This window comes from Amycolatopsis minnesotensis, from assembly GCF_039529815.1.
In the GTDB taxonomy this organism is placed as follows: domain Bacteria; phylum Actinomycetota; class Actinomycetes; order Mycobacteriales; family Pseudonocardiaceae; genus Amycolatopsis; species Amycolatopsis minnesotensis.
Genome location: NZ_BAAANN010000039.1, coordinates 1 through 56,549, shown reverse-complemented (window position 1 = coordinate 56,549; position 56,549 = coordinate 1). Strand labels below are relative to the sequence as shown.

53 protein-coding genes (1 of these 53 running past the window's edge) are annotated in these 56,549 nt (G+C 69.8%); 23 read left to right on the top strand and 30 right to left on the bottom strand.

Features of this window, described 5'->3' with window-relative positions; translation table 11 throughout:
- A protein-coding gene (locus tag ABD256_RS35555; protein ID WP_344429221.1) for a neutral zinc metallopeptidase crosses the window boundary here: on the bottom strand, window positions 1-836 show its 5' portion. The gene continues 610 nt to the left of window position 1, outside the view; the window shows 836 of its 1,446 coding nt (coding positions 1-836); it begins with the start codon at window positions 834-836; its stop codon lies beyond the left edge, outside the window.
- A gap of 160 nt (window positions 837-996) precedes the next feature.
- Between ABD256_RS35555 and glgP the strand changes: the two genes are divergently transcribed.
- The 5 genes from glgP to ABD256_RS35530 all read left to right on the top strand — a co-directional run bounded on the left by glgP (window position 997) and on the right by ABD256_RS35530 (window position 5,783).
- Window positions 997-3,540, top strand: a complete 2,544-nt coding sequence (glgP, locus tag ABD256_RS35550) for an alpha-glucan family phosphorylase (RefSeq protein WP_344429219.1) — start codon at window positions 997-999, stop codon at window positions 3,538-3,540.
- A gap of 85 nt (window positions 3,541-3,625) precedes the next feature.
- Entirely contained in the window at window positions 3,626-4,294 is a 669-nt protein-coding gene (locus ABD256_RS35545) for a DUF433 domain-containing protein (protein WP_344429217.1), read from the top strand.
- 7 nt (window positions 4,295-4,301) lie between these two features.
- The gene (locus ABD256_RS35540) at window positions 4,302-4,691 is read left to right on the top strand and encodes a PIN-like domain-containing protein (protein ID WP_344429215.1); all 390 of its coding nucleotides are present in this window, start codon (window positions 4,302-4,304) and stop codon (window positions 4,689-4,691) included.
- Between the two features lie 181 nt (window positions 4,692-4,872).
- Complete coding sequence (locus ABD256_RS35535) at window positions 4,873-5,148, top strand: GNAT family N-acetyltransferase (RefSeq protein WP_344429213.1); 276 nt, start codon at window positions 4,873-4,875, stop codon at window positions 5,146-5,148.
- A gap of 29 nt (window positions 5,149-5,177) precedes the next feature.
- Window positions 5,178-5,783 carry a hypothetical protein gene (locus tag ABD256_RS35530; protein WP_344429211.1) on the top strand — a complete coding sequence of 202 codons (606 nt, stop codon included), beginning with the start codon at window positions 5,178-5,180 and terminating at the stop codon, window positions 5,781-5,783.
- On the opposite strand, the gene ABD256_RS35525 is transcribed toward ABD256_RS35530, so the two are convergent.
- A complete protein-coding gene (locus ABD256_RS35525; RefSeq protein ID WP_344429209.1) occupies window positions 5,773-6,729 on the bottom strand; it encodes a zinc-dependent alcohol dehydrogenase family protein in 957 nt (318 codons plus the stop codon). The two genes, ABD256_RS35530 and ABD256_RS35525, sit on opposite strands and share 11 nt — an antisense overlap.
- Before the next feature lie 79 nt (window positions 6,730-6,808).
- Here ABD256_RS35525 and ABD256_RS35520 point away from each other — a divergent pair, with 79 nt between their 5' ends.
- The gene (locus ABD256_RS35520) at window positions 6,809-7,429 is read left to right on the top strand and encodes a TetR/AcrR family transcriptional regulator (RefSeq protein WP_344429207.1); all 621 of its coding nucleotides are present in this window, start codon (window positions 6,809-6,811) and stop codon (window positions 7,427-7,429) included.
- A gap of 11 nt (window positions 7,430-7,440) precedes the next feature.
- On the opposite strand, the gene ABD256_RS35515 is transcribed toward ABD256_RS35520, so the two are convergent.
- Window positions 7,441-8,568, bottom strand: a complete 1,128-nt coding sequence (locus ABD256_RS35515) for an FAD-dependent oxidoreductase (protein WP_344429205.1) — start codon at window positions 8,566-8,568, stop codon at window positions 7,441-7,443.
- 70 nt (window positions 8,569-8,638) lie between these two features.
- Entirely contained in the window at window positions 8,639-9,079 is a 441-nt protein-coding gene (locus tag ABD256_RS35510; RefSeq protein ID WP_344429203.1) for a MarR family winged helix-turn-helix transcriptional regulator, read from the bottom strand.
- 159 nt (window positions 9,080-9,238) lie between these two features.
- Here ABD256_RS35510 and ABD256_RS35505 point away from each other — a divergent pair, with 159 nt between their 5' ends.
- Both ABD256_RS35505 and ABD256_RS35500 read left to right on the top strand, forming a co-directional pair.
- Window positions 9,239-9,937 (top strand): response regulator transcription factor, encoded by a 699-nt coding sequence (locus ABD256_RS35505; RefSeq protein WP_344429201.1) that lies wholly within the window; start codon window positions 9,239-9,241, stop codon window positions 9,935-9,937.
- Window positions 9,934-11,358 (top strand): sensor histidine kinase, encoded by a 1,425-nt coding sequence (locus ABD256_RS35500; protein ID WP_344429199.1) that lies wholly within the window; start codon window positions 9,934-9,936, stop codon window positions 11,356-11,358. The genes ABD256_RS35505 and ABD256_RS35500 overlap by 4 nt, the downstream gene beginning before the upstream one ends.
- On the opposite strand, the gene ABD256_RS35495 is transcribed toward ABD256_RS35500, so the two are convergent.
- Window positions 11,343-11,999 (bottom strand): pyridoxamine 5'-phosphate oxidase family protein, encoded by a 657-nt coding sequence (locus tag ABD256_RS35495; protein ID WP_344429197.1) that lies wholly within the window; start codon window positions 11,997-11,999, stop codon window positions 11,343-11,345. The two genes, ABD256_RS35500 and ABD256_RS35495, sit on opposite strands and share 16 nt — an antisense overlap.
- Before the next feature lie 50 nt (window positions 12,000-12,049).
- Here ABD256_RS35495 and pdxR point away from each other — a divergent pair, with 50 nt between their 5' ends.
- Window positions 12,050-13,450, top strand: a complete 1,401-nt coding sequence (gene pdxR / locus ABD256_RS35490) for a MocR-like pyridoxine biosynthesis transcription factor PdxR (RefSeq protein ID WP_425546577.1) — start codon at window positions 12,050-12,052, stop codon at window positions 13,448-13,450.
- Between the two features lie 36 nt (window positions 13,451-13,486).
- Window positions 13,487-14,584 (top strand): D-alanine--D-alanine ligase family protein, encoded by a 1,098-nt coding sequence (locus ABD256_RS35485; RefSeq protein ID WP_344429195.1) that lies wholly within the window; start codon window positions 13,487-13,489, stop codon window positions 14,582-14,584.
- Window positions 14,585-15,134: 550 nt separating this feature from the next.
- Here the strand turns inward: ABD256_RS35485 and ABD256_RS35480 are convergent.
- On the bottom strand, window positions 15,135-15,689 hold the full coding sequence (locus tag ABD256_RS35480) for a DUF3515 domain-containing protein (RefSeq protein WP_344429193.1): 555 nt from the start codon (window positions 15,687-15,689) through the stop codon (window positions 15,135-15,137).
- Between the two features lie 87 nt (window positions 15,690-15,776).
- Between ABD256_RS35480 and ABD256_RS35475 the strand changes: the two genes are divergently transcribed.
- Window positions 15,777-16,898 carry an epoxide hydrolase family protein gene (locus ABD256_RS35475; protein WP_344429277.1) on the top strand — a complete coding sequence of 374 codons (1,122 nt, stop codon included), beginning with the start codon at window positions 15,777-15,779 and terminating at the stop codon, window positions 16,896-16,898.
- 24 nt (window positions 16,899-16,922) lie between these two features.
- On the opposite strand, the gene ABD256_RS35470 is transcribed toward ABD256_RS35475, so the two are convergent.
- Window positions 16,923-17,156, bottom strand: a complete 234-nt coding sequence (locus ABD256_RS35470) for an Lrp/AsnC family transcriptional regulator (protein WP_215542402.1) — start codon at window positions 17,154-17,156, stop codon at window positions 16,923-16,925.
- 142 nt (window positions 17,157-17,298) lie between these two features.
- On the opposite strand from ABD256_RS35470, the gene ABD256_RS35465 reads away from it, so the two are divergent.
- Window positions 17,299-18,267 carry a thiamine-phosphate kinase gene (locus ABD256_RS35465; protein WP_344429190.1) on the top strand — a complete coding sequence of 323 codons (969 nt, stop codon included), beginning with the start codon at window positions 17,299-17,301 and terminating at the stop codon, window positions 18,265-18,267.
- Window positions 18,268-18,270: 3 nt separating this feature from the next.
- On the top strand, window positions 18,271-18,774 hold the full coding sequence (locus ABD256_RS35460) for a GNAT family N-acetyltransferase (RefSeq protein WP_344429188.1): 504 nt from the start codon (window positions 18,271-18,273) through the stop codon (window positions 18,772-18,774).
- Here ABD256_RS35460 and ABD256_RS35455 read toward each other — a convergent pair.
- The gene (locus ABD256_RS35455; protein ID WP_344429186.1) at window positions 18,743-19,912 is read right to left on the bottom strand and encodes a glycoside hydrolase family 27 protein; all 1,170 of its coding nucleotides are present in this window, start codon (window positions 19,910-19,912) and stop codon (window positions 18,743-18,745) included. The genes ABD256_RS35460 and ABD256_RS35455 overlap by 32 nt on opposite strands.
- Window positions 19,913-20,015: 103 nt before the next feature.
- On the opposite strand from ABD256_RS35455, the gene ABD256_RS35450 reads away from it, so the two are divergent.
- Both ABD256_RS35450 and ABD256_RS35445 read left to right on the top strand, forming a co-directional pair.
- Entirely contained in the window at window positions 20,016-20,537 is a 522-nt protein-coding gene (locus ABD256_RS35450; RefSeq protein WP_344429184.1) for a gamma carbonic anhydrase family protein, read from the top strand.
- Between the two features lie 20 nt (window positions 20,538-20,557).
- Window positions 20,558-21,235, top strand: a complete 678-nt coding sequence (locus ABD256_RS35445; protein WP_344429182.1) for a uracil-DNA glycosylase — start codon at window positions 20,558-20,560, stop codon at window positions 21,233-21,235.
- Here the strand turns inward: ABD256_RS35445 and ABD256_RS35440 are convergent.
- Window positions 21,232-21,954 carry an ATP-binding cassette domain-containing protein gene (locus tag ABD256_RS35440; RefSeq protein WP_344429180.1) on the bottom strand — a complete coding sequence of 241 codons (723 nt, stop codon included), beginning with the start codon at window positions 21,952-21,954 and terminating at the stop codon, window positions 21,232-21,234. The genes ABD256_RS35445 and ABD256_RS35440 overlap by 4 nt on opposite strands.
- A gap of 73 nt (window positions 21,955-22,027) precedes the next feature.
- Window positions 22,028-22,219, bottom strand: a complete 192-nt coding sequence (gene rpmB, locus ABD256_RS35435) for a 50S ribosomal protein L28 (protein ID WP_145938227.1) — start codon at window positions 22,217-22,219, stop codon at window positions 22,028-22,030.
- 142 nt (window positions 22,220-22,361) lie between these two features.
- Between rpmB and ABD256_RS35430 the strand changes: the two genes are divergently transcribed.
- Complete coding sequence (locus tag ABD256_RS35430; RefSeq protein WP_344429176.1) at window positions 22,362-23,966, top strand: DAK2 domain-containing protein; 1,605 nt, start codon at window positions 22,362-22,364, stop codon at window positions 23,964-23,966.
- Between the two features lie 5 nt (window positions 23,967-23,971).
- The gene (recG, locus tag ABD256_RS35425; protein ID WP_344429174.1) at window positions 23,972-26,122 is read left to right on the top strand and encodes an ATP-dependent DNA helicase RecG; all 2,151 of its coding nucleotides are present in this window, start codon (window positions 23,972-23,974) and stop codon (window positions 26,120-26,122) included.
- Window positions 26,123-26,599: 477 nt separating this feature from the next.
- Here recG and ABD256_RS35420 read toward each other — a convergent pair whose 3' ends face one another.
- Complete coding sequence (locus ABD256_RS35420) at window positions 26,600-27,214, bottom strand: TetR/AcrR family transcriptional regulator (RefSeq protein WP_344429172.1); 615 nt, start codon at window positions 27,212-27,214, stop codon at window positions 26,600-26,602.
- 129 nt (window positions 27,215-27,343) lie between these two features.
- Here ABD256_RS35420 and ABD256_RS35415 point away from each other — a divergent pair, with 129 nt between their 5' ends.
- From ABD256_RS35415 to ABD256_RS35405, 3 genes are all read left to right on the top strand, one after another.
- Window positions 27,344-27,484 (top strand): hypothetical protein, encoded by a 141-nt coding sequence (locus tag ABD256_RS35415; protein ID WP_344429170.1) that lies wholly within the window; start codon window positions 27,344-27,346, stop codon window positions 27,482-27,484.
- A gap of 227 nt (window positions 27,485-27,711) precedes the next feature.
- Window positions 27,712-28,665: a S8 family peptidase gene (locus ABD256_RS35410; RefSeq protein WP_425546576.1), complete on the top strand. Its 954-nt coding sequence runs from the start codon at window positions 27,712-27,714 to the stop codon at window positions 28,663-28,665.
- 89 nt (window positions 28,666-28,754) lie between these two features.
- Complete coding sequence (locus ABD256_RS35405; RefSeq protein WP_344429168.1) at window positions 28,755-32,129, top strand: pyruvate carboxylase; 3,375 nt, start codon at window positions 28,755-28,757, stop codon at window positions 32,127-32,129.
- Between the two features lie 1,036 nt (window positions 32,130-33,165).
- On the opposite strand, the gene ABD256_RS35400 is transcribed toward ABD256_RS35405, so the two are convergent.
- From ABD256_RS35400 to ABD256_RS35390, 3 genes are read right to left on the bottom strand one after another with little or no spacing between them, the layout of a single operon-like run.
- Window positions 33,166-33,816 (bottom strand): VC0807 family protein, encoded by a 651-nt coding sequence (locus ABD256_RS35400; protein WP_344429166.1) that lies wholly within the window; start codon window positions 33,814-33,816, stop codon window positions 33,166-33,168.
- Window positions 33,813-34,934 carry an FAD-dependent oxidoreductase gene (locus ABD256_RS35395; protein WP_344429164.1) on the bottom strand — a complete coding sequence of 374 codons (1,122 nt, stop codon included), beginning with the start codon at window positions 34,932-34,934 and terminating at the stop codon, window positions 33,813-33,815. Before ABD256_RS35395 ends, ABD256_RS35400 begins: the two co-directional genes overlap by 4 nt.
- Window positions 34,931-35,407, bottom strand: a complete 477-nt coding sequence (locus tag ABD256_RS35390) for a MarR family winged helix-turn-helix transcriptional regulator (RefSeq protein ID WP_344429162.1) — start codon at window positions 35,405-35,407, stop codon at window positions 34,931-34,933. Before ABD256_RS35390 ends, ABD256_RS35395 begins: the two co-directional genes overlap by 4 nt.
- 88 nt (window positions 35,408-35,495) lie before the next feature.
- Here ABD256_RS35390 and ABD256_RS35385 point away from each other — a divergent pair, with 88 nt between their 5' ends.
- Window positions 35,496-36,332: an arginase family protein gene (locus ABD256_RS35385; protein WP_344429161.1), complete on the top strand. Its 837-nt coding sequence runs from the start codon at window positions 35,496-35,498 to the stop codon at window positions 36,330-36,332.
- Window positions 36,333-36,536: 204 nt separating this feature from the next.
- Entirely contained in the window at window positions 36,537-37,820 is a 1,284-nt protein-coding gene (locus ABD256_RS35380; protein ID WP_344429159.1) for a PucR-like N-terminal domain-containing protein, read from the top strand.
- A 4-nt stretch (window positions 37,821-37,824) separates the two neighbouring features.
- Here the strand turns inward: ABD256_RS35380 and ABD256_RS35375 are convergent, their stop codons facing one another.
- Both ABD256_RS35375 and ABD256_RS35370 read right to left on the bottom strand, forming a co-directional pair.
- Window positions 37,825-39,177, bottom strand: a complete 1,353-nt coding sequence (locus tag ABD256_RS35375; RefSeq protein WP_344429157.1) for a hypothetical protein — start codon at window positions 39,175-39,177, stop codon at window positions 37,825-37,827.
- Between the two features lie 117 nt (window positions 39,178-39,294).
- The gene (locus ABD256_RS35370; protein ID WP_344429155.1) at window positions 39,295-39,906 is read right to left on the bottom strand and encodes a DUF6801 domain-containing protein; all 612 of its coding nucleotides are present in this window, start codon (window positions 39,904-39,906) and stop codon (window positions 39,295-39,297) included.
- Between the two features lie 387 nt (window positions 39,907-40,293).
- Here ABD256_RS35370 and ABD256_RS35365 point away from each other — a divergent pair, with 387 nt between their 5' ends.
- Complete coding sequence (locus ABD256_RS35365; RefSeq protein WP_344429153.1) at window positions 40,294-41,247, top strand: RCC1 domain-containing protein; 954 nt, start codon at window positions 40,294-40,296, stop codon at window positions 41,245-41,247.
- 48 nt (window positions 41,248-41,295) lie between these two features.
- Here the strand turns inward: ABD256_RS35365 and ABD256_RS35360 are convergent, their stop codons facing one another.
- From ABD256_RS35360 to ABD256_RS35295, 14 genes are all read right to left on the bottom strand, one after another.
- The gene (locus ABD256_RS35360; protein ID WP_344429151.1) at window positions 41,296-41,961 is read right to left on the bottom strand and encodes a hypothetical protein; all 666 of its coding nucleotides are present in this window, start codon (window positions 41,959-41,961) and stop codon (window positions 41,296-41,298) included.
- Window positions 41,962-42,044: 83 nt separating this feature from the next.
- Window positions 42,045-42,659 (bottom strand): hypothetical protein, encoded by a 615-nt coding sequence (locus tag ABD256_RS35355; protein ID WP_344429149.1) that lies wholly within the window; start codon window positions 42,657-42,659, stop codon window positions 42,045-42,047.
- A 75-nt stretch (window positions 42,660-42,734) separates the two neighbouring features.
- The gene (locus tag ABD256_RS35350; RefSeq protein ID WP_344429147.1) at window positions 42,735-43,259 is read right to left on the bottom strand and encodes a hypothetical protein; all 525 of its coding nucleotides are present in this window, start codon (window positions 43,257-43,259) and stop codon (window positions 42,735-42,737) included.
- Complete coding sequence (locus tag ABD256_RS35345; RefSeq protein ID WP_344429145.1) at window positions 43,244-44,440, bottom strand: MCE family protein; 1,197 nt, start codon at window positions 44,438-44,440, stop codon at window positions 43,244-43,246. Before ABD256_RS35345 ends, ABD256_RS35350 begins: the two co-directional genes overlap by 16 nt.
- Window positions 44,440-45,510 (bottom strand): MCE family protein, encoded by a 1,071-nt coding sequence (locus tag ABD256_RS35340; RefSeq protein WP_344429144.1) that lies wholly within the window; start codon window positions 45,508-45,510, stop codon window positions 44,440-44,442. The genes ABD256_RS35345 and ABD256_RS35340 overlap by 1 nt, the downstream gene beginning before the upstream one ends.
- A complete protein-coding gene (locus tag ABD256_RS35335) occupies window positions 45,510-46,511 on the bottom strand; it encodes an MCE family protein (RefSeq protein WP_344429142.1) in 1,002 nt (333 codons plus the stop codon). Before ABD256_RS35335 ends, ABD256_RS35340 begins: the two co-directional genes overlap by 1 nt.
- Window positions 46,508-47,494 (bottom strand): MCE family protein, encoded by a 987-nt coding sequence (locus tag ABD256_RS35330; RefSeq protein WP_344429140.1) that lies wholly within the window; start codon window positions 47,492-47,494, stop codon window positions 46,508-46,510. The genes ABD256_RS35335 and ABD256_RS35330 overlap by 4 nt, the downstream gene beginning before the upstream one ends.
- Entirely contained in the window at window positions 47,491-48,492 is a 1,002-nt protein-coding gene (locus ABD256_RS35325; protein WP_344429139.1) for an MCE family protein, read from the bottom strand. The genes ABD256_RS35330 and ABD256_RS35325 overlap by 4 nt, the downstream gene beginning before the upstream one ends.
- Entirely contained in the window at window positions 48,489-49,757 is a 1,269-nt protein-coding gene (locus tag ABD256_RS35320; protein WP_344429138.1) for an MCE family protein, read from the bottom strand. Before ABD256_RS35320 ends, ABD256_RS35325 begins: the two co-directional genes overlap by 4 nt.
- Complete coding sequence (locus tag ABD256_RS35315; protein ID WP_344429136.1) at window positions 49,754-50,596, bottom strand: MlaE family ABC transporter permease; 843 nt, start codon at window positions 50,594-50,596, stop codon at window positions 49,754-49,756. Before ABD256_RS35315 ends, ABD256_RS35320 begins: the two co-directional genes overlap by 4 nt.
- Before the next feature lie 6 nt (window positions 50,597-50,602).
- A complete protein-coding gene (locus ABD256_RS35310) occupies window positions 50,603-51,442 on the bottom strand; it encodes an MlaE family ABC transporter permease (RefSeq protein ID WP_425546575.1) in 840 nt (279 codons plus the stop codon).
- A 245-nt stretch (window positions 51,443-51,687) separates the two neighbouring features.
- Window positions 51,688-52,686, bottom strand: a complete 999-nt coding sequence (locus ABD256_RS35305) for an LLM class flavin-dependent oxidoreductase (RefSeq protein WP_344429133.1) — start codon at window positions 52,684-52,686, stop codon at window positions 51,688-51,690.
- Between the two features lie 69 nt (window positions 52,687-52,755).
- Window positions 52,756-53,685: a glutamate ABC transporter substrate-binding protein gene (locus ABD256_RS35300; RefSeq protein WP_344429273.1), complete on the bottom strand. Its 930-nt coding sequence runs from the start codon at window positions 53,683-53,685 to the stop codon at window positions 52,756-52,758.
- A gap of 290 nt (window positions 53,686-53,975) precedes the next feature.
- Window positions 53,976-56,114, bottom strand: a complete 2,139-nt coding sequence (locus ABD256_RS35295) for a HelD family protein (RefSeq protein ID WP_344429131.1) — start codon at window positions 56,112-56,114, stop codon at window positions 53,976-53,978.
- Window positions 56,115-56,549 lie beyond the last annotated feature (435 nt).

The window sequence follows — 56,549 nt, the reverse complement described above, 5'->3', positions numbered from 1 at the left end:
GCCTTCTCGGTGATCCTGGCCTTGGTGTTCTCCAGCGTGATCCCCGCGCAGTCCTTCGGGGTCTTCTCGAACCCGAGCTGGAAGGCGTAGGTGCGGTCGAACGCCGAGCCGTGCGCGCCCTGCTCGGTCGCCGAGCCGCCTGCCTGGTCGCGGATCATGTACATCGCGGCCATCACCTGGCTCAGTCCCTCCGAAGTGGACACCCGGAAGGACTTGCTCTTGTCCTCGGCGATCCAGCGGAAGTAGGTGCCCGCGAAGCAGTCGGCCTGCTGTTCCTTGACGATCGTCGGGGTGGTGCGGGTGATCCCGGCCTTGTCCTTCAGCCGGTACTGCACCGCGTGGCCGAACTCGTGGCCGAGCACGACCACCACGGCCATCGGGCCGAACTTCTGGAGCAGGGACGGCAGCAGTACGCCGCGGTCCCACGCGACGGAGTCGTCGGCGCCGCAGTAGAACGCGTTGATCTGCTTCTTGGTGTCACCGCAGCCGGTCGTCTGGTTCGGGCCGTTCGACTCGTACGAGGTGAGCTGCTTGACCGGCTCGAACTTCTGGCCGCCGAAGTTCTCCGGCAGCTTCTCGTCCCAGAACGCCGACACGTCGCTGATGGTGGCCATCGCGAGCTGGTCGGACTCGCTCTTGGAGACGTTCTTGACCTCGAGCTCCGGCGTCGGCGCGCCCGAGCGCAGACCGCTCTGGAAATGGGTGACCGGCAGTCCCGACACCGTGCCGGGCGACACCGTGCCCTCGTCATCCGATGATCCGCACGCCGCGAGCCCGAAGGCCAGCACGGCTGCGGTCACGACGGCCACCGGCCGCCGCACGCCCCCTGCGAACATGGTCACTCACTTCGTCATCCACGGCCCCGTTGCGGACCTCGGCGAACACCCGACGCGAGGCACCCTACCCAGTGCGTTCGGGCCGCATGCACCGCTTCGCCGAACCGCCGTGGCCGACTGCACGGCGCGACCCCAGCGGTACGGGCTAGGGTCGCTCTTCATGCGAGCAGTGCGCCGGTTCACCGTCCGCCCCAGTCTCCCGGAACCGCTCACGGGCCTCACCGCGCTGGCCACCAACCTGCGCTGGACCTGGCATCCACCGACACGGGACCTCTTCGCGTCCATGGACGACGAGCTGTTCCGCCGGATCAGGGACCCGTTGCGGATGCTCACCGCGGTGTCCGCGACCAGGCTCGCCGAGCTGGCCGCGGACGAAGCCTTCCTCGCGCGCGCCAACGAGGTCACCGAAAACCTGCGCGAGTACCTGACCGAGCCCCGCTGGTACCAGGAGCGTTCCGCCGAGGTGGGCGGCCTGCCCGCCGCGGTCGCGTACTTCTGCATGGAGTTCGGCGTGCACGAGGCGCTGCCGAACTATTCCGGCGGCCTCGGCGTGCTCGCGGGCGATCACCTGAAGGCGGCATCCGATCTCGGGGTGCCGTTGATCGGCGTCGGCCCGCTGTACCGGGCGGGGTACTTCCGGCAGTCGCTTTCCCTCGACGGCTGGCAGGTCGAGCACTACCCGGTGATCGACCCGAGCGGGCTGCCGCTGCAACTGCTCACCGAACCCTCCGGCGTGCCGGTCGGGGTCGGCGTCGCGATGCCGGGCGGGCGCGAGCTGCGGGCGCAGATCTGGCAGGCGAGCGTCGGCCGGATCCCGCTGCTGCTGCTCGACACCGACATCGAAGAGAACGACGAGGACCTCCGCGGCGTCACCGACCGGCTCTACGGCGGCGACGCGGACCACCGGATCCGGCAGGAGATCCTCGCCGGGATCGGCGGCATGCGGGCGGTGCGCCGGTACTGCGAGCTGACCGGGCACCCGCAGCCGGAGGTCTTCCACACGAACGAGGGACACGCGGGCTTCCTCGGCCTCGAACGGGCGCGCGAGCTGATGGACGCCAGCGGGCTCGAGTTCGACGACGTCTTCCCCGCGGTGCGCGCGGGCACCGTGTTCACCACGCACACGCCGGTCCCCGCCGGGATCGACCGGTTCCCGGTCGACCTCGTGCAGCACTACTTCGGCGACGGCAGGCTGCTGCCCAAGCTCGATCTCCGCCGCGTGCTCGCGCTGGGCGCCGAGGACAACCCCGGACTGTTCAACATGGCGCACATGGGCCTGCGGCTCGCGCAGCGCGCGAACGGGGTGTCCGCCTTGCACGGCCGGGTCTCGCGGCGCATGTTCGGCGGCCTGTGGCCGGGCTTCGACGACGACGAGGTGCCGATTTCGGCCGTCACCAACGGGGTGCACGGCCCGACCTGGGTGGCGCGGGAGATGACCGAGCTGCTCGACGGGGACTACGACCGGCTCGGCCGGGACGGCGGGCTGAGCCTGCGCGACAAGGTCACCGACGAGCAGTTGTGGGCGCTGCGGCGCGACCTGCGTCAGAAGCTGGTCGCCGAGGTGCGCCGCCGGGTGCGCGCGTCGTGGCTGCAGCGCGGCGCTTCCCCGCTCGAACTCGGCTGGGTCGACTCCGTGTTCGACCCGGACGTGCTGACCGTCGGGTTCGCGCGCCGCGTGCCCACCTACAAGCGGCTGACGCTGATGCTGCGCGACCCGGAACGGCTTCGCGCGCTGCTGCTCGACGAACAGCGGCCGGTCCAGCTCGTGGTGGCGGGCAAGTCGCATCCGGCCGACGAGGGCGGCAAGGCGCTGATCCAGCAGATCGTGCGGTTCGTCGACGATCCGGCGGTGCGCAGGCGGATCGTGTTCCTGCCCGACTACGACATGTCGATGGCGCGGTACCTCTACCGCGGCTGCGACGTGTGGCTCAACAACCCCACCCGCCCGCTCGAGGCGTGCGGCACCTCGGGGATGAAGTCCGCGCTCAACGGCGGCCTCAACCTGTCCATCAAGGACGGGTGGTGGGACGAGTGCTACGACGGCAGCAACGGCTGGGCGATCCCGACCGCCGACGGCATCACCGACCCGCTGCGCCGCGACGACCTCGAAGCCGCCGCGCTGTACGACCTGCTGGCGCAGCAGGTGGTGCCGCTGTTCTACGACCGGGGCGAATCCGGTGTGCCGCAAGGCTGGCTGTCGAGGGTGTGGCACACCCTCGACACGCTCGGCCCGCGCGTGCAGGCGTCCAGGATGGTCCGCGAATACGTGGACACCTGCTACGGCCCCGCCGCGGAAACGGTCACCGCGGCCGTCGCCGACGGGTTCGCCGGATCCCGGTCGTTGGCCCAGTACCAGCAGAAGATGGCACTGTCGTGGCGCAGCGTGCGGCTCTTCGACTCCGAACTCGTGGTCGAGCCGCCGGACGCGCTGGTGGTCGGCCACGAGATCAGGGTGCGCGCCAGGATCGACCTCGCCGGGCTCGAACCGTCCGATGTGGAGGTTCAGGCCGTGGTGGGCAGGGTCGGGGACACCGACGATCTGCAGGACCCCGTGTCGGTGAAGATGGAGCCGACCGGGATCGGGGAGTTCACCGCGGCGCTGGAACTGCCGCAGGCCGGTTCGCTCGGGTACACCGTGCGGATCCTGCCGAAGCACCCGCTGCTGGCGACGCACGCCGAACTCGGCAAAGTCATCCTGGCCTGAACCGTTCGCGTGCCGCTCTTGGTACCTTCGACACGAAGGTGAATACTGGGTACGGGCCTGCAGCCTGCCGTGGGAAGGGGAGCCGATGACTGAGGACGTCCGGTTCTCGCGCCCACTGATGACGATGGCCGACGCGGCACGTCACCTGGGCATCCCACAGCAGACCTTTCACCGTTGGGCGCGCGGCTACCCGCGTGGTGGCCCGCTGATCCATGTCGCGGACTCGGACAGCATCCGGCAGGCGACGGTGCCGTTCATCGCGATGGCCGAGGCGTGGGTCCTTGAAGGCCTGCGTAAGGCGGGAGTACGGCCGACACGGATCCGGCCAGCGCTGAACCAGCTGCAACGTGAGTTCGGCCGTGAGTACGTCCTGGTATCGCAGTCGCTCGCGACAGACGGCATTTCCGTGCTCTGGGACTTCGCGCGGACCGAAGCGGGGGCAGGGCTCATCGAAGGCGGGTCCGGGCAGGTGGTCATGCGGGAGATCGTGCAGGACTACCTGAAGTACGTGGGATTCGGCGCGGATGACTACCCCAACTACCTCGCGCTCAAGCCGTTCGAGCCGTCCAAGGTGGCCATCGACCCGTACCGGTCGTCTGGCCAGCCCGTGTTTTTCGGCACCGGTGTCCGAGTGGCCAATGTCGCCGCGATGCTGAAGGCAGGTGAAGAAGCTGCCGTCGTCGCCGAGGAGCACGGGATCGGAATCGACGCCGTGCGAGCCGCCGCCCGCGTCCTCCTGGGCCGCGCCGCCTGAGTTCTATTTGGACGAGAACGCCGTCACGCGAACTGTGCGGCGGCTTATCGTCGAGCTGGGCTACCGCTGTCACACGCCACCGGAAGTGTTTGGCACGCGTGCGGAATCACTCGGGGTACCGGACACCGAATGGTTGAAGAAGATCGCGCACACCGGCTGGGTGGTGCTCAACCGCGACGCCAAGATCATGGAGCGTCCGGATGAGCTGAGCGCCTATCGTGCGGCCAAGGTGCACATGTTCTACCTGCCGGGTGAAGCGACCCGTGACCGGCTCAAGCAATTGGTCGAGATGAACCTTCGCGACATCATCACGCACGCGACCGACCGCAAGCCCGAAGTCTGGAAGATCACTGCGCGCGGTATCGAGCGTTTCGCAGTTGCCAAACGCCGCCGCTGAAGCGAGACGACGGCGCGCGAAGAGAGGAAAGTTTCCCCGGAACGTCCACAGGTCAACGCTGACGTACCCGGAAGTCGGCATTAGAATTACAGGCATGCCTGCTCGATTCTGAATTTCCGGACGTGCTCCGTCGGACTAAATTCCAATTTCGTCATTGCACCTTAATTTATCCCGTTTCGTTGTGCGCCGAACTGATGGACGACATGCACCTCGAGTTCGTAGGATCCGTTTCATCTACGATATCATCGTCGTGAATGCTTTGCGGCGCCGTGGAATCGGGCTGGCGATACTTCGGGCGGGAGAGGGGATGGCTCGGCTCATGGGCTTGGAGACCGTGCGGCTGCACGTCGTCGGAGACAACTTCGCCGCGAGAGAGCTGTACCGCAAAGCGGGCTTCGAGGAAGCGTCGGTGGTCATGGTGAAGGAGCTGTCCGATCCGATCGGACGGCGGAAGTAAGCGGGGACGAGGGGAGTTCCGGGACAGCGATGAACGCACTTGTCAGCTATCTGCGCAACGACAGCCGGACCTTGGCCAGCACGGTCGCGCTGCTGCGGCGTCGCCCGGCGGTGGCTCCTGGCGCGGTCGCGATGCCGTACGTGCGAGCGCAGCGGGCGCTGCTACTCACCTTCGGTGGGATCAGCCTCGTCGAGTCGGTCGTGTTCTCGCTCGCGAGGTTCCCCGTCACGGCGCACGTGATCCTCTGGTTCGCCGATGGGTACACCGTGCTCTTCACGCTCGGTCTTCTTTCGTCGATGATCACGCGGCCGCACGCCGTCTCTCCGGATGAACTGCGCATTCGGCTCGGCCATTACCTGGATGTGCGGGTGCCGATGAAGAAGGTCGCCTCGTTACGGCACGAGAAGAAGACCTACGACGCGGGCGGGTACCTGCGATTCTCCGGCGAAGAGTTCATGCTCGTGCTCGACGCGGAAACGAACGTCGTGGTGGAGCTGACCGAACCGATCACCTTCACTCGGCCGCTCGGGAAGCAGGCGAGCGCGCGGGTGATCGCGTTCTACGCGGACGATCCGGCAGCGGCCGCCGAGGCGTGCCGGGACGCGCTGTCCCGGCACCCATCGGCTACGGAGTGAGGACGATCCGGCCGAACACCTCGCCCGCGTCCATTTTCCGGTGCGCCAGCTCGGCTTTCGCCAGCGGCAGCACTTCGTGCACCACCGGGTGCAGTTCGCCGCGGCTCGCGGCGGCGAAGTGCGCGGCCCGTACGGCGTGCCCGTCGGGTCCGGGCACCGTGTCGGCGCTGAAGGTGCCGAACGACAGCGATTTCCGGAACGCCGCGATCAGCCTCGTGCCGAAGTCGGCGGGCGGCGGTCCGCCGAGCACACCGACGGCGACCATGCGGCCGTTCGGATTGAGCCGGTCCAAGAAGGACGGCAGGTCCGGACCGGCTACGACATCGATGATCACGTCGTAGCCCGCTGGACCGTCGCCGTCGCCGCCGCGGTCGAGCACGTGGGTCGCGCCGAGTTCGCGCAGGCGCTCACCGCGTTCGGCCGATGACGTCGTGACCGCCACCGCTCCTGCCCCGCTACGGACCGCGAGCTGGACCGTCGTGATCCCGATGCTGCCCGCCGCGCCACGCACCAGTACCGACTCACCCGGTGCGAAATGGGCGTGGGCGAGGCCGAAATGTGCCACCACGCCGGAATTCCCGAGCGCCACCGCGTCCACAGCAGACAGGTCGGCGGGAAGGGGGACGATCTCCTCGACGCCGGTGACCGCCTGGTCGACGTAACCGCCACCGGTACCGGTGAACGCCCATACGCGCTGACCGATCCATGCCTCGTCGACGCCGTCACCGACCGCGGTCACGATGCCCGCCACCTCGTTACCGGGGACGAACCCTTCCTGGAAGCCGTAAGCGGCGAGAGCGCCTTTTCGGATCAGGACGTCGACGCCGCCGACGCCGATCGCCTCGGTGGCGATGAGCACTTGTCCCCGGCCGGGAGCCGGAACCGGGACGTCGATGACCGCCAGGCCATCGGGATCGCCGAACGCCTGGATCGAAACTGCTTTCACGGCTGTCCTTTCCGCTGTGGTGAACTCAGGTCACCGAAGCTAACGGACGCAGGCGTCCGGTTAGCTTAAAGTGGGAGTGGTGACCGATCGTTTGCCTCAACCGCTGCGCTCCGACGCCATGGACAACCGCGAACGCGTCCTCGCCTCGGCCCGCGCGCTGTTCGCCGCCGAGGGCCTCGACGTGCCGATGCGGAAGATCGCCCGCCGCGCCGGGGTCGGGCCCGCCACCCTGTACCGCCGTTTCCCGACCAAGCAGGACCTGGTCACCGCGGCGTTCGCCGAGCAGATGCGCGGGTGTTACACCGTCGTCGACGAGGGGCTCGCCGATCCGGATCCGTGGCGCGGCTTTTGCTTGGTGATCGAAAAGATCTTCGAATCGCAGGCACGCGACCGCGGCTTCACCGAAGCGTTCATGTCGGCCTTCCCCGGCGCGCTGGACTTCACCGCGGACCGCGCGCACGCGCTGAACTCGATCGCCGAACTGGCGCGCCGGGCCAAGGACACCGGCCACCTTCGCGCCGACTTCGTCCTCGACGACCTGATGCTCGTGATCATGGCCAACCGGGGCATCCGGGCCAAGACGACGGCCGCCGGTGTCGCGGCCTCCCGGCGTTTCGCCGCGCTCGCGATCCAGGCGTTCCGAGCCTCTGCGGACCGCGAACCGCTACCGCCAGTGGGACGGTGGGAACTCGTGGTGTGAAGCCGAGGAGTTCAGGGGGTTTGCCCGCCGAGTGCGGCGATCAGGCGTGGGGCCGGGTCGTCGCCGGAAAGGGACTCGGTGAACTCGGCGGTTTCGAGGGCGACCTTCGTACTGCGGGCGAACATGGCCTCCTCGTATTCGGCGAGGGCGGTTTCGAGGTCGTCGGGGTGTGCCGCGATGGCCGTGCCGAGTTCGGCGCCGTCCAGCATCGCCAGGTTGGCGCCTTCGCCGTTCGGGGCCGCGACGTGGGCGGCATCGCCGAGCAGGGTCACCCCCGGCACGCGCTCCCACCGGTGTCCGATCGGCAGGGCGTAGTGGGGGCGCAGGACCGGTGGGGTGTCGGCGTCGGTGATGAACGCGGTGAGCTCCGGTGCCCAGCCGTCGAACTCCCGCGCGATCCGCGCGGTGGCCGCGGCGGGATCGGTGAAGTCGATCGCGGCGAACCACTCCAGCGATTCGGTGAGCGTCACGTAGGCGTGCAGGGTGTCGCCGCGCTCGCGGTGCGCCGCGATCCCGCGATCCGGCCCGTGCGCGCCCGCCGACCCGCCGCCGACCGCTTTCGCCGTGGCGGGGTGACGGGTGTCGGCTTCGTACAGGTAGGTCTCGACGAAGGACGTGCCGTCGTATTCGGGGATGGCGGCGGTGAGCAGCGGGCGGACCCGCGACCACGTGCCGTCGGCGCCGACGAGCAGGCTCGTGACAAGCGTGACGCCGTTGGCGAAGGCCACTTCGTGGCGGCCGTCGCCGAGGGTGCGCGCGCTGCCGACTTTGTGTCCCCAGTGGACGGTGCCGGCGGGGAGCGAGTCGAGCAGGATCTGCCGCAGCTCGGCGCGTTGCACCTCGGGACGTCCGCCGGTGCCGTCGTCGGCTCTGTCGAACAGCACGGTCCCGTCCGGGGCGAGGACGCGGATCTGTTGGCGGCCTTCGAGGATGAGGCCGCGGAACTCGTCGGTCAGATCGGCCGCTTCGAGCGCGAGCTGGCCGTTGTAGTCGTGGATGTCGAGCATGCCGCCCTGCGCGCGTGCCGACGGGGAGGCTTCCGCTTCGTAGACGGTGGCCGGGATTCCGTTGAGGTGCAGGACACGAGCGAGCGTGAGGCCGCTGAGTCCGGCGCCGACGACGGTGACGGGTGCGTTCATGATGGCTCCCTTTTCGGGCAGGGTCGAGGGCCGCACCGGCGGGCGCCGGGTGCGGCGGAGGTGCGCGGTTTTACGACCGCGTCGGTTGCGGCAGTTCCGCGGTGAGCTTGGCGAGCAGCGCGTGCAGGGTGTTTCGCTCGGCTTGGTCCAACGGGGCGAGGATCGTCTCGTCGGCGTCGGCCATCGCGGTGTCGAGCCCGTCGATGAGCTCGACGCCGGCGGCCGTCGCGTAGACGCGTTTGCTGCGCTCGTCGCCGCCTTCCGTGCGGCGCTCGACGAGCCCCCGGCGCTCGAGCCCTTGAAGCAGGCCGGAGACGCTCGCCGCGGTCGTGCGGGTCATCTGCGCGATGTCGCGCTGGATCGCGCCGGGGCTCCGCACGAGGCAGCCCAGCACGAAGCTCTGTTCGAAGCTGAGCTCGCGAGTCCTGATCCAGTCCTCGCCCGCCTTCCGCTGGGCCCAGACGGCCCAGCGCATCAGCTCGAGGGTGGTGGTGAGCTCCAACGGGTCCATAGTATGGACGCTAACTGTTTGGATCCTAACTGTCAATGTCCGAACGGATCGCAGTCCACTGTGGAGGGATCTGGCGGCAAGCTGTCGGCTTCCTGTCGTTCGGGCCCGGCGGCCCGTCCCGGGTCGCCCCGCGCGGACGCCGTGGCGCAGGATGAAGGGGTGCAGAACGAGGAGCCCGTGCGCCTGCTCGTCGTCGACGACGAGCCGCACATCGCCGATCTCGTCGCCACCGTCGCCAGGTACGAGGGCTGGCAGGCGGTCACGGCGGGCACCGGCGCCGACGCGCTGGAGAAGGCCGCGTCGTTCGGGCCCGACATCGTGGTGCTCGACCTCATGCTGCCCGATTTCGACGGCTTCGCCGTGCTGGACCGCCTGCGCGAGACCGGCCGTGCCGTGCCGGTGGTGTTCCTGACCGCGAAGGACGCGACGGCGGACCGCATCGCGGGGCTGACCCGGGGCGGCGACGACTACCTCGTCAAGCCGTTCTCCGTCGAAGAACTGATGGCGAGGCTGCGCGCGGTGTTGCGCCGCAGCACCGGGCCCGCGTGGAAGCGGTCCGTGATCGAGGTCGCCGATCTCGTGCTCGACGAGGACACCAGGGAGGTCCGCCGCGGCGGCAGGGACGTTTCGCTCACGCCGACGGAGTACGAGCTGCTCCGCTACCTCATGCGGCGCTCGCCCGCCGTGCTGACCAAGGCGCAGATACTGGACCACGTCTGGGAATACGACTTCGGCGGTAAGTCCAATGTGGTCGAACTGGTCGTCTCGCACCTGCGCCGCAAGGTCGACGACGGCGGCGAACCGCTGATCCACACCGTGCGCGGGGTCGGCTACGCGGTGCGCGCGGTGTCGCGGTGACGCGCTGGCTCGACGCGTGGCGGCGGCTGCGGCTGGGCACCCGGCTCGCGCTCGCGCTCGGCGCGCTGGCGCTCGTGGTGTTCGCGACGGTGGGCACCGTGATGGTCGGCATCATGCAGGACTACTTCGGCCGCAGGCTCGACGAGCAGCTCACCAAGAGCCAGCTCGAACAGCTCAGCCGCCTGCGCAACGAGCACAGCTCGCCGCAGGCCGCGTATTCCTGGTATTCCTCGGTCTTCGAGGTCAACGGCACCACCGTCACCGCGAAACCGGGCGGTGCGCTGCCACCGCGGTACGACGAGCTTTCCGAGATCGCGCTCCAAGCGGTCAAGGGCGACATGATGACCACCGTTTCGCTGCACGACCTTGGCGCCTACCGGGTCCGCGCGTGCCCGATCGAAGCGGGCGAGGTGCTGCTGAGCGCGGCGCCGAAGAACGATCTCGACAAGACCGTGAACCAGCTCATCCTGGTCGAGGTGGTCGCGTTCGTGCTGGCGCTCGGCGTGCTCGTGGTGGCGGGCCGCATCGTGCTGAAACGGGGGCTGCGGCCGCTGAGCTCGATGGCGGCCACCGCGCACTACATCACCTCGCACGACCTGACCGATTCGGCGAACGTCCCGGTGCGCGCGCAGGCCAGCGGCGGCGGCGTCGAGGTCGCCGAACTGCGCACCGCGTTCAACCTCATGCTCGACCACATCGACTCCTCGTTCGCCGCGCGCGCGGCCGCGAACGAGCGCCTCCGCCGGTTCGTCGCCGACGCCTCGCACGAGCTGCGCACGCCGTTGACATCGATCCGCGGGTACGCCGATCTGTTCCGCTACGCGGCCGCGAACGAGCCGGCCGAGCGCGACGCGCACCTGGCGAAGATCCGCGAGGAGACGGCGCGGATGAGCGTGCTCGTCGACGATCTGCTGCTGCTCGCGCGCCTCGACGAACCGGGCGCCGAGCCGCCGATCCGCAGGCAGGAGATCGACGCCGCCGAGCTGGCGGCGCAGGCCGCGCAGGCGTTCGAAGCCGCGCACCAGGAGCGGCCGCTCACGCTCGAAATCGGCGGCGGCCCGCACGCGATCACCGCGGATCCGGTGCGGCTGCGGCAGGTGCTCGACAATCTTCTGACCAACGCGGCCGTGCACACCCCGGCAGGCACCCCCGTGACCGTGTCCGTCGAGACCGACGGCGAGGAGGTGCTCCTGTCCGTCACCGACGAGGGGCCCGGTATCCCCGCCGAAGCGCTCGCCCGCATCTTCGACCGCTTCTACCGCGTCGACGATTCACGCGCGCGAGGGGCGACCGGAACCGGGGGAACGGGGCTGGGCCTCGCCGTCGTGCAGTCGCTGGCCGAAGCGCACGGCGGCCACGTCGACGTGGAGAGCGGGCCCGGCCGCACGCGGTTCACGGTGCGGCTTCAGGCCCGGTCGTGAACGTGCGGCGGCACGGGGGTGCCGTCCGGGACGTATGACGCGGGCTCCGGCGGCCCGAAAACGGTGCGCACCGGGAGGACGCCCGCCCACGCGGTGCCCGTCTCGACGTCCTCGGGCTCGTCGATGGCGTCGCCCGCGCGGATCTTGACCGCGGCCTCGGCGAGGTCGACCGCGATCACGGCGACCGACGCGGACTCCTTCGCGTTCACCCCGCGCGCGTGCTCCCACGAACCCGGCGCGAGCTGGTCGGTGAGCGCCCGCAGCGCGCGGGTCTTCTCGTCGGCGTCGGTCACCTGGCGGGCGCGGCCGTGGATGACGGCGCTGCGGTAGTTCATCGAGTGGTTGTTGAGCGAGCGCGCGTAGACGATCGCGTCGACGAGCGTCACGGTCACGCACACGTCGATCCCGCGCGCGGCGTCGCGGATGTTGCCGGAGCCGGTGGAGCCGTGCAGGTAGAGCGTGTCGCCGTCGCGGCCGTACCCGGTCGGGAGCACCACCGGCGCGCCGTCGCGGACGAGGCCGAGGTGGCAGATCAGGCCCTCGCGGAGGACGTCGTACAGTGCCTGCCGATCGGTGGCGGCCCGGTCCTTCTTGCGGGTGAGGGTGCTGCGCGGGGTCGAAGACAGCGGTGCGAGCGTCATGGAGTGATCCTGACTCGCCCCAGTGGACTGATGAAATGTCCAATACGGGTATGGTTTGGAAGGCCACTTTGGAGGTGTGCGTGTCGAACGCCGATACCGCGCTGCCCGTCTTCCTCGACCGCGAGTCCGGGGTGCCGCTCGCGGTCCAGCTCGCCGACGCCCTGCGCGCTTCGGCCGCCACGGGTCATCTTCGCGGCGGCGACCGGCTGCCGTCCACCCGCGCGCTCGCCGACCGGCTCGGCGTGAGCCGCACGGTCACCTCCGCCGCCTACGAGCAACTCCACGCCGAAGGCTGGATCGCCGGGCGGCACGGCTCCGGCACCTACGTCACGACGTCGCCGCCGGGTGACGTGCCCGCGCACGGGACCGTCTTCGGCGAGGTTCGCGAGCCGGTCGAACTGCTCGACCTCACGCCGGGCACGCCGTGGGCGGAGGGGCTCGACAGGGCGGCGTGGCGCCGGGCGTGGCGTGCCGCGGCGGACACCGCGCCGCTCGTCCGCGTGCAGCGCGCGGGCGTCCCCGAGTACCGGGCGGCGATCGGGGAACACCTGCTGCGCCACCGCGGGCTCGCCGTCGGCACGGACTCGGTGCTGGCCACCGGCGGCACCACGGCGGCGGTGGTCGAACTCGCGGGCGCGGTGCTCGAACCCGGTGACGTGGTCGCCGTCGAGGAACCCGGTTACCAGCGCGCGGTGCAGGCGTTCGGCGCCGCGGGCGTGCGGGTCACCGGCGTGCCCGTCGACGACGAAGGCCTGCGTCCGGAGGCGGTTCCCGCCGGGGTCCGCGCGGTGTACTGCTCGCCGGCGCACCAGTACCCGATGGGCAGCAGGATGAGCGCGTCCCGCCGGGTCGAGCTGGTCGAACGCGCCCGTGCGGAGCAGCTCCTGATCATCGAGGACGACTACGACGGCGAACTGCGGTTCGACGTCGCACCGTTGCCGTTGCTCGCCGCGCTCGCGCCGGACGTGGTGGTGCACCTCGGCACCACCAGCAAGATCCTCACCCCGACGCTCGGCGCCGGCTGGATGGTCGCGCCGCCCGAGGTGACCGCCGCCGTGCTGACCTACCGCGACCGCACCGGCACCAGGCCGTCGCCAGCCGGTCAGCGGGTGCTGGTCGAGCTGGCCAGGCACGGTGATCTCGGCCGCCACCTGCGCAAGCTGCGGCGCGAGCTGTCCGAACGCCGGTCGATGCTGGTCGCGGCGCTGCGGGACGGGGGAGTGCGGGTGCTCGGCGATGACGCGGGCGCCCATCTCGTCGTCCTGTTCACCTCGGCGGCGGTCGAGCGGGAGCGTCTCGCCGAGGCCGAGGCGAGGGGAATCCGGCTCGACGGGCTGGCACGTCACTTCGCCGGGACGCCCTCCGCGCACGGCGTGGCGATCGGCTACGCGGGCTGTTCCAGGGATGCCCTGCACGACGCGCTGGACACCTTGGTGGGCTTACTGCGCTGAATCCGGCGGCGCAAGCGCCCGGTAGGGTGGCGCTCCATGAGCTCACCCAAGACGCGGGTTGCCGTGGTGTTCGGCGGCCGTAGCAGCGAGCACACGATCTCCTGCGTTTCCGCCGGTAGTGTGCTGGCGAACCTCGATCCGGAGCGCTTCGAGGTGGTGCCGGTGGGGATCACCCCGCACGGCGGGTGGGTACTGGGCACCGGCGACCCGGAGACGCTGCGCATCGACGGCACGACGCTGCCGACCATCGATGACGGCAAGGCGCTCGTGCTGGCAGGCGACCCGACGAGCCAGCAGCTCGTGAGCCTGGAGCCGGGTGGCGAGTCCGAGGTGCTCTCCGCCGTCGACGTGGTGTTCCCGGTGCTGCACGGCGCGTTCGGTGAGGACGGCACGATCCAGGGCCTGCTCGAAATGTCGGGCATCCCCTACGTCGGCGCCGGCGTGCTCGCGAGCGCCGCCGCGATGGACAAGGAGTACGCGAAGAAACTCCTTGCCGCGGAAGGGCTTCCGGTCGGCGATGCGGTCACCCTCCGTCGTGGACAGTCCACTGTGGACATCGAAGACCGCGAGCGGCTCGGGCTGCCGGTGTTCGTCAAGCCCGCGCGCGCCGGGTCCTCGTTCGGCATCAGCAAGGTCACCGACTGGGCCGACCTCGACGCCGCGATCGCGCTGGCGCGGGAGACCGACCCGAAGGTGCTGGTGGAGAAGGCGGTCGTGGGCCGCGAGGTCGAGTGCGGGGTGCTGGAGTTCCCCGACGGCCGCGTCGAAGCGTCGCTGCCAGCCGAGATCCGCGTGCTCGACCAGGACCCGAGCGCCTGGTACGACTTCGAGGCGAAGTACCTCGGCGAAGCCGCCGAGCTGGACATCCCCGCGAAGCTCGACGACGAGGTCATCGAGCGGATCCGCGCGATGGCGGTCAAGGCGTTCCGCGCACTGGACGGCCAGGGCATCGCGCGCGTGGACTTCTTCGTCACCGACGGCGGCGAGCTGATCATCAACGAGGTGAACACCATGCCGGGGTTCACCACCACCTCGGCCTACCCGAAGATGTGGGCCGTCACCGGCGTCGACTACCCGACGCTGCTTTCCACCCTCATCGACACCGCCATCGCCAGGGGCACCGGTCTCCGCTAGCGCTCTGCCCCGGCACGGCACGGCACGGCACTGCACTGCACAGCGCTGAAGGGTGCTCCTTGAGGGGGCTCTGGGGCCCGTTGCGCATGCCCTGAAGGGGCCCTTGGGGGAATCTGGTGCCGCGAAGGTCCCCTTCGGGGCATGGGCAGCGTCATGGCGTGTGCCGTGAGGGTCGAGTTTGTGGCGTTAGGTTCCCTGAGGGCGTCCTTGGGGGCCTGTGCGGGGATCTCGCGGCTCGCGTTTCCGCGTTCGTGCGCCTGAAGTGGGGGTCGTCATGGGCGTGAAGGCCGCGGCTACGTCCTTCGCGGGCTCGTCCTGGGTCGCAATGCCCTGAAGGGGCCCTTGGGGGAATCTGGTGCCGCGAAGGCCCCCTTCGGGGCATCAGCAACAACTACGGCGCGCACCGCGAAGGTCGAGTTTGTGGCGTCAGATTCCCTGAAGGCGTCCTTCAGGGACCAAGCCCCCGGGCGGCTCCACACGCCCGCCCCCACACCCAAATCGACCGGCCCGGACGCCCCGGAGGGCGCGCCTCGGACGGGCGATCGGCGGGCTAGAACTTCAGCGGCTGGGCCTTCAGCTTGGTGCCGATCAGGGTGGACAGGTCCTGGAGCGGCCCGGTTCCCGCGTCGCCGGGGATGGTCAGCGCCACGACGACCGGGCGGTCCACCGCGTACCAGGTCGCGGTGCCCTCGCCGGGGACTTCCAGCCACTGCACGCCGTTGACGACCCGGAGCTGCGCGGTCGGCGTCAGCTCGGCGGGCCGGTCGAGGCCGCAGCGCAGCACCACCGGGTTGTCCCGGCCCCAGGCCGCGGTGGCGGGTGGCGCGGGCGCGGCCAGCTCGCGGCGCGGGAGCTGCTTGCCGTCCGAAGTCAGCTCGCCGGGCACCGCGGCGACGAGGTCCGCGCAGTCCGGCGCGCTCGCCCGCGGCGCGGGCACGGACACCAGCGGCAGCGGGCCGACCACCGCGTCGTCGTCGGCGTTCTCGGAGCTGCTGCTACCGGCCACGATCCCGAAGATCGCGACGCCGACCGCGAGCGCGACCGCGAGCACGGCCGCGACGACGATCAGCGTGCGCGGTGGGGCGCCGGTGTCGGTTTCAGGCACCCGGTCATGACATCACGCGAGTTCGGGGCGGTGAGCGTCGCCCCCACGCCCGGTAGCGTGGATCTCACCGACGAGGGGAGCGAGCCCGTGCCCGAACGGTTCGAAGTGACGGTGTCCGAAGCCGAAATCGACGATCTGCGCGAACGCTTGCGGCGCACGAGGTGGGCGGAGGCAGAAACGGTCGGCGACTGGTCGCAGGGCGCGCCGCTCGACTACGTGCGCGAGCTGTGCCGGTACTGGGCGGAGGACTACGACTTCGGGTTCGCCGCGCGGCTCAACGCGTTCCCGCAGTTCCGCACCGAAGTGGACGGCCTCGGCGTGCACTACCTGCACGTCACCTCGCCGGAGCCGGACGCGCTGCCGCTGGTGCTGACGCACGGCTGGCCGGGATCGGTGTACGAGTTCCTCGACGTGCTCGGCCCGCTCACCGACCCGCGTGCGCACGGCGGCGACCCCGCGGACGCCTTCCACGTCGTCGCGCCCTCGCTGCCAGGGTTCGCCTGGAGCGACAAGCCTGCCGGGCCGGGGTGGAACCTGCCGCGGATCGCGAAGGCGTGGGACGAGCTGATGGGCTCGCTCGGGTACGAGCGCTACGGCGCGCAGGGCGGTGACTGGGGCGCGGCCGTGAGCATCGTGCTCGACTCGGTGGCGCGGGAGCACCTCGCGGGCGTGCACGTCAACTTCGCCTCGCTGCCGCCGCTGGCGGACCCGGCGCCGGAGGAGCAGCAGGCGATGGAGGAGGCGATGGAGTTCGTCGCCACCGGGACCGGCTATTCCAAGCAGCAGAGCACCCGCCCGCAGACGCTCGGCTACGGCCTGACCGACTCGCCCGCCGGACAGGCGGCGTGGATCGCGGAGAAGTTCTGGGCGTGGACCGACAACACCGGCAGGCCGGAGGACGCGGTTTCCCGGCAGAAGATCCTCGACAACATTTCCGCCTACTGGTTCACCGCGTCCGCGACCTCGTCGGCGCGCATCTACTGGGAGAACCGGCGCGATCCCCGCGGCTTCGGCGAGGGCGTCGGCGCGCCGTCGGGCATCTCGGTGTACCCGAAGGAGATCACGCGGCCGTCGCGGCGGCAGGCGGAGAAGTACTACACGGACCTGCGCTGGTTCGAAGAGCTGCCGCACGGCGGGCACTTCGCCGCGTTGGAGCAGCCGGAGTCCTTTGTGGCGCAGGTGCGGGGGTTCTTCCGGCTGGTGCGCTGAACGAACCCCCGCTCCGGCCCAGGCTCAGAGGTTCACCACGGGGCAGGTCAGCGTGCGGGTGATGCCCTCGACGTTCTGCACCTTCGCGACCACGAGCTGGCCGAGCTGGTCGACCGTGTCCGCGGTGGCGCGCACGATCACGTCGTAGGGCCCGGTGACATCCTCCGAACTGGTGACGCCGGGTACGCCGGAGATCTCGGCCGCGACGGCCGCCGCCTTGCCGACTTCGGTCTGGATGAGGATGTATGCGTGGACCACGGCGTGCCCCTTCGTCTGGATCGGCCTGCTCAGGTAGGAACTGGTGGTAGCGCCGGTAACGTACCCCAGTTCCGTCAAAACATAGGGCTTCCGAATATCGGCCATCAATAGACACGAGCGCCAGTGAGAACGGGGGTGACGGGTGTCACCACAGCACACGCCGACTGGGGGGACGGTCGGTGAGGTCGGTGAATTCGGGCTGATTCGCGCGGTCACCGAAGGCCGCGCGCAGCCGCCGACCACGCTGCTGGGCCCCGGTGACGACGCGGCCGTGGTCGCCGCCGCCGACGGCAGGATCGTCGCGTCGACGGATGTGCTGGTCCAGGGCGTGCACTTCCGGCTCGACTGGTCCACTCCGGACCTGGTCGGCCGCAAGGCGGTCGCGGTCAACCTCGCCGACATCGCCGCGATGGGCGCGACGCCGACCGCCGTGCTGGTCGGGCTCGCCTGCCCGGGCGACACCGGTGCGGACGTGATCAAGGAGCTGACCGACGGCATGTGGGCCGAGGCCTCGCGCGCCGGTGCCGGTGTCGTCGGCGGTGACGTCGTGCGAGCCGACCAGCTCGTGGTGAGCGTCACGGCGCTCGGCGAGCTGGGCGGGCGGCCGCCGGTCACCCGTTCGGGCGCTCGCCCTGGCGACATCGTCGCGGTGAACGGCAGGCTCGGCTGGGCCGCCGCCGGGCTCGCCGTCCTCGGCAGGGGTTTCCGGTCGCCGGTGAGCGTGGTGAAGGCGCAGCGCGCGCCGGAGCCCGAGTACGCGGCGGGACCCGCGGCGGCGAAGGCGGGCGCGACCGCGATGATCGACGTCTCCGACGGCCTGCTCGCCGATCTCGGCCACATCGCGGAGTCCTCCGAGGTCGGTATCGACGTGCGGACCGAGCGGATCGAAGTGCACCAGCGGCTGGTCGAAGTCGGCAAGGCGCTCGGCGCGGACCCGATGGCCTGGGTGCTCACCGGTGGCGAAGACCACGCGCTCGCGGCCACTTTCCCGTCGTTCGCCGATCTTCCCGACGGCTGGGCGCGGATAGGATCGGTGACGATGCCCGACTCCGGCGTGACCGTCGACGGCACCGCCTACGAGGGGGGAACGGGCTGGCAGCACTGGAGGTAGCCCGTGGTCATCGAGCCGGTGCCCTACGACCACCCGGACGCCGCGCTCCTGACGGCGCAGGTGCAGAGGGTCTACGAGGAGCGCTACGGGGAGGCGGACGTCACGCCGCTGGACCCCGGCGAGTTTTCCGCACCGCGCGGGCTCTTCCTGGTGGCCTACGCCGACGACGGCACGCCCGTGGCCTCCGGCGCGTGGCGCGCGCACGACGGCCCGGCCCCGTTCTTCCGCGCCGGTGACGCCGAGCTGAAGCGGATGTACGTCACCGAGGCGGCGCGGGGCCGCGGGTACGCGCGTGCGGTGCTCGCGGAGCTGGAGCGCGCCGCGGTCGCCGCGGGCCGCAAGCGCGTGGTGCTCGAAACCGGGCTGAGGCAGCCGGAAGCGATTGCGTTGTACCGGTCCTGCGGCTACACCGACATCCCCAACTACGGCGTCTACCGCGACGAACCGGATTGCGTGTGCCTCGCCAAGGAACTGGTCACGGGCGGTCTTGGCACGGGCGCAGAGTGAGCACGCGGACCCCGTGCGGGGGCACCGCGAACTCGGCGCCGCCGACGTACTGGTGCGCCCAGAGGTCGCGGACCCGCCACTGACCCGGTGTCCGCGTGGGCATCCGGGTTTCGGTGTCGCCGCGGTTGAGCAGTGCGACCGCGTATCCGCCGCCGGAAAGCGGTTTGCGCCACACGTCCGTCGAGGCGGTGCCCGCTACCTTCGTCCCCTGGCTGCCCGCGAAATCCTGGTCCAGCGCGACAACTTCCGGGTTGGTCAGCGCCTGGATGTCGCTTGTGGACAGTGCGCCGAGATCGGTGCCCGCGAACAGCGGCGCGTTCAGCATGGCCCACAGCGAAACGTGCGCCCGCGCCTCGTCCGCGGTCAGCGCCCCGTTGCCGAGCTGCAGCATGTCCGGGTCGTTCCAGCCGCCCGGCGTGCCGCTGTGTGTCGCGACGGCGGCCTGCTGTTCGATCACCGACGAGATCGACGCCCAGTCCGGGGCCAGGTCGTAGGTGGTGCGCCAGAGGTTGGCCACCGGCTTCGCCCACGTCCAGGGACTTGAGACACCGTATTCCGAGATCGAATACACGATCTTTCGGTTCGTTCTCGCGAGTTCGTCCCGCATCTTTTCGAAGGCGGGCTGGCGCTGGAGGCCGTCGTTGGTGTCGGCGTTGCACCAGTCGTACTTCAGGTAGTCCACACCCCACGCGGCGAAGGTCTCCGCGTCCTGCCGCTCGTGGCCGAGCGAGCCGATGCCGTGCGCCGGGTAGCCGTCTCCTGCCATCGCGCAGGTCGCGGAGCCCGGCACGGAGTAGATGCCGAAGAGCAGCCCGCGCCGGTGGACGTAGTCGGCGAGCGCCGCGATCCCGCCGGGGAAGCGCCGCGGGTCGGCGCGCAGCTCGCCGTTCGCGCCGCGCGTGCGGTCCTGCCAGCAGTCGTCGACCACGACATAGCGGTAGCCGGCGTCGCGCATCCCGGTGCGGACCAGCGCGTCGGCGGCGTCGCGCACCGCTTGCCCGGTCAGGTCGTAGCAGCGGGTCTGGTTCCAGCTGTTCCACCCCATCGGCGGCGTGCGCGCGAGCCCGTTCGCCAGCGGCGGCTCCGGTAGCGGGGACGCCCAGGTCAGCGCGGCCGCCAAGACCGCGACGACGAGCACCGCGCGCCCGGTCCTGGCACGCGGCGAGTGGCCGGTCGTGACGGTGTCGATGCCCGTGATCCAATCGCAGGGGACGTGAGCTGACCGTAGGAGGGATACCGCGATGGCGATCTACGCGCTCGGCGACCTGGAGCCGACCATCCACCCCGACGCCTACGTGCACCCCGACGCCACGGTCATCGGCGACGTGCGGATCGCCGCGGACGCCTCGGTGTGGCCGCAGACGGTGCTGCGCGGCGACCACGGGTACATCGAGCTCGGCGAGCGCTCGAACATCCAGGACGGCTGCGTGGTGCACTGCACCCAGCGCCACCCGACCGTGCTCGGGCCGTCCTCGGCGATCGGGCACGCGGTGCACGTCGAGGGCGCGGTGATCGGCACCGGGTGCCTGATCGCCTCCGGCGCGGTGGTGCTCAACGGCAGCGTGATCGAAGACGGCGGGATGGTCGGCGCGGGCGCGGTGCTGTCGTACGAATCGCGCGTGCCGTCCGGCCATGTCGCGCTCGGCGTGCCCGCGAAAACCCGCCTGAACACCTCGTTCGGGCCGGACAAGATCGCCATGGTGGTCGACTCCTACGTCGAGCGGGCGGCCTGGTTCCGTACCGCGCTCCGGCGCCTGGACTGAGGGCGCTAGGCTCGCACGCCGTGACCGCACGACCGCTGGCCGAGATCGTCGAAGAAGGCTGGGCGCAAGCCCTCGAACCCGTCGCGGAGCGCATTTCCTCGATGGGGGAGTTCCTCCGCGCGGAGATCGCCGCGGGGCGGACCTACCTCCCCTCGGGGGAGAACGTGCTACGGGCGTTCAAACAGCCCTTCCACGGCGTCCGCGTGCTGATCGTCGGGCAGGACCCGTACCCGACGCCCGGCCACGCGATCGGGCTGTGCTTCGCGGTGGCGCCCGACGTGCGCCCGCTGCCGAAGAGCCTGGTGAACATCTACAAGGAGTACGCCGAGGACCTCGGGCACCCGCTGCCCGCGAACGGCGACCTCACCCCGTGGACCGAGCAGGGCGTGCTGCTGCTCAACAGGGCGCTCACCGTGTCGCCGGGCAAGCCCAACTCGCACCAGGGCAAGGGCTGGGAAGACGTCACCGAGCAGGCGATCAAGGCCCTCGCCGCGCGCAACGAGCCGATGGTGGCGATCCTGTGGGGCCGCAACGCGCGCAACCTCAAGCCGTTGCTCGGGCAGGTGCCGTGCATCGAATCGGCGCACCCGAGCCCGCTTTCCGCGCACAACGGCTTCTTCGGCTCGCGCCCGTTCAGCAGGGCGAACGAACTGCTCGAAAAGCAGGGCGCCCAGCCGGTCGACTGGAAACTTCCCTAGCCCTCTCGGAAGAAGCCTTGTACGTAGGGGTTGTCGAGCGCTGCCACGGCCGCCGCGGAGTCCTCGACGAGGATTCGGCCCGCGCGCATCACGGCCATCCGGTCCGCGACGCCGGTGGCGGCGAGCATGGGCACGTCCTGCGTGATGACGAGCACGGCGGCGCCCTCATCGGCGTATTCGCGCAGCGTCTTCCACACCCGGTAGGCGTTCTCCGCGTCCAGTGACGCGGTGGGTTCGTCGGCGACGAGGATTCGGGGCGACGGCAGCAGCGCCGCGGCGAGCGCCGCGCGCTGGATCTGCCCGCCGGAATGCTGCCGCGGGAGCAGATCGAACACTTCCGCGGGATACCCGGCCGCCGCGCACGCGCGCTCGACGCTCCAGTGCCGGTGGATCTCTTCCAGGTCGCGCAACTGCGCGCCGACGGCCTCACCGGGCTTGAACGCGGTCACCCCGTCCTGGGGCGCGTAGCCGATGGCGCGCAGCTCCGGCCGGCCGTGCGCGACCGTGCCGTCGACGAGCACCTGCCCGGAACGCTGGGCGGTGGCGGGCAGCAGACCGGTGAGCGCGGCGGCGGCCATGGACTTGCCGCAGCCCGATTCACCGATGAGGGCGGTGATCCGCCCTTCCGGCACGGCGAGGCTCACCGCGTCGAGAACCGTTTCGCTCCACCGCCCGGTATCGATGTGCACGGTTACGTCGCGCAGTTCGGCGGCCACCATGCGCTTCCCCTTCGCGGCACAAAAGAATGGCGGGTGCTCGCTGTGCGAACACCCGCCACCCTGAAAGCTGTGGTCAGCCCCGAACGACCTTGCCCGCCTTGAGGCACGAGGTGCACACGTTCAGGCGCTTGCGCTGGGACACCCCGACCTTGGCGTGCACGGTCTGGATGTTCGGGTTCCACCGGCGGTTGGTACGGCGGTGGGAGTGCGAGACCGACTTGCCGAAGCCGGGTCCCTTGCCACAGACGTCGCACACGGCAGCCACGTCGAACTCCTTTGGATCAGGTAAGTCGAGACAGCCCAGCTTGGCTGGGCAACTCGACCATAGTAACGAGTGCGTTTCCGGCCCAGGGAACCGGGTGGGCACCGGGTCGATACCGTGGGCGGACCAGCGAGGAGGATATCGGGTGTTGGACGAGGCCGCGGTCGCGGCATGGGCCGCGGCGAGCGTGCGCAGCCTGGACGTGCTGCGCCCGGAGATCAACGGCATCAACGTCTACCCGGTGGCCGATTCCGACACCGGCTCCAACCTGCTGCACACGTTCTCCGGCGCCGAAGCCGCGCTCGCGGGCGGTGCTGGTCATGGTGCTGGTCATGGTGCGGGCCGAGCGCTCGCGGTGCTCGCGAAAGGGGCCGTCGAAGCCGCTCGCGGCAATTCGGGCGTGATCCTGTCGCAGGTGCTGCGAGGGCTCGCCGACGCGGTCTCCGACGCCCGGGAAATCGGCCCCGGCCTGCTGGCCGAGGCGTTCGTACTGGCCGACGAAGCGGCGACGGGCGCGGTGGCGCGGCCGGTCGCGGGCACCATGCTGACGGTCATGCACGCGGTCGCCACGACGATGAAGGCACTCGCTGAACCGGCCTCGGTCGAAGCCGTCACCGAGGCGGCGGTGGAGGCGGCGCGCGACGCGCTCGCGCGGACGCCGAGCCAGCTTCCCGTGCTGGCCCGCGCCGGGGTCGTCGACGCGGGCGGGCGTGGGCTGGTCGCCGTGCTCGAAGCGCTGCACGCGGTCGTCACGGGAGCGGACACGACGCCACGGGGTGAGCACCACCACGGGCACGTCGCGGCCGAGCAGGGCCCGGCGCCGTACGCGTGGGAGGTCATGTACCTGCTCGAAGGCATGCCGGCGGCGAACCTGCCCGGTCTGCGGAAGGCGCTCAGCGCGCTCGGCGACAGCGTCACCGTCGCGGCCGACGGTGACGGCGGCCACGCCGTGCACGTCCACTGCGCCGATATCGGGGGCGCGATCGAGGCCGGGATCGACGCGGGGCGCCCGCGCCGGATCAGGGTCGAACCGCTGATCACGCCCGCGCCGCTGGAACCGGCGGGCGGGATCGACCGGACCGTGGTCGCCGCGGTCCACGGCGACGGGCTGGCCGAGGTGCTCCGGGCGGAGGGCATCGCGGTGCTCCCCGTGCCCCCCGGCGCGGCGCCGAGCATGGAGGAAATGCTCGGGCTGATCACCGAAACGACCGGCGGCCACGTCACCGTGCTGGCCGGCGGTGCCGCGCTGACGACGGCGGCGGACGCGGCGGCCGGCCACGCGATGGTCGGCGAACGCGAGGTCGTGGTGATCCCGTGCGCCTCGGGCGTGCAGGTGCTGGCGGCGCTCGCGGTGCACGACAAGGACCGCCGCGTCTCGGACGACGTGGTGGCCATGGCGGAGGCGGCCGCGGCGACGCGGCGGGGTGAACTGCTTGTGGCACAAGAGGAGTCGATAACCTGGGTCGGCCGCGCGCAGGCCGGTGACGTGCTCGGCCTCGTCGACGGCGAGGTGGTGTCGATCGAGCCGGCGCCCGCGACGGAGACGAACCTGGTCGCCGCGGCGATGTCGGTGCTGAACCGTATGTTGGCGGTCGGCGGGGAACTGGTGACCGTGCTGCTGGGCGCCGGCGCGCCGCCGGGGGTGCCGGTCGAGCTGGCCGAACAGCTGCGACTGGAGCACCCCGAGGTCGAGCTGGCCTGCTATCCGGGCGGCGCGGCCGACACCGTGCTGCTGATAGGTGTGGAGTAGAAACGATGATCGGGCTGCGGGAAGACCTGACGAAGGTGCTCGGCGCCAAGACGGCCAAAGCGCTGTCCACCGCGCTCAAGATCGAGACCGTGAGCGATCTCGTGCGCCACTATCCGCGCCGGTACGCCGAGCGCGGCGAGCTGACCGATATCGCGGGCCTCGAGGTCGGCGAGCACGCCACGGTGATGGCGCGCATCGAGTCGGTGAACAAGCGCCGGATGCGCGCGAAGAACGGCACCATCATCGAAGTGGTGATCACCGACGGGCAGCGCCGCCTGCAGATCGCGTTCTTCAACCAGGCGTGGCGGGAGAAGGACCTGACGATCGGGAAGACCGGCCTCTTCGCGGGCAAGGTCACCCAGTTCCGCGACAAGCTGCAGCTCCAGAACCCCGAGTACGAGCTGTTCGACTCGCTGGAGCACTCCTCGGTGGACAGTTTCCTGGCGGAGATCATCCCGGTGTACCCGGCGGCGCAGGGCATGCCGACCTGGGTGATCGCGAACTGCGTCCGCCAGGTGCTCGACATGCTCGACGTCGTCGACGACCCGATGCCGATGGAACTGCTCGCGATGAACGGCTTCGCCGGGCTCGAAGACGCGTTGCGCAACATCCACCGCCCGTCGGGGTGGGGCGCGCTCGAGAACGCGCGCAAGCGGCTGAAGTGGGACGAGGCGATGGCGGTGCAGCTGATCTTCGCGCAGCGCCGGTCCTCGACGGTTTCCCGGCCCGCGCGCGCGTGCACGCCCCGCGAGGACGGCATCCGCGCCGAGTTCGACAAGCGCCTGCCCTTCGAGCTGACCGCGGGCCAGCGCGAGGTCGGCGAGGCGATCGCCGCCGACCTCTCCGCCGTGCACCCGATGAACCGGCTGCTGCAGGGCGAGGTCGGCAGCGGTAAGACGATCGTGGCGCTGCGGGCGATGCTCCAGGTGGTGGACGCCGGGCGGCAGGCCGCGATGCTCGCGCCGACGGAGGTGCTCGCCGCGCAGCACGCCAGGTCGCTGCGGGAGATGCTCGGCGATCTCGCACAGGCCGGCGAACTCGGCGGAGCCGACAACGCCACCCGCGTCACGCTGCTCACCGGGTCGATGGGCGCGAAGGAGCGCAAGCGGGCGCTGCTCGACGCGGCCAGTGGCGCGGCCGGGATCGTGGTGGGCACGCACGCGCTCATCCAGGACACGGTTTCGTTCGCCGATCTGGGTTTCGCCGTGGTGGACGAGCAGCACCGGTTCGGGGTGGAGCAACGGGACGCGCTGCGCTCGCGCGGCGCGGACGACACTTCGCCGCACGTGCTGGTGATGACCGCGACGCCGATCCCGCGCACGGTCGCCATGACCGTCTACGGTGACCTGGAAATCTCGGCGCTGCGGGAAATGCCGGTGGGCCGCTCGCCGATCGCGACGACCGTGGTGCCGGTCGCGGAGAAGCCGGCGTGGCTGGACAGGGTGTGGCAGCGGGTCGTCGAAGAGGTCGGGAAGGGGCACCAGGCGTACGTGGTGTGCCCCCGGATCGGCGACGAGCCGCCGTCGGACAAGAGCGACAAGCGCCCGCCGCTCGCCGTGCTCGAACTCGCCGAAGAGCTGCAGGCGGGCCCGCTCGCGAGCCTGAAGGTCGGTGTCCTGCACGGCAGGATGCCCTCCGAAGAGAAGGACGCGGTGATGCGCGAGTTCACCGCGGGCAAGCTCGACGTGCTGGTGGCCACCACGGTGATCGAAGTCGGCGTGAACGTCCCGAACGCCACCGCGATGGTGATCATGGACGCGGAACGGTTCGGCGTGAGCCAGCTGCACCAGCTCCGCGGCCGCGTCGGCCGGGGCAAGGTGCCTGGCCTGTGCCTGCTCGTCACCGAAGCGCTCGACGGCACCACCACGCGCGAGCGGCTCGCCGCCGTCGAGTCCACAACGGACGGTTTCGAGCTGTCGAGGCTGGACCTGGAAATCCGCCGCGAAGGCGACATCCTCGGCGCGAGCCAGTCCGGAAAGCGGTCGAGCCTGAAACTGCTTTCCTTGCTGCGCGACGAGGACGTGATCGTGCACGCGCGGGAAACGGCGCAGCAGGTCGTCGGCGAGGACCCGTCGCTGGCCAAGTACCCCGGCCTCGCGACCCTGGCCGCCGACGTCGTCGACGCGGAACGCGTGGAATACCTGGAAAAAACCTGACTTCCGGGGCCGACGGCGACCGGAGCGTGCATGCCCCGAGGGTCACCCTCAGGGCATGCGCAACGCGGTGGTTCCGGCGCGGCGGTGAAGGCGGGGCACGGGGAGCGTGCGCGCGTGGATTTCCTGAAGGATGCTCCTGCGGAGGCCAAGGCAAGGTTCGCCGCGCACGCCCTGAAGGGGTCCTTGAGGGAATCTGGTGCCGCGAAGGCGTCCTTCAGTGCATCACCTTCGCCCCGCCCCGCGCCGCGAAGGCCGAGATTGTGGCGTCAGAGTCCCCGAAGGGGCCCTTCGGGGATCAAGCCCCGGCGGCTCCCCAAGCGGCTCCACGCTTCCGCCACCCACCTCACCGGAATCGGCGCGCGCATCATCGCTGTGAGCTTCAGGGAATCCAACGCCACATTCCCCACCCTCGCGGCTGTGCGGCGCGGGTTGCCCATGCCCCGAAGGCGACCTTCGCGGCGCTCACCGCCCTGAAGGTCACCTTCGGGGCATGCGGCCGGGGAACGCGCCCGCCTTCGCCGCGATCACGGCCATGCGCGCGGCGCTGTCGGCCACCGAATCGTCGACCTCTTCCCTGGACACGAACAAGCGGTAGAACACCGGCGCCGTCGCCGCGCGAACCACCTCGACCGCATCGGTCCCGGCGGGAACCTCCCCACGCGCGACGGCACGCTCCACCACGACGGCGCACCGCGCGTGCCGATCCTCGTAGTAGGCGCGCAACGAATCGGCGGCCCGCTCGGACAGGAACGCCGCGGAAATCGAGGCCATCGGCAACGCCGACAACGCGGGCTCGGTGAAGTACCGGACCAGCTCGCGCCCGATCCCGGCGAGATCCCCTTGCAGCGACCCGGTATCCGGCGGCACCCACTCGCTCTCGGCCCCCATCGCGAGCGCCGCCGCGACCAGCCCCTCGGCCGACGCCCAGCGCCGGTACACCGTCGTCTTGTGCACCCCGGACCGCGCCGCCACCGCCTCCACGGTCAGCCCCGCGTACCCGCGCTCGGCCAGCTCGTCGAGGGTCGCCATCAACACGGCCACCCTGGTGCGCTCGGTCCGGCCACCCGGCCGCCGCGTCCCCGGCTCGCTCAACCGCCACTCCCGTCGCATTAAGGCCCCCAGTTTGCCATCCCGCGCCCGCACGGATGACCAGGTGGCTGGTGCCGGAACGCACCAGTGTTCCCCGAACTCGCGGGGATGACCCGGGTTAGGCCGGCCACCATGGTGAAAGCGAACTTTGAGCAGCGGGTGGCAGCGCTGGAGGAGCGGGTATGGCTGCTCACGGGCAAGGTCGCCGAAGTACGCGAGGATCTGTCCGGGTTCCGCGGTGAGGTTCAGGCGGGGTTCGCGGCTCAGGCGTGAGGAATCGAGCGGATCGTGCGGCTGCTGACCGAGCGCGGTCCGGGATCGAAGAGTAGCCGCGCGGCCCTTGGCCGAGGAACAGGACGATCGCCGCTGCTCGCCAGTCGGTCAGAACGGACGCTTCGGCCGAATGGTGGTTTTCCACCGCGCCTGATATCGGTTGGGTCATGACGAACGACCCGAAGGTGGGATTGTTCGTTCACCGATCGAGGGGAACGCTGTCGACCATGAAAATTCGCTGGTCAGGTCCGATACTCGCGGCCGCACTCGTGATGCTCCCGACGCCCGCCTACGCGGACGGCGGTGAGCAGCCGAACCCGCCCAACGCGGGGCTCGACCGGATCGACCAGCGCACCGGGACGGATCACGCCTACCACTACGAGACGACGGCGGACCAGGTCACGGCGTACGTGATCGACACCGGGGTCGACGGGAAGAACCCGGACTTCGAGGGCAGGGTCGAGAAGGGCAAGGACTTCGTCGACGGTGACGACGACGGCGCCGACGGCAACGGACACGGCACGCACCTGGCCGGGATCATCGGCGGCAAGGACTTCGGGGTCGCCAAGAAGGTGAAGATCGTTCCGGTCCGGGTGCTCGACAACAGCGGCAGCGGCGCGACGAACAACATCCTCGCCGGGATCAAGTGGGTGACCGAGAACGCCAGGCAACCCGCGGTCGCCGTGCTGGGCATCGGCGGCGCGCCCAACCCGCAGCTCGACGAGGCGGTGCGAGCGCTGGCCGCGGTAGTGCCGGTGACGGTGCCCGCGGGTGGCGAGGGCACCGACGCGGGCGGGTTCTCCCCGGCGAGGGAGCCGTCGGCGCTGACCGTCGGCGCTTCGGACAACACCGATCGGGTGCCGCCGAACAGCAACACCGGCGCGGTGGTCGACCTGTTCGCACCCGGCGTCGAGATCCCCGGCCCCGCGGCGACCGGGATCGGCTCCGGCCCGATGTCCGGTACGTCGATGTCCGCCGCGTTCGTCGCCGGCGCGGCGGCGCTCTACCGGGGGCTGCACCCCGAGGCGAGCGCGCCCGGCACCGCGGCGGCGCTGGTCGCCAACGCCACGAAGGACGTGCTGAACCCCCTGCCGCAGGGCACCGGGAACCGCCTGCTCTACACCCTGACGCCGCAGCCCGCAGCGCCAACGCCCGTCACGGGCAACCCCGGAGTGGAATGATGTCCATCACCTGGTACTGAACTCCCGGCCAGCGAGACAATCAGGGTACCGTGCCTGCACCTACCGATCCGAAACCGGAAGGACCGGGCATGTTCCGCAAGGTGCTGGTCGCCAACCGCGGCGAGATCGCGATCCGTGCATTCCGCGCGGGTTACGAACTCGGCGCGGGAACGGTGGCCGTGTTCCCGCACGAAGACCGCAACTCACTGCACCGCCTCAAGGCCGACGAGGCCCATGAGATCGGCGAGCCGGGCCATCCGGTTCGTGCTTACCTCTCGGTCTCCGAGATCGTCAAGGCGGCCAAGAAGGCAGGCGCCGACGCGGTCTACCCGGGGTACGGGTTCCTCTCCGAGAACCCCGATCTCGCGCGCGCGTGCGAAGAAGCGGGCATCACGTTCGTCGGCCCGAGCGCCGACATCCTGGAGCTGACCGGCAACAAGGCCCGCGCGGTTGCCGCCGCGCGGGACGCCGGGGTTCCGGTGCTCGGCTCGTCGGAGCCGTCGACCGATGTGGACGCGCTGGTCGAGGCCGCCGAGGAAATCGGGTTCCCGGTCTTCGTCAAGGCGGTCGCAGGCGGTGGCGGGCGCGGGATGCGGCGCGTGCAGGACCGCAAGGCGCTGCGCGAGTCGATCGAGGCCGCCGCGCGCGAGGCGGAGTCCGCGTTCGGTGACGCCACGGTGTTCCTGGAGAAGGCCGTCGTCGAGCCGCGGCACATCGAGGTGCAGATCCTCGCCGACGCCGAGGGCAACGTCATCCACCTCTACGAGCGCGACTGCTCGGTGCAGCGGCGGCACCAGAAGGTCGTCGAGCTGGCGCCGGCGCCGAACCTCGACCCCGCGCTGCGCGACCGGATCTGCGCCGACGCGGTCGCGTTCGCGCGCAAGATCGGCTACCGCAACGCGGGCACCGTCGAGTTCCTGCTCGACCGCGAGGGCAATCACGTCTTCATCGAGATGAACCCGCGCATCCAGGTCGAGCACACGGTGACCGAGGAGGTCACCGACGTCGATCTGGTGCAGTCGCAGCTCCGGATCGCGGCCGGGGAGACCCTCGACGACCTCGGCCTCTCGCAGGACAGCGTGTACCTGCGGGGCGCGGCGTTGCAGTGCCGCATCACCACCGAGGATCCGGCCAACGGGTTCCGCCCGGACACCGGCATGATCAGCGCGTACCGCTCGCCCGGCGGGTCGGGGATCCGGCTCGACGGCGGCACCGCGTTCTCCGGCACCGAGATCAGCGCGCACTTCGACTCGCTGCTGGTCAAGCTGAGCTGCCGCGGCCGCGACTTCAAGACCGCGGTCGGGCGGGCGCGCCGCGCGGTCGCCGAGTTCCGGATCCGCGGCGTGGCCACGAACATCCCCTTCCTGCAGGCGGTGCTCGACGACGAGGACTTCCGCAACGGCAATGTCACCACGTCGTTCATCGAGCAGCGCCCGCACCTGCTCACCGCGCGGCATTCCGCCGACCGCGGGACCAGGTTGCTGACCTACCTCGCCGACGTGACCGTGAACCGTCCGCACGGCGAGCGGCCGCGGCTGATCAGCCCGCTCGCGAAGCTGCCGAAACTGCCCGAGAGCGAGCCGCCCGCGGGTTCGAAGCAGAAGCTCACCGAGCTGGGCCCGGAGGGCTTCGCGCGCTGGCTGCGGGAGTCGCCGACCATCGGCGTCACCGACACGACCTTCCGCGACGCGCACCAGTCGCTGCTGGCGACCAGGGTGCGCACGAAGGACCTCCTCGCGGTCGCGCCCGTGGTCGCGCACACCGTGCCGCAGCTGCTGTCGGTCGAGTGCTGGGGCGGCGCGACCTACGACGTCGCGCTGCGCTTCCTCGCCGAGGACCCGTGGGACCGGCTCGCCGCCCTGCGCGAGGCGATCCCGAACATCTGCCTGCAGATGCTCCTGCGCGGCCGCAACACGGTCGGCTACACGCCTTATCCGACCGAGGTCACCAACGCCTTCGTCGAGGAGGCCACGAAGACCGGGATCGACATCTTCCGGATCTTCGACGCGCTCAACGACGTCGAGCAGATGCGCCCGGCGATCGAGGCGGTCCGCGAGACCGGTTCGGCCGTGGCCGAGGTCGCGCTGTGCTACACCTCGGACCTGTCGGACCCGGGGGAGAAGCTCTACACGCTCGACTACTACCTCAAGCTCGCCGAGCAGATCGTCGGCGCCGGCGCGCACGTGCTGGCCATCAAGGACATGGCGGGCCTGCTGCGGGCACCGGCCGCGGTGAAGCTGGTTTCCGCGCTGCGCAAGGAGTTCGACCTCCCGGTGCACATCCACACGCACGACACCGCGGGCGGCCAGCTCGCCACCTACCTCGCCGCGGTGCAGGCGGGCGCGGACGCGGTGGACGGCGCGGTGGCGTCGATGGCGGGCACCACGTCGCAGCCTTCGCTGTCCGCGATCGTGGCCGCGACGGACCATTCGGACCGGCCGACCGGGCTCGACCTGCAGGCGATCGGCGACCTCGAGCCGTACTGGGAGATCGTGCGAAAGATCTACGCGCCGTTCGAAGCGGGGCTCGCCTCGCCGACCGGCCGCGTCTACCACCACGAGATCCCCGGCGGCCAGCTCTCCAACCTGCGCACGCAGGCGATCGCGCTCGGCCTCGGCGACCGGTTCGAGGACATCGAGGCCATGTACGCCGCGGCCGACCGGATCCTCGGCCACCTCGTGAAGGTCACGCCGTCGTCCAAAGTGGTCGGTGACCTCGCGCTGCACCTCGTCGGCGCGGGTGTGGCACCGGAGGAATTCGAGGCGGAGCCCGCGAAGTTCGACATCCCGGACTCGGTGATCGGGTTCCTCCGCGGTGAGCTCGGCGACCCGCCGGGCGGCTGGCCGGAGCCCTTCCGCACCAAGGCGCTCGAAGGCCGTGCGGACGCGAAGCCGATCGCCGAACTGTCCACAAAGGATCACGATGCGCTGCAGAGCGACCGGCGCGCCACGCTCAACCGGCTGCTCTTCCCCGGCCCGACGAAGGAGTACGAGACCCACCGCGCCGCCTACGGCGACACGAGTGTGTTGCCCAGCAAGGACTTCTTCTACGGTCTGCGGCCAGGCGAGGAGTACGCGGTCGACCTCGAACCCGGCGTCCGGCTGCTGATCGAGCTGGAGGCCATCGGCGAGGCCGACGAGCGCGGCATGCGCACCGTGATGTCCTCTTTGAACGGTCAGCTGCGACCGATCCAGGTCCGCGACACCTCGATCGCCTCCGACATCCCGGCGACGGAGAAGGCGGACAAGGCGAACCCGAAGCAGGTGGCCGCGCCGTTCGCGGGCGTGGTGACGCTGCAGGTGGCCGAGGGCGACGAGGTGGAATCCGGTGCCACGGTCGCCACCATCGAGGCGATGAAGATGGAGGCCGCGATCACCGCGCCGACCGGCGGGAAGATCGGCCGCCTCGCCATCAACGCCGTGCAGCAGGTCGAAGGCGGCGACCTCCTGGTGGTGCTGGAGTAGCTCTTTCCGGGCCCGCTCACGTCCCCGAAGGTCACCTTCGGGGACGTGAGCGGGCACGAAGGCCACAGTGCTGCCGCGCGCGTCGATTCCGGTGAGATGCGGAGGCGTGGAGGCCGCCGGGTCCCTGAAGGACGCCTTCGGGGACTCTAACGCCACAATCTCGGCTTTCGCGGCATGCGACACGGCGATGCTCATGCCCTGAAGGGCGCCTTCGCGGCGTCAGATTCCGTCAAGGGCTCCTTCAGGGCATGTGGTCCGGGGGTGGGTCCGCGAAGGTCATGGGCGGCGTTCACGTTCTTGCAGGCTCCCTTTCGATGCACCAGCGCGGATACGAGCAAGTGATGCGAGCTGCGAGATCCCAGTGCCCTGAAGGACGCCTTGGGGGACTCTAACGCCACAATCTCGGCTTTCGCGGCATGCGACACGGCGATGCTGATGCCCTGAAGGGCGCCTTCGCGGCGTCAGATTCCGTCAAGGGCGCCTTCGGGGCATGTGGTCCGGGGGTGGGTCCGCGAAGGTCATGGGCGGCGTTCACGTTCTTGCAGGCTCCCTTTCGATGCACCAGCGCGGGTACGAGCAAGTGATGCGAGCTGCGAGATCCCAGTGCCCTGAAGGACGCCTTGGAGGAATCTGGCGTCTCAATCTCGGCTTTCGCGGCATGCGACACGGCGATGCTCATGCCCTGAAGGGCGCCTTCGCGGCGTCAGATTCCGTCAAGGGCCCCTTCGGGGCATCCACCCGGAGCAGAAGCAGGCCCACGAAGCCACATCCACGGCATTCACGCCTATGAAGGCCCTTCGAGGCACAGCGCGGACACGAGAACGAGACGCGAGCTACGAACCCAGCCCATGCCCCGAAGGGCGCCTTGGAGGAACCTGACGCCGCGATCTCGCCCCTCACCGCGCGTGACGTGGAGCCGCTGATGCCCCGAAGGCGCCCTTCACGGCATCAGATTCCCCCAAGGGCCCCTTCGGGGCAGGCGCGGCGGACCCGCCGACCTCTCCAGGAGCATCCTCGGGGCACGCGCGCGGGGATCTCAGCGGGCGGAAGGTTCGAGTTGCGCTTCGACGATGGGGCGTAGCGGGCGCATGCGCAGCCGGGTGTAGGCGATCGCGAGCACGAGCAGCGCGATCAGCGGCGCCTGCGACAGCAGGAACGACTCGTCGATTTCCTGCGCGCTGAAGCTGAGCACGATGACGGTGCGCACCACGGCGTCGACCAGGAACGCGGCCGCCCACACCGCGGTCACCGCCCGCATGGTCCGCCGCATCAGGGCCGAGCGGTCCCACGCCCGTTCGTACGCGGCGAGCATCGCGGGGTCTCCCTTGGTGGCGAACGGTTTCCCCGACTCGTACACCAGCGGTTTGCCCGTGAAACACGTGACCAGCGCGTAGATTCCCGCGACGCCGATCAGGAAGCCGGGTTTGAGCAGGATGATCCTCGGGTCGTCGGTGACCGCCAGCACCACGAGGGACAGTGCCAGTTCGAGCAGGATCAGCAGGCCGAAGGCGTCGACCTTCCGTGCCCGCACGGTGTTGACGGCGGTCGCGATCCCGGTGGCCGTGCCCGAGATCGCCAGCGCCCAGAACTCGTCGACCCCGAAAGCCTTGCTGAGCAAGAAGTATCCGCCGATCGGCACTACGAGGTCGAGCAGCAGCGGCAGGGTGGCGCGCAGCTTCGGGGTCATGACCGCGCTCCGGGGACGAGCGAGCGCGCGGCGACCGCCGAGCTTTCGACGGCTTCGAACGCGTACTCGCGCATTTCCGCCTCGTAGGCCGCGATCGCGGGCACGAGGTCCGATTCGCCGCGGTTGACCGCGGCCAAGGAGTCCGAGAGCAGCGCGGCGTCGCGAAGCGCGGTGTTCGCGCCGACCCCGCCCGCCGGGCTCATCGCGTGGATCGCGTCGCCGAGCGCGGTCAGCCGCCCGCTCGGCCACGGCCCCACGCGGACCGAGGTGCGGATCGTGATCGGGAAGGTGGCGCCGACCTCAGCGTTCGCCACGATGTCGCGCAGCGGCGGATCCCAGTCCCGAACGACGTCGAGCGCGTACCGGTGCAGCTCGGTGGCGTCTTCGGACAGGTCCTCGGTGGTGATCAGCGCCCACATCAGGTATCCGTCGACGGGATCGAGCGCCACTTCGGTGTCCAGCTCGGCGATCGGGCGCCTCGGGTTGTAGGCACCGAACACCAGTGTCGCCCCCGCCGGGCCGAGCACGGCCGAAAACGCGGTCAGCTCGTCCTCGCGCAACGGGGAGCGGCCGTAGACGCACCGGAGACCGGTGTCGGCGACCTCGGCTTCCGGCGCGATCACGGCCCGCAGCACCGAACCGGCGCCGTCGGCGGCGACCAGCACGTCACCGTCCACATGCGACCCGTCGGCGAGCAGCGCGCGGACGCCGTCCTCGCGTTCTTCGGCGCCGGTCACCCTGCTTCCGAACCGGACCGGCAGCCCGTCGAGCAGGACCTGCCGCAACGTCCGCCGGTTCACCGCGGTGTGCTGGACCGGGTCGTCGCGCTCCGGCAGGTCGATCACCCGCAGCTCGGTGCCGTGGTGGTCGAGCGTGACGATCCGGCGCGCGCCCGCTTTCGTCGACGTCGCCTGGTAGAGGTCGAACAGCTCGGGTGTCAGCACCTGGTGCAGCGCCGCCCCGCCGGTGTCGTCGATGTGGATCCGGTACCCCTGACCGCGGATGGCGGGTGACGGGTCGCGTTCGAGGACGGTCACCTCGATTCCGTGGCGTTGCAGGCCCTGCGCGAGTGCGAGGCCGCCGATACCCCCACCGGCGACGATCACGTGCGTGCTCATGTGTTGCCTTTCTTCTGCCAGCGCCGTCCGCCCGGGGTGCTCTCCCTGGCTTTCACCTCGGCGACGGACTCTTCGAATTTGGTCAACAGCGACCCGAACCGCCGGACCTCCTCGGCGTCCCACGATTCGAGGAACTCCGCGAACCGGTCCAAGCCGAGCGCGGTCAGCCTGCGCACCTCGTCCCAGCCCGCCTCGGTCAGCGAGATCAGGCAGGAGCGCCGGTCGTCGGGATCGGGATCGACCTTGACGTGGCCCGCGTCCTCCAGCACGCGGGTGGACCTGGCGATCGAGGACTGGTGCAGCTCCAGGCCGGAGGCGATCTCCGAGGGCCTGACCTGCCCCTTGATCCCGGCTTCCCGCAGGATCGCGATCTTGGTCGGATCGAAGTTGCGTGCCTGCGCCCGGCGCATCCCCTCGGCGATCCGGGTGAGCGGGTAGACGATTCGTTCCAGGTCCTCGTTGCTCGGCCTCATGGAAGAGACCGTAGAGCTATTTGCGCGACGCAAACAAGTGGTTCGCGAGAAGTTCAGGGATGACCCTGAGGTGGTTTACCTTGGGGCGATGCTCATCAACGCCGTGCCGCAGCGCCTCGGTTCGCTCGTCCCGAACTCCGCCAAGCTCCCCGGCGGGTGCCGCGCGCTCGCGGGCTTCGCGGGCGAGGTGCTCGGCCAGGACGTGCACGAGGTGCCGATCGGCGGCGCGGAGTCGTCCACAGTGGACGGTATCGCGCACCGGGAGGCGCTGGTCGCGGATCGGGCGTCGCAGCTCCTCGCGCTCGAAGCGCCGGAAGGCCCGGTGCTCACCATCGGCGGCGACTGCGGTGTCGAGCACGTGCCGCTCGGGGTCGCCCGGTTCCGGCACGGCGACGGTCTCGGGGTGCTGTGGCTCGACGCGCACCCCGACCTGAACACCGCCGAGACGTCGCCATCGGGCGCCTTCCACGGCATGGTGCTGCGGTCCGCCCTCGGCGACGGTGACGCGGAGTTCGCCGCCAGCCCGGCGCTGACCCCGGGGCGCGCCGTCCTCGCCGGTACCCGTTCCTTCGACGAGGGAGAGCGCGCCGCCGTGGACGACGGGCTCGCCGTGCTGGCCGGGTCCGCCGATCCGGAAACCGTGCTGGCCGCGCTCGCCGCGACCGGGGCGGACCGGCTCTACCTGCACCTCGATCTCGACGTGCTGGACCCGGCCGAGTTCGCCGCGGTCAACTACCCGGAGGACGGCGGGATCACCGTCACCGCGCTCACCCGGCTGCTCGCCGCGCTCGGCGACATCCCGGTGATCGGCGCGGGCATCACCGAATGCACGGCGGCGGACCGGGGGGAAGTGGCCGCGCTCGGGCCGGTGCTGGCCGAGATCGGCAGGCTGCTCGACGGTGCGGCATCCGGTCCCCCTGGGTGACGCCCTTTCGGACCAGTCGCCGGGATAGTTGTCATCCGAGCGCCGCGATGCCGGGTGATTTTGTCACAACCGGACAAGAAATCGGTTTCTTGTGCGGGAAGTGACACATTCGCGGCTAGTTTTTCGATGTGTTCGGTGTCACCCCGGTCGTCGGCCGGGGCGGGCCGCACTGGGGCGGCCAGGACATCGAGGCGAGGAGTTTTCGTGGGCCTGGAGCGAGGGATCGACGAGACGCGGACACTCGGCCCCCTGCCCCGCAAGCTGGCCGATCTGCTGCGGCCCGAACTCGGGAGCCTCGCCGACGAGATCGTCGAAGAGATCCGCTCGTCGATCCCGGCCTACGCGCGCCCGCTCGACGGGCCATACGGCAAGGCGATCAGGGCGGGCGTGCAGTACGCGATCACGCTGTTCGTCGAGCAGATCGCCGATCCGAGCGTCTCGAAGGAAGACTCCCACGACGTGCACCACCGGCTCGGCCAGTACGAGATGCGGGCCGGCCGGAGCCTGGACACCCTGCAGGCCGCCTACCGCGTCGGCGCGCGGGTTTCGTGGCGGCGGATCATGCGGGTCGGGCGGCGCAGCGGGCTCTCCTCGGCGGTGATGTCCCAGCTCGCCGACGCGATGCTCGCGTTCATGGACGAACTGGCCTCGGTCGCGCTCGACGGCTATCTGGAGGCGAAGGCGAGCACCGCGGACGCGCTCGACACCTGGCGAAGACGGTTGCTGCAGCTCATTCTCGAGGTCCCTTCGGTGCCGGCGAAGGCGATCGCCGAGCTGGCGCACCTGATCGGCTGGGAGGTGCCCTCCGAGGTCTCGCTCGTCGCGGTGCGGCCACTGCCCGGAACCGGGCACGTGCCCGCGCGTTCCCTGCTCGACTCGGACGTCCTCGCCGAACTGGACGGTGCCGAGCCGCATCTGCTCGTGCCGGGCGAGATCACGTCGTCGAGGGTCGCGTCACTGCAGATGATGCTGCCGCGCTGCCGTCTCGCGATCGGCGCGAGGGTGCCGCTGGCCGCCGCGGGCGACTCGCTGCGCTGGGCGCGCCGCACGCTCGCGCTCGCCGAGACCGGCGTGATCGCCGAAACCGCGGTGCTGCGCAGCGAGGAGCACCTCGCGACCGTGCTGCTGCACGCCGACGAACTGCTCGTGGACCACTTGCGCGCCAAGCTTTTCGCGCCGCTCGCCGGGCTCACCGCGAAGCAGCGCGACCGGATGATGGAGACCCTGCGCGCCTGGCTGGACAGCCAGGGAAACGTCGTCGACATCGCCGAGCGGCTGGACGTGCACCCGCAGACCGTCCGCTACCGGATGCGCCAGCTGCAGGCGACCTTCGGCGACAAGCTGGAAGACCCGGCGGCCAGGTTCGAGATGGAACTGATCCTGCGCGCGGACTCGACGAAGGCACCCGCACCCGTGCAGCGCGGCAGTTCGTGGGACGGCTACCGGATCGCCGACCTGCTCCCCACCCGCACCGAACCCGCCCGGTAGGCGATCAGCACTTCGGGGCGCTGGGATCGGGCGGCGTGCTCAGCCCCCTGCCGGTGATGCAGGCCTGGTTGTCCGGCCCCGAGTTGAGCCCCGAGATCAACGGGCTCAGCGGTTCCGTCCGGCCGCAGCCGGTGAACGCGGGCAGGGTGAAGCCCCGGTACCTGGGGTCCTTGGCGGCCGGGTCGGTCTTGAGGATCCCGCCCGCGACCGGGTCCCAGATCGTGGTGGTCAAGTCGATCGATGCCGGGGTCGCGGTGCGACAGTTCGGTCCGACGTCCAGTGGCACCCCGTTCACCTTCACGTTCGTGATGCGAACGAAGACTTCGAGGTGCGAGGTGATGTCGCCGGGGTAGAGGATGACCGCCGCGGGTACCGTCGCGTTCCCGCCCTCGTAGTCCGGTGGGAGCAACTCGACGTCCGCACTGGTCGGGACGAAGTCGAAGCCGAGCAGGTTCGCCTTCATCACCGAGAACCGGAGGTCACCGGTCTGCTTCGACGGCAGACCCGTCTCGAGCGGGCTCCCGAATATGTTGTTGACGAGTACGGTGTCGATCTTCAGCCGGGTCTTGGCCTTCTTCACCGTGGAGTAGCCGTCGATTTTGAACGGCTCCACTCCGAAGTAGATGTAACCCGGCTCGCTCAGCGTTTCCGCGGTGCCGCCCGCGGCTAGCGGCGTGGTCTTCTTTCCGGTAGCCGGTTTCGAGTTGTCCGGGGTTCGGCCGTCCTCGGTACGGACGAGTGCGGAGCCGAGCGTCGTCGGCGCATCGGCCGTGCAGGTGAAGGTGGTCTCCGCGGTCCCGGAGCCAAGCGTGATCACCGGTGCGCCCATGTCGAGCAGCACGGTACTCGTCGCCGAGCCGATGGCGGCGGCCGTGCCGCCCTTCGCGGTGAACGTGGTGGTGCCTGCCGGGTTCACCGGAGTGTCGTCAATGGACAGTTTCAGCGGAGTGGTCGTACGCTTCCCCGCGACGGTCGTACCGAGGTCCGCGGTGGCCGACCCGCGCGCGGTGACCACAGTGGACGGTTCGCCGCTCGTGCTCGTCGGCGCCGGTGACGGCGGAATCGCGTCATGGGCCAGCGAGAAGCTGAAAGCCAAGTCGTCCACTTTCACCGGTTTGCCCTGCTCGACGAAGTTCGGCAGGGTGGCGGTGATCTCGACCGGCAGCTTTTGCGCGACCGCGCCTTCGCCGGTGCCGCAGTCGTACTCGGTCTTGGCGACCACCTGGTGCCGCACCGAGTCGGTGGACGGTTTCGACGGCGGGCTCGCACCTGCCGCGGCGCCCGCGGCCAGCGCCACGCCACCGACTCCCGCGGTGAACGCGGTCAGTGCCCTGCCGAACCGGCGACGAGATCTCATCTGCACTTCCTGACGATCATGGCCCGATGGCTCCCCCCGGCCTGCGCTTCTCCCGTCGACGGCGCGGGAAAGCGCCTGGCCGGTGGTGGCCGGAGCCACCACCGGCCAGGCGGTGGATCAGCTGATGGTGACGTTCGGCGAGAACGCCGGGGTGCCCGACTTGATCGTGCACTTCATCGTCCACGGGGTCGATCCGCCCGCGGTCTTGAGCAGCTCGATGGGTGCGTTGAACGTGCCGGACAGCGTGACGCTGGCCTGCGTGCCCGCCGCGCCGGTCACGGTGAAGGCCGGGATGGTGGCACCGGTGTCGTTGATGTTGACGTCGATCGCGCCACCGGCCGGGTAGGTCTGGGTCGGGATGGTCAGGTTGGCCAGCGCGGCCGGGCTCGGGCTGAGGCCGACGCTGGTCACCTGCGCGTCCGCGTGGCCCTGTACGCCGTTGTAGCCGAGGTTGGTCAGGGTGTTGTGCAGCGCGGCGGAAATCGTCGCGGTCGCCTTGACGTTGGCCGGGGTGATGACGTTCCCGGTCGAGACCGCGTCCGGCGCGTCGAACTGCGCCTTGAGCAGCACGGGCTGGTTTCCGATCAGGGGGAAGCTGCAGCTGAGGTTCGTGTCCCCGGTCTTGTAGGTGATGGTGGTGGCGGCGGAGGCGGTGCCAACGACGCTCATGCTGACCGCGGCCGCGACCGCGGCGGATACGGCGATGGCCCTGCCCAGTTTGCGCGACATACTTGCAATCTCCTTTGACGCTAAGCCGTCTCGACTGTGTACATCAACTTCGCTCTATATCGAAGTGCATTCCGCATGCGGACGAAATGAGCGCGTGGCGCGCTGTCCGCCGGAGCACGACAGGGCACCCGGCGGGGTCAACTCTCCCCGATCGGCTGACACTTCGCCGATGGTCGCTATGTTACTTACCAGTTGCGTAAGGGACAAGACGATGGCGTCACGTCTTTCCCCGCTCCGTCCTTCATGGACATTGTTGCTCCCTTTTTGCCTAATGAGACCGGTGGTTCTGTCGGAATTTGACAAAAACCCGATCGGATATCGGGGGAGGCGGCGGGCGCGGGCTACCATCCGCCGCGGTATCCCCTGCGGACTTGGAGGGCGAACGGCATGAGGAAAAGGATCTTTCGCGGCTGGCCCGCGGTGGCGCTCGCCGCGCTGGCCGTCGCCGCCGGAATGCCGGGGGTGTCGGCCGATGCGGCCGCCGCGTCGGGCCCGGTGACGCAGTGGGGACTGGAAGTGTTCGACCTGCCTTCGGTGCCCGCTGAAGCGGCTTCCGGTGTTTCGGCGGTGTCCGCGGGCGGGATCAACGCGCTGGCGCTGAAAAACGGCGGCGTGCTCGTCTGGGGTGACAACCAGTACGGCCAGCTGACCGTTCCCGCCGGACTCGCCTCGGGTGTCTCGGCCGTCGCCTCCGGGTGGGGGCACGAGCTGGCGCTCAAGGCGGGACGCGTCTACGCATGGGGAAATTCCTGGTACGGCCAGACAACCGTGCCCGCGGCGGCGACCTCCGGGGTCACCGCGATCTCCAGCGACGTGTTCCACAGCCTCGCGCTCAAGCAGAACGGCCAGGTGCTCAGCTGGGGTTCGCGGACGGACGTGCCCGTGGCCGCGCAGTCCGGGGTGTCGGCGATTTCGGCCGGCGGCGACCACAGCCTCGCCTTGAAGAACGGCGCCGTGCTCGCGTGGGGCGCGAACCGGTACGGCCAGAGCACCGTTCCCGCGGCGGCGGCCTCGGGGGTGACCGCGGTCGCCGCGGGATACCAGCACAGCCTCGCGATCAAGAACGGCGCGGTGCTCGCCTGGGGCGACAACCAGTGGGGGCAGACCGATGTGCCGCCCGCGCTGTCCTCCGGTGTGACCGGGATCGACAGCGGCGGCAACTTCAGCGTCGCGTGGAAGGCCGACGGCACCTACTACGCCTGGGGCTTCGACGATCGCGGCTCGGTGAGCAACTCGCCGGGTTGCGACATCAGCCCGCAGGACGGCTGCCGGATGACGCCGGGCATGCTCGCGATTTCGGCGGGCCAGCAGCAGATCGTCGCACTGCAGGCCGCCGCGTGAGATCCGTGCGGCGCGCCGGGAAGCGGTGCGCCGCACGGACCGCGCGACTCAGTTCTGGTTGGACACCAGATCGAGCGAGATCGTGTTGCCCGGCCCGGAAACCAGTGCGCCGAGCGCGATGTCGGCGATGAAGCAGTCCTTGAAGGACGGAATGGTGTAGCTGCCGGTCACCGTGATCTTCGGATCGGTGAACACGTCCACGTTCTTGGCGGACAGGTCGAGGTTGATCGGGCTGACCGTCTTGCAGCTGTTCGGCACCGTGGGCAGCGGGAAGATCGGCACGATCGGGCCTGCCCAGATGTCGCTGATCTCCATGTTGGCCTGCGTGTGCGTGTTCAGGTCACCGTCCTTGAGCGTGCCGGTGACCTGGCCGACCGGCACCACCTTCACCGTGGCCTTGATCCGGAACAGCCCTGACACCAGCGAAATGTCCGCCTTCGAGGTGGGCAGGGACAGATCGCCCCTGATGCCGAGGCTCGTCTCGGTCACGATCAGCGCGCCGTCGAGCTTGCCGGGGCCGAGCTTCATCGCGCTGCCGGTCTTCTTGACCACGGTCGACCCGCTCACCGAGAACGACACCGGGAACTCGACCGGATCGTCCGCGGATGCGGGTACCGCGGCCAGCGCGTTGGTGGCGATCGTGGCGGCGGCGGTGAGCGCGGCCAGCCTGCCCATTCTCTTCCGGTTACCCTCGGTGCGGAGACGGCGTATCATCGCAGTTTTCTCCTTCGGTTTTCTCGCCGTTGAGACTTGCGGGGAGCGGGGTGGGAAAATGTCGTCGGATAGTGGGGAAATTCTTATCGGGGTACGAGATCGGTGATCACCCAGGACGAGCCCGCCCGTTCCAAGGTCACCGAAAGCTGGGAGGCCGCCGCTTCCGCGGATCCTTTGTCGGCCCTGGTCGCCGATTGGTCGAGAAAAGCGAGCACCTGCGCGCGGGCACCGGTCAGCGAGGACACCGCGGATTCCACGACGCGGGAGGTGAGTACGAGCTTCTGCTGCGGGGCCAGCTCGCGCACGCGGGCGAAGAGCTGGTTGTACGAGTCGAGCGCCTTGCCGCGCAGCACCTCCTTCGCGGCCCGCTCGGTCACGTCGGTCTTGTCGTAGGAGTAGGAGAAGATCTTGTTGAGCGAGTTCGTCGCGGCGGCGCTGACCTGCGCCGTCGTCGCGGCGTCGAGCTGTGCCGTGTTGTCCGCGCCCTCGAAGGTCTTCGCGGCGTGCGCCTCGGCGAGGAACCAGCCGCCCGCACCCGCGAGCACGAGTGCCACGGCGGCGAGCAGTGCGGGCACCTTCGGCAACCGCGCCCACCACGAGCGCGGCTCGTCGACCGTGCCGGTGTCGTTCACCTCGGCTTCGGCTTCCACCGCGTCGAAGTCCGTTCCGGCCTCGGTTGTCGCCGTTTCGGTGCTCATGGCTCCTCCGCTGGGAAAAGCACGTCGTCGGTGCTCATGGCTCCTCCGCTGGAAAAAGCACGTCGTCGGTGGTACTCATGACGCCCCCACGGGGATCGGGTCGAGAGCGCTGAGCTTCCAGCCAGCCGGGGTCCTGGTCAGCGCGACGGCGAACCGGTTGCGGTTGGTCGTCGGGGCCGTGCCGTCCTTCGCCACGGAGATCTCGACGGAGGCGAGCATCCGCGCGGTACCGGTGTCCTTGTCGAGCTCGCTGACCGCGGCGTCGAGCACCTTGCCGGTGGCCACCGAACCGTTGCCGGCCAAGGTCTTCTTGGTGGCTTCGTCGGTGGCGGCGAGCCGGTCGCGCAGCGCGCCGGTGGACTGCTCCAGCCACCTGGCGATACCGCGGTCGACGTTGTGGTAGTCCAAAGTGGTCAGTTCGGCGACCTGCGCCCGTCCGGTCTCCAGCACCGCCGCTCGCGTCCTGGCGTAGTCGAGCCCGTTGTCCGTGCCGGCGTCGACCCACGACCAGCCTGCCCAGCCCGCGAAGCCAGCGGCCACGACGACGGCCGCGATCGCGGCGTACAGCGGCCCGCGCCGCTTCGTCACTTCTTCAGCCACAGCATCTCCTCCAACGTGCTGGAAACCGGCAGCGGCGCCAGCCCGAGCGGGCCGGAACCGGGGGCCGCGGCGGGCGGGACACCGCCCTTCGGCGCGTTCTGCGCGCCGCGGACGAGGCTCTGGTCACCGCGGGGCAGGGTGCACTTAGCGTTCAGGTTGAACGGGGCGGACGACGTGTCGGACGGGCTGCGCCGCTGCGTCCCGCCGTACCCCGAGACGCAGGGCGGCGGGTCGGCGAAGGTGAGCACGATGGACAGGCGTCCGGTGTCCTGCGAGATCGCGTTCGTCAGCTTGTCGACGGCCTGCGGCGTGAGCGCGAAGAGCTGCTCCAGCCCGTTCGTCCTGGTGCTGACCAGGTTCGAGGTGGTGAGCAGGTTCGCCAGCAGCACCGAAAGCCCGGGGTTGGTGTCGCGGAGCAGCCCGGTGAGCTGGGTCGCGGCCTCGGGCGCGGTGCCGATGAGCTTGCGCAGGTCGCCGTCGGACTTCGCCAGCTCGGCGGCGAACTTCTTCGCGTTCGAGCTGAAGGAGCGCCATTCACCGGACGAGCCGGCCTGCGTGCTCAGCACGGTCTTGCCGTCGTCGATGAGCGTGGTCGTCTGCGGCAGGTGCCGCGCCGCGGTCCTGGTGAACTCGGCGGCCGAGTCGATCAGGGTCTGGAGATCGCCGCCGGTGCCCTGGAACGCGGTGTCCAGTTCGTCGACCACCGTGCGCAGCGAATCGGTCGGGACCGAGCCGGTGAACGCGCTGAGGTTTCCGAGCAGGGTCTGCACCGGCAGCGGGACCGCGGTCGACTCCTTCGGGATCGTCGCCCCGTCGGCGAGGAACGGGCCGTCGCCGGTGCGGGGCTGCAGGTCGACGTACTGCTCGCCGACCGCGGACCGGTTCGCCACCACCGCGCGCGAGTTCACCGGGATGTCCGGCGCCGCCGAGTCGATCAGGAGATCGGCCTCCATTCCGGTGTCGGTGAGCCGGAGTTCGCCGACCCTGCCGACGGCCACCCCGCGGTAGGTGACCTCGCCGTTGGTGAACACCCCGCCGCCTTCGGCGAGTTCGAGCTTGACGACGTAACCGCCGCCGAACGCCCTGCCGAGCCCGGCGTACTTGGCGCCGATGAAGGCGACCACGACGAGGGCGATCACCACGAACGCGATGACCTGCACCCGCACCTTGACGCTGACCATCAGCGGCCTCCGGCGATCTTCTCGACCGGTCCCGACGCGGGCAGCGGCAGCGCGGTCGGATCGGGCGGCTGGACGATGACGCCCGCGCCGGGTGCCATCCGCACGAACATGTTGAGGTAGTCGCCCTTGTTCGCGTTGAGCACCTCGTCGGTGAACGGGAAGGTCGGCAGGATTTCCAGCGCCCTGGCCAGTTTCCCGTCCTCGCTCGCCTTCGCCAGCCGGTCGAGGATCGGGGACAGCGCGGTCAGGTCGGCGATCATGTCGTCCTTGCTCCGGTTGATCGTGTCGACCGCGACGCCGGCGAGCTGGTCGAGCGACTGGAGCATGGTGACCAGCGCGCTTCGCTGGTCCGAAAGGGACTTCAGGCCCGGCGTCAGGTCCGTGAGCGCGCCGGAGACCTGGTGCTGCCGGTTGACCAGCGTGGTGGAGAGCCGGTTGAGCCCGTCGAGCGCTTCGGTGATGTCGCCGCGGTGTGCGTCCAAATCGGACACCAGCTTGTCCGTGCCCGCCAGGAACGACCTGATCTCGTTCTCGTTTCCCTTGAGCACCTTGGTCAGCTCGCGGTTGATCGTCTGGAGCTGGCCGATCCCGCCGCCGTTGAGCAGCAGCGAAAGCGCGCCGAAGATCTCCTCGACCTCGGGGTTGCGGTTGGTGCGCGACACCGGGATCACCGCGCCGTCGACCAGTTTGCCCTCGCCGTCGGATTCGGGTGGCGCCAGTTCGACGAACTTCTCCCCGAGCAGGCTCGACTGGCGCAGCCTGGCGACGGCGTTGGCTGGCAGCGAAATCCCGCCGTTCACCGCGACGACGGCCTGCGCGGTCCACCCGTCGGCGCCGAGCCCGATCGTCTCGACCCGGCCGACCGCGACGTCGTTGACCTTCACCGCCGCCTGCGGCACCAGGTCGAGCACGTCGGCGAACTGGACGGTGACCCGGTAGGAGTGGTCGCCGAGATCGGCGCCGCCGGGCAGCGGGAGGTCGTAGACGCCCTTGAACTCGTCGGACGAGCACCCGGTGGCCGCGCCGAGGCACAGCGCGACCGCGACGGCGGCGAAGCGGATCCTGCGCATCACTTCGCCCCTCCCGGCACGGCGGAAAACGGGTAGTACTCCGGGAGCACGGTCCGGCCCTGCAGCGTGCCGGTCTTCGGGTCGAAGGCGTTCAGCACGTTCGACACCGCCAGCGGGAGCGAATCCAGTGCCTCGCCGAGCGAGGCGCGCTTGTCGACGAGGGTCTGCGTCGTCCGCGCGAGATTGTCCACATTGGTCTTGATCAGCGCGCGGTTCTTCTTGATGAAGTCCTGTACGTCGGCGAGCGCGCTGCCGAGCGTGGTGAGCGCGCCGGAAAGCTCCGTGCGGTCCGCGGAAAGCGTCTGCAGCACCGTGGTCAGCTGCTTGTTCACCCCGCGCACCTTGTCGTCGTCGCCTGCCAGCATGCTGGTGAACTTCTGCAGCTCGTCGACCGTGCCGAACAGGTCGTCCTTCGACCCGGCGAGCGTCTTGGCGAGATCGGCGAAGTTGCGCACCGCGTCGTTGACCGCCTTGCCGTTGCCGGACAGGTTCGCCGCGCCGGTGTCGAGCAGATCGCTCAGTGCCCCGTTCGCGTTGGCCCCCTTGGGCCCGAGCGATTCGGTGAGGGTGTTGAGGCTCGCGTAGAGCTCGTCCAGTTCGACCGGGGTGCCGGTGCGGTTGACTCCGATCACCGCTCCGTCGGGCAGCATCGGGCCGCGCAGGGCGGGTTTCGAGAACTGCACGTACCGGTCCGCGACCACGCTCGGCGCGACCACGAGCACGTTCGCCGAGTCCGATACGCCGATCCCGGCGTCGATGGTCATCGCGACCTCGACCTGTTCGCCGCGCGGGGTGACGCTGTCGACCTGTCCGATCCGGACACCGAGCAGCCGCACGTCCGATCCACTGTAGACACCGACCGCCCTGGTGAAGTACGCGGTGACGTGGCGGTCGCCCGACCCGGAGAACAGCCACCACATCCCGCCGATCACGACGAGCGCGAGCACGATCGCGATGGTGACGAGCCTGGTGACGCGCAGCCCGAACCTCGTGTCGGTCACCGTCCCCCTCCCTTCGGCGGCGTGCACGGATCGCGGTTGTCCGGGACGAGACCGCACACGTAGCTGTCGATCCAGTGGCCGGAGCCGCCGATGTTGGTGACCACGCGGAAGTACGGCCCGGCGACCGTCAGCGCGTGGTCGAGATCGTCGTTGTGCCGCTTGAGGATCCCGGTGACGCTGCTCAGCTTGCCCAGCGCCTTTTCGAGCTGACCGGTGTTGTCCGCGACCAGCCCGGAAAGCTGCTTCCCGAGGTCCTGCGCGCCGACCAGCAGCGCGTGGATCGCGTCCCGCCGGTTGGCCAGTTCGGTCAGCAGGAGGTTGCCGTCGCCGAGGAGCTTGTCGAAGTCACCGCTGGAGTTCGCGAGCGTGCCGCTGATCTTGTGCGCGCTGGCCAGCAGTTCGGCGAGCTGGTCGTCCCGCGAGGCGATCGTCTTCGACAGCGCCGAAAGCCCGTCGAGCGCGAGCCTGACGTGCTCCGGCGAGTCCTTGAACGTGTCGGAGATGCTGCGGAAGCTCTGCGCGAGCTGGGTGGTGTCGATCGAGCCGACGGTGTTCGCGAGCCCGTTGAACGCCTCGGTGACGTCGTAGGGCGTGACCGTGCGGTTGCGTGGGATCGCCGCCGCCGGGTCCTGCTCGGCGTCCCCGAGCGGGTGCAGCGCGAGGAACTTGCGGCCGAGCAGGGTCTTGATCTTGATCTCGGCCGAGGTCTTGTTGCCGAGCCACGCGTCTTCCACCCGGAACTTGACCACCACGTGGTCGTCGGCGAGATCGACGGCGCTGACCTCGCCGACCTTGATCCCGGCGATCCTGACCTCGTCGTCGGGCTGCAGGCCGGCCGCCTCGCCGAACTCGGCCGCGTAGCTCGTACCGGAGCCGACGAGCGGCAGGTCCTGCCAGTAGAACGTGCCGGTGACCACGGCGGCGAGCACCACGCTGCCGATCGCGCCGATGGTGACCGGGTTGCGCTCCTTGAACGACTTCATCGCCTGCACCTCGCCGCGTCGCTGACCACGGACTGCTGCGGGTTCGAGGTGAGCACGGCCTGGCACAGGAAGAAGTTCGTCCACGACCCGTACGAACTGGCCTTCCCGACCGCTTCGAGCTTCTGCGGGAGCAGCGTCAGGAACTTCTCGACGTCGCCGGAGGACTTGTCGAGCTGGTTCGAAAGCGCGCCGAGGCCGGTGATCGTGTCCTTCAGCGGCGGGCGCGCGTCCTTCAGCAACCCCGCGGTGGCGGTGGACAGGTCGGCGATGCCCTGGATGGAGTCGCCGATCGCGGTGCGGTCACCGGCGAGCCCCGACACCAGCTCGCGCAGCGTAGTGATCAAAGTGGACAGTGCGTCGCCCTTGTCGTTGATGTTCTTCAGCACCGAGTTGAGATTCGTGATCACGTTCCCGATCACCTTGTCGCGACCGGCCAAAGTGGACGTGAGCGACCCGGTGTGCGCGAGCAGGCTCTCCACGGTGCCGCCCTCACCCTGCAGCACCTGCACGATCTCGCCGGAGAGCTGGTTGACGTCGGTCGGGGACAGCGCCTGGAAGAGCGGTTTGAACCCGTTGAACAGATCGGTCAGGTCCAGCGCGGGCGTGGTGCGCTCGATCGGGATCTCGGCACCGGGGGCGAGCGTCCGGTTCGTGCCCTTGCCGCGTTCGAGCGCGACGTAGCGCTGGCCGACCATGTTGCGGTACTTGATCACCGCGGTCAGGTCCGCGGGCAGCTTCCGCCCGTGGTCGACCGAAAACGTCACGTGTGCGAGGTGCTGGTCGACGATGTCGAGCGCCTCGACCTGCCCGACCCGCACCCCGGAGATCCGCACGTCGTCGCCGACCACGAGCGCGGTGGCGTCGGTGAACCGCGCGCCGTAGGAGTCGGTCTGCCCGATCCCGGTGTTGTTGATGGACAGTGCCAGCACGACCGTGGCCAGCCCGGTAACGAGAATGAAGGCGATCGCCTTGATGAGCGCGCCGGTGATGTTCCTCATTTCAGGGTCACCTCCGCCCCGCGGTAGAGCGGTCCGATGAGGACACTGCCCCAGGCGGGGACGTCCGCGGTGGGCACGCCGATCGACGGCGCCACGAGCGAGGCGATCAGCTCGCGCTCCTGCGGCGAGTTCGCGAGCCCGAGCCCGTCGGCGGTCGTCGCGCCGAGCGGGTGCGCCGAGCCGCCCGCGACGGTGGCGCCTTCGGTCGGCGTGACCCCGCCCGGGTAGCACTTCGGGCCACCGCTCGCGGTGTACACCGGATCGTCCTTGCCCGGCACGTACTTCCCGCGCGACTGGGTCACGATCGCGTCGACGTGCATACCGGGTTCGTCGGTGCCCTTGCCGAGTACCTTGTCCATTTCGGGCGCGAGCGCCGCCATCGCGGTGAAGGTGCAGGGAAAGCTCGACGAATAGCGGGCGGTCAGCTCCAGCGGTGCCCTGCCCGACGCGGACAGTTTGATGATGGTGTCCTTGTTCTGCTTCAGGAACGTGGTGACGTCCTGCGCGGACGTGGTGACCTTGTCGTACAGCGAACCGAGCTGGGCACGCTGGTCCTTGACCGTGTTCAGCGTGACCGCGGTCGACGTGAGCGCGTCGAGCAGATCCGGCGCGATGTCGCCGTAGAGGTTGCTCACCTTCGCCAGGTCGCGGATGTTCGCGTTCAGCCTCGGCAGGCTCGGGTTGAACTTCTCCAGGTAGTCGGCGGCGGTGGTGAGCGTGTCGCCGAGCTGCGTGCCGCGGTCCTGCAGCGCGGTGGCCACCGCGGTCAGCGTGGTCGCGAGCTTCTGCGGCTGCACCGCCTTCAGCACCGGGAGGAGGTTGTCGAACACGCGCTCCAGCTCGATCGCGTTCGCGGAGCGGTCCTGCCCGATCACGTCACCCGGCGCCAGCGGGGGCTGCCTTCCGGAGTCCGGAATGGACAGTTGGACGTAGCGCTCGCCGAACAGCGTCTTCGGCACCAGCAGCGCCGAGACGTTCTTGGGCAGGCGCGCGAGCTTGCCCGGTTCGAGCGCGAGGTCGATCTCCGCTCCGTCGCCGGTGCCCCTGATCCCGCGCACCTCGCCGACCACCACGCCGCGCGCCTTGACCTCGGAGGTGACGTGCAACTGGTTGCCGACGCGGTCCGTGCGCAGGGTGACCGGCACCGAGGAGTCGAAGTCCTTGTCGTAGATCTTTATCGACAAGGTGATCAGCAGGCCGATCACGACCAGGAAGACGACCCCGGCACCGCGCCGGACCACCTTGCGCTCGCCCAGTGCGCTCATCCGGCCACCTTCACCGTCGTGGTGGCGCCCCAGATCGCGAGGCTGAGGAAGAAGTCCAGCACGCTGATCGACACGATCGCGGTGCGCACGCCCCGCCCGACGGCGACGCCGACCCCGGCCGGGCCGCCGCTCGCGCGGAACCCGTAGAAGCAGTGCGCCAGCACCACGACGACGCTGAACACCAGTACCTTCCCGAACGACCACAGCACGTCGATCGGGGGCAGGAACAACTGGAAGTAGTGGTCGTAGGTGCCTGCCGACTGGCCGAACACCCACACGGTGATCTGGCGCGACGCGACGTAGGAGGTGAGCAGGCCGATCGCGTACAACGGGATCACCGCGACGAACCCGGCGATGATCCGCGTGGTCACCAGGTACGGCACGCTCGGCACGCCCATCACTTCCAGCGCGTCGATCTCCTCGGAGATCCGCATCGCGCCGAGCTGCGCGGTGAACCCGCAGCCGACCGTCGCCGACAGCGCGAGGCCCGCGACGAGCGGCGCGATCTCGCGGGTGTTGAAGTAGGCCGAGACGAACCCGGCGAACGCCGAGGTGCCCACCTGGTTCAGCGCGGAGTAGCCCTGCAGGCCGACCACGGATCCGGTGAACACGCTCATCCCGACCATCACGCCGATCGTGCCGCCGATGACCGCGAGCGCGCCGCTGCCGAAGCTGACCTCGGCGAGCAGCCGGATGATCTCCTTGCCGTAGCGGGTGAGCGCGCGGGGCACCCAGCCCAGCGCCCTGAGCGCGAAGAAGATCTGGTCGCCGAGCGTGTCGAGGAAGCCGAAGCGGCGGTCGACCGCCTGGCGCACGCGCTGCTGGGTGCTCGTCACCATCGCGCGTCACATTCCCTTCGGCGGCACCAGCTGCACGTACAGCGCGCTGATCACGAGGTTGAGCAGGAACAGCAGCAGGAAGGTGATGACGACGGACTGGTTCACCGCGTCGCCGACGCCCTTCGGGCCACCGCGCGGGTTCAGGCCGCGGTAGGACGCGACGATCGCGGCCACGAACCCGAACACGACCGCCTTCAGCTCGCTGACCCACAGGTCGGGGAGCTGGGCGAGCGCGGAGAAGCTCGCGAGGTAGGCGCCGGGGGTGCCGCCCTGCATGATCACGTTGAAGAAGTAGCCGCCCAGCACGCCGACGACGCTGACCATGCCGTTGAGGAAGGCCGCCACGCCCATCGCGGCGAGCACCCTCGGCACGATGAGCCGCTGGACGGGGGAGACGCCGAGCACCTCCATCGCGTCGATTTCTTCGCGGATGGTGCGGGAACCGAGGTCGGCGCACATCGCGGAACCGCCCGCGCCCGCGATGAGCAGCGCGGTGACGATCGGGCTCGCCTGCTGGATGATCGCGAGCACGCTCGCCGCGCCGGTGAACGACTGCGCGCCGATCTGGGTGGTGAGCGAGCCGAGGTGCAGCGCGATCACCGCGCCGAACGGGATGGCGACCAGCGCGGTCGGCAGGATCGAGACGCTGGCGATGAACCAGAACTGCCCGACCAGCTCACGGAACTGGAAGGGCCGCTTGAACAGGCAGCGGAGCACGTCGAGGCCGAGTGCGTAGAGGCGCCCGGTCTGCCGGAGCGCGGCCTCGCCGGGCAGCGGCCGCCTTGGCGCCCGCGCCTTTTCCGACGGAAATGCCACGCCACCTCCCTGATCGCCCGTGCGCAGCATCGATTGCCCGGGATCGATGCTTTCTCTGGGCCATTCGGAGGAATGGCTGAAGTAGGCCCCGGTTTTTAACGCACGACTCGTTACTGGTCGGTACGCTAACTTCGGGCCTGGTCAGAGGGCAAGAACTTCCCGCAAAGGACAGGGTTACGGCCTGGTAACCACGCTTTTCTTGCGTAGTTGTGACAATTTTTCAGGTGGTCGCTGTCGGAAGCGACAAGCAATTCCGGCGGTCTCGGGAAACCCGCTCAGCGGACCAGGTCTGCCACCAGTTCGTAGGAGCGGACGCGGTCGGCGTGCCCGTGCACCATCGTGGTCACCATGACCTCGTCGGCGCCGGTGTCCGAAACCAGCCTCTCCAGTCCCTTGTGGACGGTCTCGGGCGAACCGACGATGTTGCTCGACATGCGCTCGGCGATGAAGGCCTCGTCCATCTCGGTGTACGGGTAGTCGGCCGCCTCCTGCGGGGTCGGCAGCGGGATCGGCCTGCCCCGGCGAAGGCTCAGGAACGACAGGCCGCTCGGCGCCGCGAGCCAGCGCGCCTTCTCGTCCGTCTCGGCGCACACCACCGAGGCGCCGAGCATCACGTACGGCTCGTCGAGGACGGCCGACGGCCGGAAGGAGTCCCGGTAGAGCTGCACCGCCGGCTCGGTGTTCTCGGCGCTGAAGTGGTGGGCGAAGGCGAACGGCAGCCCGAGCATCCCGGCGAGCTGGGCGCTGAACCCGCTCGAACCGAGCAGCCAGAACGGCGGCTTGTTGCCCTCCGCGGGCACTGCCCGCACCGCGCGCCCTTCCTCCGGCTCGAAGTAGGCCATCAGCTCGGTCAGCTGCTGGGGGAACGCGTCGGCCGACAGCGCCGCCCCGGAACCGCGCAGCGCGATCGCGGTGCGCTGGTCCGTGCCGGGCGCGCGCCCGATGCCGAGGTCGATCCGGCCGGGGTGGAACGCTTCGAGCATGCCGAACTGCTCGGCCACGATGATCGGCGCGTGGTTCGGCAGCATGATCCCGCCGGAGCCGACCCTGATCGTCTCGGTCGCGGTCGCCACGTGCCCGATCAGCACCGCCGTCGCCGAGCTGGCGATCCCCGGCATGTTGTGGTGCTCGGCCACCCAGTAGCGGTGGTAGCCGAGCCGCTCGGCGTTGCGGGCGAGGTCGATGGTGTTGCGCAGCGCGGCGCCGGCGTCGGAACCGCTCTCGACGGGCGAGAGGTCGAGCACGGACAGGCGCACATCAGGCAGAACAGTCACGTCGATGTGCAACGTGCCGGACGCCGAGAACCTTCCCGGTGTGCCGCGCGGGTCACATGCCCCGTCACGTCAGGAGCCTGCCACCGACCCGATCACGGGCGGCGTCGGCGCGTCGCCGAGCACCACCGTGCCGAGCGACTTCTTCCACGCCGCCTGCCACAGCCCGTTGTCCTCGATCTTCTTCAGCCAGGTGTTGATGAACTTCTTGAACGAGGTGTCGCCGTGCCTGATCCCGATGCCGTAGGGGTCGTTCGTGAACGAGCTGTCGACCACCTGGATCTTCTTGTTGAGCTGTGCCGCGCCCGCGAGCACGGTCAGATCGTGCACGTAGGCGTCGGCGGTGCCCTGTTCGAGCGCCGAGACGCACTCCGCGCCGGTGTTGTAGGTGGTGAGCTTCGCGCCGGGCGCCTGCGCCTGCACGGCGGCGGCACTCGTCGTGTTGCTGACCGCGGCCACCTTCTTCCCGACAAGATCGGATGGCTTGCTGATGTTCTTGGTGGTCTTGAGAGTGGCGATGGCCTGACCGGAAGTCAGGTACGGCCCGGCGAAACTGACCTGTTCGGCCCGTTTCTCGGTGATCGTGTAAATGCGGATCACGACATCCACCGTGTTGATCTTCAATAGCGTTTCCCTGATCTCGGGGGTCAGTGAAGTGATCTTCGTATCGGGTGTGCCGATGATGTATTTGGCAAGCATCTTGCCCAATGTCGCGTCGAAGCCCTCGGTTTGCCCGGTGGTCGGGTTCTGCTGCGAGAGCAGGGGCATGTCGAGGTCGCCGCCGATGATGAGCTGGCCGCGCTTCTTGATCGCCGCCGCCGTCGCGCTCTGCGCGATTTCCTCTGCGCTGGCCACGGGCGCCTGGTCGATGAGGTCCGGCTGCAGTGCCATCTGGTGTGCCGCGGGAGTGGCCGTCGGAGCGTTCCCGCAGGCGGCCAGTGCGGCGGTCGCCACCGCCGCCACCGTGACCGCCGTCAGCCGGCGTCGCGTGCGCGACCTCATCTGCACCACTCCCATTCCTTTCGGCATGCCCCTATCGCATGTGGTGAATGAACTGAACCCCTCAATTCGCTCGTCGTGCATTGAAACCCGTGGGGGAGAATTAGTAAACACCAGAGCGGAAATCAGCCCCCGCGCTTGCGGTGAGGAATAAACCAACTGCGTGGGCGCGTGGGAATAGAATTACCTAAAGATATGATCAATCACGTCCCGATAAAGAGAATGGGGACGGGAAATCGGTTACCCGCTGCAGGGGGTCCCGGTGCGGTCACCCCGTGCGGTCGATGCGCCGGTCACCGCGGTGACGGCAGCCAGTCCGGGTCGGAGGCCAGCACGGTCAGCTGCTGCGTCGCCCGTGTCAATGCGACGTAGAGCACACGCCGTCCCGTCGTCGACTCCGTGACGAGGTCCATCGGCTCCACCAGAACCACCGCGTCGTACTCGAGGCCCTTGGAGTCCAGGCTGCCGACGACCTTGAGCCGTTCGTCGGCCTGCCCGGAGAGCCAGCCGGACACCTCGTCGACCCGGTCCATCGCGGTGATCACGCCGACGGTGCCCTCGACCGCCGCGAGCAGTTCCTTCGCCGCCGCCTGCGTCTCGTGCTCCAGCGCCGCGACGTCCACCGGGCGCACGTCTGGCGTGAGCCCCGTCGTGCGCACCGCCTTCGGCAGCTCGTCCGAACCGGCCTGCCCCACGACCACCTTCGCCGCGAGGTCGAAGATCTCCGCCGAGTTCCGGTAGTTCGTGCGCAGCGTGTACCGCCGCCGCGCGGTCCGCACGCCGAACGCCTGGTCGCGCGCCTGCGCGGCCTCGGCGGGGTCCGGCCACGAACTCTGCACCGGGTCGCCGACCACGGTCCAGCTCGCGTACTTGCCGCGCCTGCCGACCATCCGCCACTGCATCGGCGAGAGGTCCTGCGACTCGTCCACCACGATGTGCGAGTACTCGTCGTAGTGCTCGGGGCGCTGCGGCCCGGTGCCGGTGCTGCCGCGGGGCGTCGGCTCCGCCTCCAGGTCCACCGGGCGGTGCCTGCGCTTCGGCGGCGGGCCCGCCAGCACCCGCAGCTCGTCGAGCATCGCCACGTCCGCCACCGACCAGCCGTGGGAGCGGTCCGCCATGGACGCCGCCAGCATGCTGATCTCGTCGCGGTTGAGCAGTTGCTTCCCGGCGCGCGCGAGGCGCCTCTCGTCGGAGAGCCAGCGCAGCACCTCGCCCGGGTACAGCACCGGCCACCACACCACGAGGAACCGGTGGAAGTCGATCCGCTCGCCGAGATCGGTGATCAGCTCGGCCCTGTCGATCGTCTTGCCGTCCGCGGTGGCGTACTCCTCAGCCTTGTCGGCGAGCGCGTCGAGCAGGGTTTCCGCCGCGCGGATCCGCGACCGGTTCGGCGGCCCGCCGTGCGTGTGCACCTTGCGGCGGACCTTCTCCAGCTCCTTCGCGGAGAGCTTCAGCACCTCGCCCCGGTAGACGATGCGCATCTCCTCGGGAACGTCGGGCGGGGTGTCGCGCAGCGCGCGCAGGAGCACCTTCCGCATCCGGAGCGAGCCCTTCACCGCGGCCAGCGGTGCCGCGTCCTGGTGGCTCCCGTCGGCGCCACCGACGCCGTCGAGCAGCTCGCCGAGCGCGCGCAGCTCCACATTGGTCTCACCCATCGACGGCAGCACGCGCGAGATGTAGCTGGTGAACACCCCGGACGGCCCGACGACCAGCACGCCCGCGCCGCCGAGCTGGCGCCGGTGGCGGTAGAGCAGGTACGCGGCGCGGTGCAGCGCGACGGCGGTCTTCCCGGTGCCGGGGCCGCCGGTGATCTCGGTGACCCCGCGCCACGGCGCCCTGATCACCTCGTCCTGCTCGCGCTGGATGGTGGCGACGATGTCGCGCATCTTCTCGCCGCGGGACCGGCCCAGCGCGGCCATCAGCGCGCCCTCGCCGACGATCGGCATGCCCTCGGGCACCGCGTCCGCGATGAGCACGTCGTCGTCCACGTCGAGCACGTTCTGCCCGGAGCAGCGGATCACGCGGCGGCGCACCACGTCCATCGGCTCCTCGGCGGTGGCCTGGTAGAAGGCGGCCGCGGCGGGGGCGCGCCAGTCGGTGACCAGGTTGTCGAACTCGGCGTCCCTGATCCCGAGGCGTCCCACGTAGACGGTCTCGGTGTCGGTGTGATCGAGCCTGCCGAACACGAGCCCCTCGTACTCGGCGTCGAGCGTCTGGAGCGTCTGGTTCGCGTGGAACACCATCATGTCCCGTTCGAACAGCATGGACGCCTGTTCGAAAACGGCCTCACGCTGGGCACCGTGGCCGATCTCGTAGCCCTTCGCCCGCATGGCCTCCGCCTGCGTGCGGAGCTCCGCGAGCCGGGTGTAGACGCGATCGACGTGGTGTTGTTCGACAGCGATCTCGGCCCGCCTGACCCGAGGTTCCGACAACTCTGTGCTCCTAGCAGCTCTAAACCCGAAGGGGAAGAACGACTCTACCCTCTCTCGGTCGTCGAAATTTGCACTGCCGGGGCCCGGCTCCCGAGATGAGCGTCACGGGGGTGGCGGGCGCCCCCACCATCGCGAATTCGGCGGCCCTGCGTCCGACTTGACCGCTCTCCCGCCCACCGGCTTGCCGGTGGGCGGCTGGGCTGGGAGTGGCCGCGGACCTCGCGGCACTCGTGAGGTAAGCGGGCGCCGGGGGTTTGTTCATGCCGTGAAGGTGCCCTTCGCGGCATCTGACGCCGCGATCTCGCCCCTCGCGGCGCAGGGCATGGTGCTGCTGATGCCGTGAAGGATGCTCCTATAGAGGCCGAGGTGAGGTCCGCTGCGCATGCCCTGAAGGTGCCCTTCGGGGAATCTGACGCCGCGAAGGTGACCTTCAGG

Excerpts from the sequence above, each read along its gene's own strand:
- ABD256_RS35375 (WP_344429157.1), bottom strand. The coding sequence starts at position 39,177 with ATGAGATCTCGTCGCCGGTTCGGCAGGGCACTGACCGCGTTCACCGCG.
- ABD256_RS35325 (WP_344429139.1), bottom strand. The coding sequence starts at position 48,492 with ATGAGGAACATCACCGGCGCGCTCATCAAGGCGATCGCCTTCATTCTC.
- ABD256_RS35485 (WP_344429195.1), top strand. The coding sequence starts at position 13,487 with ATGAGCTCACCCAAGACGCGGGTTGCCGTGGTGTTCGGCGGCCGTAGC.
- ABD256_RS35415 (WP_344429170.1), top strand. The coding sequence starts at position 27,344 with ATGGTGAAAGCGAACTTTGAGCAGCGGGTGGCAGCGCTGGAGGAGCGG.
- ABD256_RS35400 (WP_344429166.1), bottom strand. The coding sequence starts at position 33,816 with ATGACCCCGAAGCTGCGCGCCACCCTGCCGCTGCTGCTCGACCTCGTA.
- ABD256_RS35495 (WP_344429197.1), bottom strand. The coding sequence starts at position 11,999 with ATGACGCTCGCACCGCTGTCTTCGACCCCGCGCAGCACCCTCACCCGC.
- ABD256_RS35530 (WP_344429211.1), top strand. The coding sequence starts at position 5,178 with ATGAACGCACTTGTCAGCTATCTGCGCAACGACAGCCGGACCTTGGCC.
- ABD256_RS35545 (WP_344429217.1), top strand. The coding sequence starts at position 3,626 with ATGACTGAGGACGTCCGGTTCTCGCGCCCACTGATGACGATGGCCGAC.
- ABD256_RS35310 (WP_425546575.1), bottom strand. The coding sequence starts at position 51,442 with ATGCTGCGCACGGGCGATCAGGGAGGTGGCGTGGCATTTCCGTCGGAA.
- glgP (WP_344429219.1), top strand. The coding sequence starts at position 997 with ATGCGAGCAGTGCGCCGGTTCACCGTCCGCCCCAGTCTCCCGGAACCG.
- ABD256_RS35360 (WP_344429151.1), bottom strand. The coding sequence starts at position 41,961 with ATGATACGCCGTCTCCGCACCGAGGGTAACCGGAAGAGAATGGGCAGG.
- ABD256_RS35515 (WP_344429205.1), bottom strand. The coding sequence starts at position 8,568 with ATGAACGCACCCGTCACCGTCGTCGGCGCCGGACTCAGCGGCCTCACG.
- ABD256_RS35340 (WP_344429144.1), bottom strand. The coding sequence starts at position 45,510 with ATGCGCAGGATCCGCTTCGCCGCCGTCGCGGTCGCGCTGTGCCTCGGC.
- ABD256_RS35410 (WP_425546576.1), top strand. The coding sequence starts at position 27,712 with ATGAAAATTCGCTGGTCAGGTCCGATACTCGCGGCCGCACTCGTGATG.
- ABD256_RS35510 (WP_344429203.1), bottom strand. The coding sequence starts at position 9,079 with ATGGACCCGTTGGAGCTCACCACCACCCTCGAGCTGATGCGCTGGGCC.
- ABD256_RS35315 (WP_344429136.1), bottom strand. The coding sequence starts at position 50,596 with ATGGTGACGAGCACCCAGCAGCGCGTGCGCCAGGCGGTCGACCGCCGC.
- ABD256_RS35395 (WP_344429164.1), bottom strand. The coding sequence starts at position 34,934 with ATGAGCACGCACGTGATCGTCGCCGGTGGGGGTATCGGCGGCCTCGCA.
- ABD256_RS35300 (WP_344429273.1), bottom strand. The coding sequence starts at position 53,685 with ATGAGGTCGCGCACGCGACGCCGGCTGACGGCGGTCACGGTGGCGGCG.
- ABD256_RS35365 (WP_344429153.1), top strand. The coding sequence starts at position 40,294 with ATGAGGAAAAGGATCTTTCGCGGCTGGCCCGCGGTGGCGCTCGCCGCG.
- ABD256_RS35450 (WP_344429184.1), top strand. The coding sequence starts at position 20,016 with ATGGCGATCTACGCGCTCGGCGACCTGGAGCCGACCATCCACCCCGAC.
- ABD256_RS35405 (WP_344429168.1), top strand. The coding sequence starts at position 28,755 with ATGTTCCGCAAGGTGCTGGTCGCCAACCGCGGCGAGATCGCGATCCGT.
- ABD256_RS35355 (WP_344429149.1), bottom strand. The coding sequence starts at position 42,659 with ATGAGCACCGAAACGGCGACAACCGAGGCCGGAACGGACTTCGACGCG.
- ABD256_RS35440 (WP_344429180.1), bottom strand. The coding sequence starts at position 21,954 with ATGGTGGCCGCCGAACTGCGCGACGTAACCGTGCACATCGATACCGGG.
- ABD256_RS35385 (WP_344429161.1), top strand. The coding sequence starts at position 35,496 with ATGCTCATCAACGCCGTGCCGCAGCGCCTCGGTTCGCTCGTCCCGAAC.
- recG (WP_344429174.1), top strand. The coding sequence starts at position 23,972 with ATGATCGGGCTGCGGGAAGACCTGACGAAGGTGCTCGGCGCCAAGACG.
- ABD256_RS35370 (WP_344429155.1), bottom strand. The coding sequence starts at position 39,906 with ATGTCGCGCAAACTGGGCAGGGCCATCGCCGTATCCGCCGCGGTCGCG.
- ABD256_RS35320 (WP_344429138.1), bottom strand. The coding sequence starts at position 49,757 with ATGAGCGCACTGGGCGAGCGCAAGGTGGTCCGGCGCGGTGCCGGGGTC.
- ABD256_RS35390 (WP_344429162.1), bottom strand. The coding sequence starts at position 35,407 with ATGAGGCCGAGCAACGAGGACCTGGAACGAATCGTCTACCCGCTCACC.
- ABD256_RS35345 (WP_344429145.1), bottom strand. The coding sequence starts at position 44,440 with ATGGTCAGCGTCAAGGTGCGGGTGCAGGTCATCGCGTTCGTGGTGATC.
- ABD256_RS35330 (WP_344429140.1), bottom strand. The coding sequence starts at position 47,494 with ATGAAGTCGTTCAAGGAGCGCAACCCGGTCACCATCGGCGCGATCGGC.
- pdxR (WP_425546577.1), top strand. The coding sequence starts at position 12,050 with ATGGTTTGGAAGGCCACTTTGGAGGTGTGCGTGTCGAACGCCGATACC.